The sequence below is a fragment of the Aminivibrio sp. genome (assembly GCF_016756745.1).
Classification (GTDB): domain Bacteria; phylum Synergistota; class Synergistia; order Synergistales; family Aminobacteriaceae; genus Aminivibrio.
Map to the genome: position 1 here is coordinate 1 of NZ_JAESIH010000058.1, position 57,190 is coordinate 57,190.

The window sequence follows — 57,190 nt, forward strand, 5'->3', positions numbered from 1 at the left end:
GCCGGGTTCGCGGGAGGGCGGAAAAGCATCCTGCCCGGAGTGGCGGGCCGGGAAACCGTCATGACGAACCACCGTATGATGACAGCCCCGGGGGTGGGCATCGGCGTGGTGGACGGCAACGTCCTCAGCGAAGAGACGGTGGAGGCGGTGCGGGATTTCTGTCCGCTCCATTTCATCCTCAACTGTGTCTCCGACAGCTCGAAGCATATTGTCCGGGTGGTGGGGGGGCACTGGTACGACGCCTGGCGGGAGGGCATCGCCACCTTCCGGAAGTTCAACTTCGCCCCCATTTCGAAGAAGGCGGACGTGGTGTTCCTCTCCGCGGGGGGCTTTCCCAAGGACATAAACATGTACCAGGCCCACAAGGCCCTCTACATGGCCTCACGGGCGGTCCGTCCCGGGGGGACCCTGGTCTTTTTCGCCGAGCTGGCCGAAGGGTACGGCCACAAGGTCTTTGAGGAGTGGGCGAAGCGACGCCTGGGCATCGACGGGGCGATCGCGGCCTTCGAGGCGGATTTCCGGTTCGGCGCCCATAAGCTGTACTACTTGGCCAAGCTGGCGAAGGAATGCGTCATCCTGCTGTACTCCAGGTCCGGCAGGGAAGACAGCGAACTCATGTTCTGCGAGAAAGCGGAGTCCCTGGCGGACATCCTGCCCTCCCTGGCGGAGAAGTACGGCGAGAACTTTACGTCCTACGTGATCCCCCAGGGGGGCATCGTCCTGCCCATGGAGGATGCCTGACAGTTCCTTCTTTGCCCTTCATGGGGTACAATGAAGGGAAGCTCATTACAAGGATGCCTTTTCCGGGCGGACGACTTCCGAGATCCGCCCGCCCGGATGCTTCCGGAAATCCCAGGGGGGAAACTCCGTGCGACCCGTTCACATCATTTATGTCAGTGCCGGAAACGGCCACAGGATGGCGGCGAGAGCCATCCGGGAGTCCCTTGACCACCGGGGGGTGCCCAACGTGGTCATGGACCTTCTCGACTTCTCCAGCGACCTCTTCAAGTGGTCCTACAGCGACGTCTACGCCTTTGTAAGCGAACACTCCCATCTTGCCTGCCGCATCATGTACGACCTCACGGACAAAAACCGGGAGGAGAGCGCGGCCCTCAGGCTTTTCGAAAAGATCTCCACCGAGAACGTGAAGAAATTCATGCGCTATATCTCCGAGAATGAACCCCGCAAATGCATCTGCACCCATTATTTTCCCCTGAACGTCCTCTCCCGCATGAAGGCGGCGGGGATGTACAGCGGTGAATTGTATACGGTGATCACCGATTTCGGTCTCCGGCGGATGTGGGTGAAGGATCACGTGGACCGGTACTTTATCTCGGGCGACCGGGTTCTCCGGGGACTCCTGGCTCTCGGCGTCCCCAGGGAAAAGATCTCCGTGACGGGGATTCCTGTCTCCAGGAAATTCGCCTCCCTGAAACGGAAGGAACGGAACTTCTCGAAGAAACGCCTTTCGTTCCTCTTCATCGCCAGCAGCATCCCGAACATTCTCGCCCTCGACATCCTGGCGGCCCTTTCGAGGTCCGGCCATCCCATTGACGTGACCGTGGTCACGGGGCGGAACAAGGACCTCCTTGCGGACCTGGAGAACGTCACCGTCGGAGGGAGCCTCACGCTGAAGGTCCGGGACTTCGTGGACAACCTGGAAGCGCTCATGGTCCGAGCATCGGTGCTGATCACCAAGCCCGGCGGCCTGACGGTGAGCGAGGCCCTCTGTGCCGGAGTGCCCATGATCCTCGTCAATCCCATCCCGAAACAGGAAACCATTAATTCCGCCTACATCCAGGAGAAGGGGGCGGGCGTTCTCGCCAGGACGGCCGCTGACGTGGAGCGGTTTGTCGACCGCTTTTTCGCCGACCGGTCCATGCTCGCCGCCATGGAAAAGGCTGCTTATTCCATCGCTTTTCCCGGCGCCGCCGATGCGGTGGCGTCCCTGATCCTTGACAGGGAGGGGGAGGACGGGAAATGAAGAAAAAAGAGGGAACGGTTCCCCTGAAGGGAGATGATTTCGCCGGGAGGGTCGGGGAGCTCTTCGGCTGCGACGAAGGGACGGACAGAGTGCGGCGCGCCCTGCAGATCATTTCCACCGTGTTTTCCAGCACGGTGGAAGGAATCGTGGTTACCGATCCCAGGGGCATCATACGCATGGTGAACCCGGCTTTTTCCTCCATTACTGGGTACAGCGCCGACGAGGCGGCGGGACGAAATCCCCGGATACTCAAGTCGGACCGCCATCCGCCGGAGTTCTACGAGAGCTTCTGGAGAACGCTGATCAACGAGGGAAGATGGGAGGGAGAGATCTGGAACCGGAGGAAGAACGGCGAAGTCTACCCCGAGTGGCTTTGCTGCTCTGCCGTTTATGATGAAAACGGAGCCGTCACCGACTACATTTCCGTCTTCAACGACTTGTCTGAGGTTCACTTCAAGGATGCCCAGATTGAGCTCCGGTCAAACTTCGACCAGCTTACCGGCCTTGCGAGCAGGACCCTGTTCTACTCCCGCCTGGAAGCTGAGCTTAAGCGGCAGGGCCGCGACGGGAGGCGCCTTGCCCTCCTTGTGCTGGACATCAACCGCTTCAAGAACATCAACGATTCCCTCGGCCATTTCGCTGGAGACGGCGTACTGCAGCAGGTGGGCGCCAGGCTGTCCCGTCACCTCGGCGGAAGGGAGAGGGCGTCCCGGATCGGCGGCGACGACTTTCACATTCTCATCCCCGATGCCCGCTCGGTGGAGGAGATTGCCTCCGGAGCGGAGAAAATCCTCTCCCTGCTGAACGATCCCGTGGATGCGGCGGGAAACAGCCTCTTTCTCAGCGTCTCCCTCGGCATTGCCGTCTTTCCCGATGACGGCAGGACGGCGGAGGCCCTGCTCAAAAAAGCCGACATTGCCATGCACAAGGCCAAGGAGTTCGGCATAAGCAATTACCGGTTTTTCACCGACGAGCTTGGAGAGCAGGCCTCGTCCATACTTCTGCTGGAGAACTCCATGCGGCGGGGCCTTGAAAGAAGCGAATTCCGTCTTGTTTACCAGCCGAAATACGATCTCCGGGAGGACCGGGTGTCCGGTATGGAAGCCCTGCTCCGCTGGCATGCCCCGGACCGGGTGATCCCGCCCTGGGAATTCATCCCCCTCGCCGAGGAGACGGGGCTGATCCTGCCCCTGGGAGAGTGGGTCTTCCGGGAAGTCTGCCGCCAGGTTTCCCGGTGGACGGACGAGGGATATCCTCCTCGCGAAGTGGCGGTGAACTTCTCGGCCCGGCAGCTCCACCAGGACGGGCTTGTCTCCGTTCTGAAAGCGACCATGGAGGAGTTTTCCGTGCCTCCCTCCCGGATCGGCATCGAGATCACCGAGTCGGGGGTCATGGAGGACCTGGTGGACTCGGTGGACTCGGTGGCTATCCTCTCTCGGTTCAAGGACCTGGGGATGACGGTCTACATAGACGACTTCGGCACGGGCTACTCCTCCCTTAACTACCTCAAACGGCTGCCCATCGACGTGCTGAAGATCGACAAATCTTTCGTGGACGGAGTCCTGGCCGACAAGAACGATGCCGCCATCACCCGGGCGGTGATAGGCCTGGGCCGGTCCCTCGACATGGCCGTGGTGGCGGAAGGGGTGGAGACGAGGGAACAGCTCGATTTCCTCCGGCAGAACGGATGCGACGAAATCCAGGGATACCTGCTGAGCCCTCCCCTTCCGCCAGGGGAAACCCTCCGGTTCAGAAAAACGGGGCATACCCCTTTGTTTTCGGCATAGGTCGGGATATAATCACAGCGGAATGTTCCGGGTGACGCCTTCTCCCCGGGGCTATGGCAGCCGACAATGAAATCCAATGGTTTGTTTCGGGAAGGAGTTGGGTTATATGCAGCATATACGTTCCCTTTCCCTGTACGATCAGGGCGATCACCGGTTCATCATGCTCGGCTGGGAGGAGCAGGAAGAGGAGGTGGCCGTCCAGACGAACCAGTACGTCATCTCGTCCGGAGGTGAAGTGGTCCTTCTCGATCCGGGCGGAGCCCACGTCTTTCCCAGGGTTCTCGCCAACGTGGCGGAGCTGTTCGAACTCAGGAACATCAATCACATCTTCTATTCCCACCAGGATCCGGACGTATCCTCGGGGATCACCCTCTGGCTCTCCATGGCCGAGAAGGCCTCGGTCCACATTTCGGGGCTCTGGGTGCGCTTCCTCCCCCATTTCGGAATCTACGACGTGAAGCGTATCGCCCCCATTCCGGACAAGGGGGAGACCCTCACCCTCGCCAACGGGAAGAAACTGCTGGTCATCCCGTCCCATTTCCTCCATTCCACGGGATGCTTCTCCCTCTACGATCCTTCGTCGAAGATCCTCTTCAGCGGCGACATCGGTACGGCCATCTTCCCGAAGGGCGGCAGGTACCCGGTGGCCGAGGACCTTGACTCCCACCTGAAGTACATGGAGGGGTTCCACAAAAGGTACATGGCGTCCAACGCCGCCTGCCGCCGGTGGGTCAAAATGGTGTCCGCCCTCGACGTGGAGCATATCGCCCCCCAGCACGGAGCCTTCATCAAGGGACGGCAGAACGTGAAGAAGTTCCTTTCGTGGTTCGAGAATCTCACCTGTGGGGTGGACATTCTCGACGAAATTTACGGCCGCTGAAGGGCATCTTTCCCGGGAGGACGACGGAATGAACCGGAACTACTCGGAAATGATCCACAAGCTTGGCAGCGCCTATTTTGCCAACACGCTGATGAACTCCTTCATGGCCCAGCTCGACGAGGTGCTGGTACACCGCGTCCGCTCGGTGGAAGAGGAGATAGCGGAGACATCGGAGCGGTTTGTCCAGCTCAGCCGCATGCTCGGCGATCTTCAGGCGGAGTTTGACAGGAGCGGCCGGGAGACCAGGGAGACGGTGGAGGAGATCAACCGGATGAACGGCGACCTGTCGACGGAGCTTCGGCGCTCCGGCACCGACCTCGACGGTATGAGCGAGAACGTGTCCAGGACGGTGGACGCCACCACGGGCACCCTCGAATCCTTCTTGGAGATCGAGAAAATGTCGAAGGAGATCCAGCGGATCGCCAAGCAGACCAATCTCCTTGCGCTGAACGCCTCCATCGAGGCGGCCAGGGCGGGGGAACACGGAAGGGGTTTCGCCATCGTGGCGAAGAACGTCAAGGAGCTCGCCGCCGAGACCAAGGCCGCCTCCGAGTCCATCGGCGCCAAGGTGGGGGAGATCTCAGGATCGGTGGAGCGGGCCATGGAGGACATCCGGGGGATCAGCGACATGTTCGACATGATCCGCCGCTCCCTGTCCACCTTTACCCGGTTCCTCGACACAAACAAGGATTTCATGGAGAGAATGGAGCGGACTATGGCCGACGCGGGAGAGAAGGTCAACAGGAGTTCCGGTGAAATGGAGAGCTCCGTGGAGGTTCTGGGGGACGCCTCCAGAAAGTTCGGGTCCATGGCGGCCACCATTTCGGCCATCGTCCTTGCCCAGAAGAATCTCAAAAAAATAAGGCTCTGACATGGATTACCGGTCTTCGGAAGCGACGCGGAGCGCTGCACGGGAAACCGCCGAGGAAAAAGTGGTATATGTTCCCCTCGACGACCTTGCCCGTTACCGGGGAAAGGTCGCCGAGGACATCATCTCCGAGGAAGGGGCTCTGCTCCTGCCCCGGGGCAGCGACGTTCCGGTGATGCTGAAGACCATGCCCGGCATAACGAAGACGCTTCGGCAATGGAACAAGGAGTTCATCCCCGTCCAGGTTTCTTCCGGCATCACCGAGGAGGAGTTCGAGGCCACCCTCCGGGCCATCGAGCCGAAGACCCGCATGCTTGATCCGAGCCTGGCGATGAGGGCCATCGACCAGGTCGAGGAAGTATACTCCAGGATTTCGGAGGACGGCGTTTCCCGGGAGGGAATAGAAACTCTCGAGAAAGAGGCCGACAGGCTGGCCCGGGACGTGATGCTTTCCCCGCAGATTCTCCTGTGCCTCGGCAAGGTAAAGGATTCAGATGAGTACACCTTCATCCATTCCCTCAACGTGGCCCTTCTCTCGGGATATCTCGCCTCCGTCATCCATCCCGGGGACGAGGAGCTGGTGAAAACCGTGACCTTCGGCGGGTTGCTCCACGATCTGGGAAAGGCGAAAGTTCCCCGGGAGATACTGAACAAGCCGGGCCGGCTGACCACACAGGAGTTCGACATAATGAAGACCCACCCCATCCACGGGATGGTCGCTGCCGTGGCGTCGGGAGTGAGTGACCGGCGGATACTCTCGGTGGTGAGGAACCATCACGAGCGCTGGGGAGGGGACGGGTACCCCGACGGCCTGAGGGAGAACCGGATCTCCCTCCACGCCAGGATTGCCGCCGTGGCCGATGTCTTCGACGCCCTCACGGCCAAGCGGGTGTACAAGGACCCCATGAGGAGCAGGGAAGCGGTCTCCATGATCCTCGAATCATCCGGAAGCAGCTTTGACGGGGCCATCGTCCGGGCCCTGCTCGTCTCGGTGGGGCTCTATCCCGTGGGCACTGTGGTGGAGCTCTCAGACTACAGCGTGGGCGTGGTCACCGGGGTGCGGAACAAAGACCTGCTCCGCCCCCAGGTCTTCCTCTCGGTGGATCCCCGGGGACGGAGGCCGGAGGCGCCTACCATCATCGACCTTTCCCTCGGAACGGACCTTTTCATCCGGCGGTCCCTGGACGACATGGGAAAGGGCGTCGTCTACGGACGGGACGAATCCTGAGGCTCACCCCAGGGAATCCTCTATTTCCCCTATTTTTTCCTCGAAGCCGTAAATGGTGGGATCGATGTCGTCCACCACGGCGTTCAGCTCCTTCATGGACCGGAAGGCATAGCCTTTCGGCAGGCGGTTCGCGTACCGCTTCACCTTCAGCAGGGCCTGGAGGTAGTTCCGCTCGAAGGGAAGGATGATCTGGGCCGCCATGATGGCACCGGGGCTCGTCTCCGTAAAGAAGAGATACGCCATCTCGAGATTCTCCTCGATGTCCATTTCGTCGTACCAGAGAGCCGCCAGCAGTTTCCGGAACTTCTTCTTCTCGTGTCCCCCCACCATCTTTCGCACCGCCCGGTCGATCCTGTTCATCCCTGACCGCAGAATGTGCTCCATGAGATAGGGGTCTCCTTTCGGCCAGGAGAACTCCGCGATGTACTCCGCCTCCTCTTCGGGGAGGACCTGCTTCCGAAGCAGCCGCCCGAAGGAAGGCCGCAGGGAGACCGACGCCGGTTCAGGCGGGGCATCCACCAGCTCCCGGAAAATGTCCCCCGTTGAAAAGCCCCTTCTCTCGAAGGGAGAATTGAGGAGCCAGGTCACGTATCCGGGATCGAAGAGCCCCTTCCGTCCCGCCCTGCCTGCCATCTGGGAGAACTCGTTCTTCGAGATGGGCCTGTCGGAATGGTAGTGGACGAGCTGGGCGAAGACCACTGTTTCTGCCGGGAGATTCACTCCCAGGGCAAGGGCGTTGGTGCCGCACACCACGTCGAGGATCCGCTCCCTGAAAGCCCTTTCCACCAGCAGCTTTTCCTTGGGCAGCATCCCCCCGTGGTAGATGCCCACCCCCGTAAAAAGGGGCGGCTGGATCTTCGGCACCTCCAGGATGGACGCGATCTCCTGGAGGCGGTCCCTCTGTCCGGCCGAAATCTTTTTCCGGCTCCTGGCGGCCTGAAAGGCCAGTTCCACAGCCCCTTTCTGGGAGAACAGAAAAATCAGGGCATCCTTCAGCCTGTCGATCCTTGCAGGCTTGGCGGGTGTATAGATCAGTTCCGTCTCCCGCCGGGTGTTTTCGTGCAGGAAGAACGTCCTTCCCGTCACTCCGCCGAGGTACTCTGCCACGGAGGAGGCCCCCCCGAGGGTTGCCGACATGACGAGGACCGCTGTGGTGGGGTTCGTGTCCCGGATGCCGTCGATATAGGCCCGCGCGCGGTCGGGATCGTCAAAGATATAGTGGAATTCGTCCACGATAAGCTTCTGGCCCGGGACGAAGGCGTATTTCAGGGAATAGATCTCCTGGGTGCAGCAGATAATGGAGGCTCCTTCATTTTTCTTGAAGTCCCCCGTCTCGATTCCCACGTCGAACCCCATCTTCCTGAGGTCGAGGTACCGTTCGTTGCTCAGTGCCTTGATCGGGGCGGTGAAGATGATCCGTCCCCCTTCAGGGTAGACCGGAAATCCTTCCTCGTCGAGGATGCCCGCCCAGAGATAGGCAACGAGTGTTTTCCCCGACCCCGTAGGGGCGGAGAGCACGGCGTTCTTTCCTCGGATGGCCCGGTAGGCCCTGAGCTGCCACGGATAGTATGAAAAAGTGTCCAGGGGATGTCTCCTTCCGCCCGGGGAAACGGGCCTGGGTTTTTTCATTTCTCATGGTACCACAAAACGGGGAGGGAAAAACATGATAAGATACTGCAAAGAGAAGAAGGAGGTGTTCCTTTGGCCGAGTTTCGGGTAGCGGCAGGAGAAACTGAGGCACGGGATGGAGAAGTGCTGGTATACAGGCTCGAAGCGCGGAAGCCCTGTGTTTCCCGGCGAAAGGAGGACGCCTTCCTGTTGAAGACCGGCGACGAGGTGACCCAGGCAGCGGCCGAAGCGGGGCTTCCCTTTGAGGCGGTAACGGCTTTCCTGAAGAAGGCCGGGAATGTTACCGCCGTGCCGGTCAGTCTGTACGGGCCTCGGCGGGAGAACCGGCAGGACGAAGGAAGAAGAGTGCTGACCGGCTCCGACAAGGGCGGGAAAGGAGGATCCCTCATGGAGGAAGAGAAAATCCAGTTCGAGGAAGCGAAGCTCATAGCCGAAGAGATCGCGAAACGGAACATGGACTATCTGCCCGACGAAGAAGAGGAGATCGTAACCCCCGACGAGCTGGAAAACTTGATGAAGGGTGAATGAGAAGACGGTTTCCTCCTGTCGTCGCAGGGGGGAGTGTCCGCCTGCTCTGCGGTTCGCCTGGTGTGTAGACGAAACGAAACGATGAAGGGGCAGGGGATGTTGTTGTGACGTGGGGCAGTGCGTTTCAGATAATCGGCGGAGTGGGGCTTTTCCTGTACGGAATCAAGCAGATGAGCGAGGCGCTCCAGTACATCGCGGGCGACAGGATGCGGCAGCTCATAGGATCTCTCACGAAGACCCCCATCCGGGGTGTCTTCATCGGTGCTCTTGTGGCCATGCTCATCCAGAGCAGCAGCGGTACAACGGTCATGACCGTGAGTTTCGTCCATGCGGGGCTCATGACCCTGAAGCAGGCAGTAGGGGTGATCATGGGCGCCAACATCGGAACCACGGTGATCGCCCAGATCGTGGCCTTCAAGATCAAGGACTTCTCCCTTCCCATCCTGGGTATCGGAGTGCTCCTCGTCCTCTTCGGGAGGACCAAGCGGCAGAAATACATCGGTAACGGCCTGGTGGGCTTCGGCCTTCTCTTCCTGGGCATGCAGACCATGGAAGCCTCCATGGTCTTTCTCAGGGACAGGAAGGATCTTTTCCTGGCCTTCAGCTCCAGCCCGCTGCTCGGCGTGTTCGTCGGAACGGCGGTCACCATGGTGGTCCAGGCAAGCTCGGCCACGATAGGTCTCACCATGGCCATGGCTGCCCAGGGCCTTCTCACCCTCGACTCCGCCATCCCGATCCTGCTCGGTGACAACATAGGAACCACCATCACGGCGGTCATCGCCTCCATGGGGGCCAACCGGTCGGCGAAACAGGCGGCAGCGGCCCACGTACTTTTCAATGTCATCGGCGCCTGCATCTTCCTCGCCGCCCTTCCCCTCTACAAGCAGGTCATCGTCTCCACCTCGGGGGACATCAGCAGGCAGCTCGCCAACGCCCACACCATATTCAACGTGGCCAACACGGTAATGTTCCTGCCCTTTGTCTCCGTCCTCGTCTGGGTCATCCGGCACCTGGTCCCCGACAGGGGAGAGTCCTCGGCGGCCGGGCCCATGTACCTGGACATGAAGCTCATCGACGCATCCCCCGCCGCTGCGGTGGACGCGGTGAAGAAAGAGATCCTCCACATGGGCTCCCTGGCGGCGTCCATGCTCCGGGACGTGCGCCGGGCCTTCGAGGAAAACGACCCGAAGATGATCGACGAAGTGAACCAGACGGAGAAGGGCGTGAACGAAATCAACAGGGCCATCACCGCCTACGCCTCGGAAATCTGGCAGAAGGGCCTTTCCAGCGACCTGTCCACGGTGCTCGGCTCCTATATCAACGGTGCGGGGGACATCGAGAGGATAGGCGATCATGCCACGAACCTCATCGAGCTGTACGAGTACAAGATCGACCACGGTGTTGAGTTTTCCTCCCTTGCCATGGAGGAGTTCCGGGATATGTTCGACAGCGTGGAGGATGCGGTCCGCCTGAGCCTCGAGTCTCTCGACGAAGAGGACGTGGCCAAGGCGAAGGAAGTGGACCGGCTCGAGGACGAAGTGGACCGGAAAGAAAAGTTCCTGAGGAAAAACCACATCACCCGGCTCAACAGGGGAGAATGCACCCCCCAGGGAGGCGTTATCTTCATCGACATTCTCAGCAACCTGGAGAGAGTCTGTGACCATGCCCACAACCTTTCCTTCATCGCCATGGACATTTCGAAACTTCACCGGTGACGATGGAACGGGGCATAAGGAAGGCGGCGAAAAAGAGACCGGCCGAATGAACAAAGAAAACTCCCAGTATCTCAGGATGATTCAGATGCCCATCGGCAGCCTCATCGTATCTCTGGCCGTCCCGACGATAATCAGCATGCTGGTGACGGCAATTTACAACATCGGGGATACCTTTTTCGTCTCGAAGCTCGGCACCAGCGCTTCGGGCGCTGTTGGAATCGTCTTTTCCCTGATGGCGATTATCCAGGCTGTGGGGTTTACCATCGGCATGGGGTCCGGAGCGCAGATCTCCCGGCTGCTGGGTGCGCAGAAAACGGAAGAGGCCGACAGGATCGCGGCAAGCGGTCTTCTAGCGGCGGTCTCCTTCGGGACGCTGCTCTCCTTTTTCGGCCTGCTCTTTCTTGACGGCCTCATGCGCTTCCTCGGCGCCACGGAGACCATCCTGCCCTACGCAAAAGATTATGCGGGCTATATTCTGTATGCGGCGCCGGTCATGGCGTCGTCCTTCCTGCTGAACAACATCCTCCGGGCCGAAGGAAAGGCCCGGTTCGCCATGGTGGGGCTGACGACCGGGGGACTTCTCAACCTGCTGCTTGATCCGCTGTTCATCTTCGGCTTCGAAATGGGCATCGCCGGGGCCGCCGTGGCCACGGCACTCAGCCAGTGCGTCAGCTTCTGTATCCTGCTCTCATGGTTTCTCCGGGGCAAGACCATCGTACGGCTGGGAGCGGCGGGAATATCAAAACGCACCGGGACCTATCTCAGCATCCTCAAAAACGGCCTCCCCTCCTTCTGCAGGCAGGCTCTCGCCGCCACAGCCACGATTGCCCTCAACGTCAGCGCCGCTCAGTACGGCGACGCCCCCGTGGCGGCCATGTCCATCGTCGGCAGGCTCTTTATGTTCGCTTTCGCGGTCAACCTAGGCATCGGGCAGGGGTACATGCCGGTCGCCGGTTACAACTACGGTGCGGGACGCTTCGACAGGGTCCGGAAAGCGTTTTTTTTCACCCTGAAAGTCACGGTCATCCTGATGGCCATTTCCGGGACCGCCGGCTTCGTGGCGGCTCCGTTCCTGATCAGGCTCTTTATCAGGAACGATGTCGAGGTGGTGCGGATAGGCACGGGAGCCCTGCGGGCCATGTGCCTCGCCATGCCGCTGGTGCCGCTGGGAGTGGTCTGCACCATGACATTCCAGTCCATCGGCAGGTCCTGGACAGCCACAGCGCTCTCCCTGGCCAGGCAGGGAATCTTCTTTCTGCCGTTGATCCTGGTTCTTCCGAGAGTTTTAGGGATAACAGGAGTCCAGATCACCCAGCCCCTCGCCGACGGATTGACCTTCCTGAGCTGCCTGCCCCTCGCATTCTCCTTTTTCAGGGATCTCGAGGCCCGTTTGAATGCCGGGTAACGGGGACTGCTCACAGGAGTGTTTTATGCCCGGCGGAATGAATTTTCATCCTTGACTTTTTCATTTTCTCCGCTATGTTGGGGAAAACGTTTAATGAACGGATGCATTTTTTAACCATGGAATGACGAGGGAGGGACTACCCGTGAAAGAAAAGGAGAAAGACGACGTACGCTGTATCCTGCTGAAGCCGGAGGATACCGTGGCGGTGCTTCCGGAAGGGGGAAAGTCCGGACAAAGTCTTTCAGGAACCGGCGTGGTGCTGCGGGAGGATGTTCCCGCGGGGCACAAGGTAGCCCTGCGGGGCATTCCCCGGGGTGAACCGGTGATCAAGTACGGACATCCCATGGGCCGGGCTTCCAGAGATATCGTCCCCGGCGAGAAGGTCCACGTGCACAACGTGGAGTCCGCTCTCCGGGTTGAATGGAGCATGACCTGGACCCCTTCGGAGGCCGCTTTCCGGGAACCTTCGGGCCCGGTGCCCACGTTTGCCGGATATGCCAGGGAACAGGGGGCGCCGGGAATCCGGAACGAACTGTGGATCATCCCCATCGTGGGATGCGTCAACGAATACCTGAAATTCCTGGCCGACAGCTACACTCCGCCGCCGTGGATAGAGAAAGTCCGGGTGCTCTCCCACCCCTACGGCTGTTCCCAGCTCGGCGAGGACCTGGACAGGACAGCGGCGGTCCTCGAGGGTCTCGCGAGGAACCCCTGCGCCGCGGGCGTCGTGGTGGCGGGTCTCGGCTGCGAGAACCTCCAGAGGGTTTTCATGGAGACGCGGCTTTCAGACCTGCGAAAAGCCCGTTTTTTCTCCCTCCAGGAGGTGGACGACGACCGGCTGCACCTCTACAGTTTCCTCGACGAGCTGGCGGAGGCGGCTCCCCGGAAGAGAAGGGAGTTTCCCCTTTCGGAAGTGACCGTCGGGGTGAAATGCGGCGGCAGCGACGGCTTCTCCGGGCTTTCGGCCAACCCCCTGGTGGGAGAGGCGGCGGACATGCTCTGCGCCTGGGGAGGAAGAGTCCTGGCCACGGAGATTCCCGAAATGTTCGGCGCCGAGGACGTTATTGCCTCCCGAATCTCCGACGGGGAGGTCTTCAAGGCCTTCGCCGGCACCATCAAGTGGTTTCGGGACTACTATGACGCCCACAACCAGCCGGTGTACGAAAACCCGTCGCCGGGAAACAAGGACGGCGGCATCACCACGCTGGAGGAAAAATCCCTCGGGGCGGTGAATAAGTGCGGTACCGCTCCAGTGACCGATGTGCTCCCCATGGGCGCCCAGGCATCCCGGAGGGGTGTCTCCGTGGTCTTCGGCCCCGGGAACGACCTCATCTCCGCCACCGTCATGGCAGCGAGCGGCGCCCAGGTCATCTTCTTCACCACGGGGCGCGGAACCCCCTATTCCACGGTGGTTCCCACCATAAAAATCTCTTCCAACACGGCCCTGTACAACCGGAAGCGGGGATGGATCGATTTCGACGCCGGCCCCCTGCTCTCCGGGGCCGACAGGAAGGAGACCGCCGCCCGGCTGATTTCACTGCTTGCTGAGACCGCCTCGGGCCGTCTCACGAGGAACGAGGAGAACCGGACAGGGGAGATCGCCATCTTCAAAGACGGCGTTACCCTCTAGGACCGAGAAGAAAGGAGAATAACCATGAACTATACGGTACTTCAGTTCGGTGAAGGAAACTTCATCCGGGCGTTTTTCGACTGGATGTTGCAGAAAATAGAGGACGCCACGGGGGATAAACATAAAGTCTTCCTGGTGCAGCCCATCGACAGGGGCCGCGTGGAAGAGATCGTGGCCGCCGGGGAGTACCATGTCCTCCTCAGGGGGTATCAGGAGGGGAAATACCAGGAAATTCTCGACCTGGTCCGGGTGGTGGCCGGAGGCTGCAACCCCTTCACTTCCGCAGGGCTGAAAGCCATGTTCGAGGCCGCCATGTCACCGGACCTCATGGTGGTGACGTCCAACACCACGGAAGCGGGTATCTTTTTCGAGGAAAAAGAAACGCCCCACAATTATCCCTCCCTCCTGGCGGCCGCCCTCGAAAAGCGTGCCGGGGCAGGGCTGCCTCCCCTCTCCATCATTCCCCTGGAACTGATAGAGAACAACGGTGCCGTCCTGAAGGACTGCCTGGAGAAATACGGCAGGCTGTGGAACTACGGCCCCGCCTACTTCAGGTATCTCGAGGAGTGCGCCTTCTACGACACCCTGGTGGACCGGATCGTCACGGGATTCCCCGCAAAGGAGTCCGCCGAGATCTTCCGGAAGATCGGCCGCGAGGACAGGAACGTCACTGCCGGGGAACTCTTCCATCTCTTCGTCCTCCAGGGAGATAAATCCATCCTGGACATCCTTCCCTTCCACAAGGCCGGGCTGAACGCCGTGATCACCGGGGACAGGCTCTCCTTCTACCGGGACAGGAAAGTCAGGGTGCTCAACGGGGTCCACACGGCTTCCGTCCCGGTGGCCCTGCTCGCCGGCGTGGAATACGTGAAGGATTTCGTGGAGGACGAGCGTTTCGCTCCAAGGCTGAGGAGCCTGGTCCACGATGAAATCGTCCCGGCCTTTTCCGACGACCCCGAGGCGCACCAGTACGGGAATGACGTCCTCGAACGGTTCAGAAACCCCGCCCTCGAGCACTCCTTCCGGTCCATCGCCCTCAATTCGGTGGCCAAGTCGAACACGAGGCTCCGCCCCACCCTGGAGGGGTATTTCGAGAAATTCGGCGAGCTGCCTCCCGTCCTGACGGAATGCATTGCGGCCATGACGGAGCTCTATGACTGTGACGGCGTGAAGGAACTTCCCGGAGGACCCCTGGAGCTTTCCGACTACCGGCAGCTTCGGGGCCGGAGCCTCGAGGAAATGACGGACAGCTTTTTCCCCGGTCTGTCCCCGGATCTCAGGTCGGCTCTTCTTTCCCGGCTCGGCGAGCTGCGGAGGGGCAAATAGTTCCGGTTCCGAATCCTTCTATAAACTCAGCCCGGCCCTTCCGTTGGAGGAAGGCCGGGCTGAGTTTATTTTCCGTTTCCTTGCCTATTTCCCCATGACCAGCTCGGGAACGAAGAGGACCACTTGGGGGACGAAAGTAATGAGCAGCAGCACCGTCACCATGGCCGCATAGAAGGGAAGCATGGCCCGAGTGGCCTTTTCGATGGGGATTTCCCCCACGGCGCACCCGACGAAGAGGGCCGAGCCCACAGGAGGCGTGCAGAGCCCGATGCCGAGGTTGAGCATCATCATGATGCCGAACTGGACGGGGTGCATCCCCAGGGTTCCCACCACCACGGGGAGGAGAATGGGGGTGGTGATGAGGATCAGGGGGGCCATGTCCATGATGCAGCCCAGCCCCAAGAGGAGCAGGTTGACGAGGAGCAGCAGGAGAACCGGGTTGTCGGTGATGGAGAGCAGAGCGCTCGTGGCGAGGGCCGGGATCTTCAGGTAGGACATGAGCCACCCGAAGGCCTTCGCCGCTGCGATGAGGCTCATCACCATGGCCAGGGTCTTGAGAGAGGAGTAGAGGATTTTGTTCATCCGCGACAGGGGGATTTCCCTGTAGACGAAGAAGGTGACGAAGAAGGCGTAGACGCAGGCCACCGCCGCCGACTCCGTGGCCGTGAAGATCCCGGAGATGACGCCCCCGATGATGATGACGGCGGTGAATATTCCGAGGACCGCCTCCCTGGAGATCCGCAGTGCCTCCCTCCAGGTGTAGGGTTTTTCCTTGGGGTAGCCCCGCTTCACGGCGATGATGTAGCTGATGATCATGAGGGCGATGCCGAGGATGACTCCCGGGACGAAACCGCCGAGGAAGAGGCGCCCGACGGAAACGCCCCCCGCCGCGAGGGAATAGATGATCATGTTGTGGCTCGGGGGAATGATGATGCCCTGGCAGGCACTGGTGACGGTGACCGCCACGGAGTAGTCGGCGTCGTACCCTTCCTTCTTCATCATGGGGATGAGGATGGTGCCGATGGAGGAAACGTCCGCCACCGCGGAACCGGAAATGCCGCCGAAGAACATGCTCGCCAGCACGTTCACCTGGGCGAGGCCTCCCCGGATCCTCCCCACAAGGATGTTGGAGAAGGCGATGAGCCGCCGGGAAATTCCCCCCTCGCCCATCATTTCTCCGGCGATGATGAAGAACGGTATGGCGAGGAGCGAAAAGGAGTTCACCCCTTGGACCATCTGCTGCATAACGGCCATGAGGGGAATCTTCAGGTACATGGCGGTGATGATGGATGAAACCGCCAGGGAAAAGGTGATGGGCACCTTGAGGACCAGGAACACTCCGAAAGAGCCGAGGAGCAGCCAAGAGGCGATCGTCGTATCAGGCATCGGAGGAGCACCTCTCTCCCGAGAGTTTTTCGTCCGTGTCGGTATCTCCCTTGTCGAGGCCGAGCAGGTTCATGAAACCCTCGTAGAACACCAGGATGCCCGAGAGCACCAGGGGAAAGTACATCACCGAGGCCGGCATTTCTGTGGCTGGGAGGATGGACCTGCTCGTGAACCGGACGAGGATCCATCCATAGCGGATCATGATGAAGCCGAGAAAGAGGGTGACGGTGTCCGTGAGCTTCGCCAGAACGAAGTCCGCCCGGGGGGAAATTCGCTCCGGAAGAAGGCAGAGGCTGATATGAAGACGGTGTTTCACTCCGAGGGCAAGGGAGATGAAGGTGAACCAGACCACGATGACGAGGGAAACCTCCTCGGACCACGGAATGCCTGAGTTCAGCGCGTATCTCATGAAAACGTTGGAAAAGATGAGAACCACCATGGCCGGGAGAAGTAGTTTTGCGAAGGCCACGAGGGCGAGATGAATGAATCTGAAGGTGCCGGTGAGCAGTTTCAAGGCCATTCCCCCCCGGAAGAAAAAAAGGGAAAGTCCTGAGGACTTTCCCCTGAAAAAAACACTACTTTACTTCGCGGATCTTCCTGACCACTTCCTGCAGTTCGGGCTTGAGTTCCGAATACAGGGGGTCCATAGCCTTCTGGAACTCGGCCAACGCTTCCGGGGAGAGATGGGTGATGACGGACCCGGCGGCGGTGACTTTTTCCTCGGAGACCTTCTCGAACTCCTTCCAGAGCTTGATCTGGAAGGGCATGGAGTCCTTCGCGGCCTTCCTGATGATTTCCCTGTCTTCCTTGGAGAGCCTGTCCATGGCGATCTTGCTGGCGATCAGGATTTCAGGAACCCTGGTATGGCCGTCAAGGGTGAAGTATTTCGCCACCTCGTAGTGGCTCGTGGAGAAGTAGCTGGGCCAGTTGTTCTCGGCTCCGTCGATGACACCGGTCTGGAGTGCGCTGTACACCTCGCCGAAGGCCATGGGCGTGGGAACGGCGCCGAGGGCGGAGACCAGGCCCATCATGAGCTTGCTTTCCTGGACCCGGATCTTCAGTCCCTTCAGGTCGGCCACGGACTTGATTTCTCTCTTGGAGTTGTAGAAATTCCGGGCGCCCGAGTCATACCATGCAAGTCCCACGAAGTTGGCGGGCTCGAGGCTGTTCAGGAATTCCTCGCCGATGGGGCCGTTGAGGACCTTCCACATGTGTTCCTCGTCCCTGTAGAGATAGGGCATCTGCAAAGCGTCGAAGGCGGGAGCGAAAGCGGAGAGAGGAGAGATGCTGACCCTGGTGAAGTCCACGGCTCCGAACTGCACCTGCTCGATGACGGCTTTTTCCTCGCCGAGCTGCTTGCTGTGGTAAACCTCCACTTTGATCCTGCCGCCGGTGCGCTCTTCCACCAGCCTGGCGAATTCCATGTCGCCCTTGGTGGTGGGGTAGTCTGCCACGTGGGTTTCGCCGAGGCGGAGCACCATCTCCGGGGCCGCCGCCGCAGGGAGGGCCGAAACCGCGACTGCGATAACAGCGAGAACCAAAAGGAACCGTTTCATTCAATCTCCTCCTTTAATTTTTGAAATTGAAGCCTTTACATACATTATAGTCGGCTTATTCCAAAAACGCAATCAAAGAGCGTCCTCGGCTGAAAATGCGTTATGTCAGGCGGAATGGAGCTGGAAGTACTCCCTGGCGTTGTTGTAGCAGATGTCCCGGACCATGCCGCCCAAGAGGGCATAATCCTCGGGAAGCTCGCCCCTTTCCACGTCGCCGCCGATGATGTTGCAGAGAATCCTTCGGAAGTACTCGTGCCTCGGGTAGGAAAGAAGGCTTCTGGAATCGGTGAGCATTCCCACGAATCCCGAGAGCACCCCGACGGAGGAGAGAGCCTCGATCTGCCTGGTCATGCCGTCCTTCGTGTCGGTGAACCACCAGGCAGAACCCATCTGCATCTTCCCAGGCACCGACCCGTCCTGGAAACAGCCCAGAATGGAAGGGATCATGTCGTTGTCCTTGGGGTTCAGGGAGTACACGATGGTTTTCCCGAGTTTTCCCGTCCTCTCCAGTCTGTCAAGAAGCCGGGCGAGGGGACGTCCCTGTTCGAAGTCGCCCATGCCGTCGTATCCCGTGTCGGGACCGAGCCGCGCCAGCATGCGGGAGTTGTTGTTCCTCATCGCTCCCAGGTGGAGCTGTTGGGTCCACCCCTGGGAGGCGTCCATGGACAGAAGTTCGTAGAGCACCGCCGAACGGAACCTGAGGAGCGGCTCCCCTGAGAGGGCCCGGCCGCTCCTGAGAATGGCGAAGGCCGTTTCCACCTCCTCCGACGTCCAGTCCGAGGAGTAGCAGGTTTCGATGCCGTAGTCGGAAAGGCGGCATCCGTTCTCGTGGAAGAACTGGTGCCGTTTCCAGAGGCATTCGATGAACCGTCCGAAGGAGTCGATCTTCACTTCCGCCAGTTCCGCCAGCGTGTCGAGCCAGGGGTTGAACCTTTCGGGAAGGTGCCCCTCCAGGGCCCTGTCGGGCCGGAAGGCCGGTGCGACGATGGTTTCGAAGCCGCTCTCCCGGATCTGCCGGTGCTCCTCCAGTGTCGAGGAGGGATCGTCGGTGGTGCAGAGGGCGTCCACTTTGAACTTCTTGATGAGGGACCTGGCGGAGTACTCCTTCTTCCCGAGGAGAGCGGTGCAGTGCCTGTAAATCTCGCCTGCGGTGTCGGGGTTCAGAAGTTCGTTCACGCCGAATACCCTCTGGAGCTCGAGATGGGTCCAGTGGTAGAGGGGGTTGCGGACCACCTTGGGAACGACCCCCGCCCAGGCGGCGAACTTTTCCTCGTCGGGGGCGTCTCCCGTGATGAACCGTTCGTCCACGCCGCAGGCCCTCATGGCCCTCCACTTGTAGTGGTCGCCTCCGAGCCAGATTTCCGTGAGATTCTTGAACTGTCTGTCCGAGAGGATGTCCGAGGGGGGGATGTGGCAATGGTAGTCGAAGATGGGCATGGGTGCCGCGTATTCATGGTAGAGTTTCTGGGCGGGCTTGGATTCGAGAAGAAAATCCTTGTCCATGAATTTTTTCGCCATAGTGGTTCTCCTCCTTGCAATGGGGTGTCTTCGGTTTCATTCTTTGGAAGTACATTTTACTCCCTGGGAAGAAATTGCGCCACGTTCTGCAATTTCCCCCTAAATCCGCAGGCTTTTCAGGCAGCGTGGAAATGTCACAGGACTCCGCCGCCGTCCTCCTTCTCCGGAAGGTATTTCCAGTACTTTTTCGGCATGAACCGCCGCTGCAGCTCGGCATTTTTCCTGGTCTGCACCGCCGTGGAGGAGAAATAGCCTTTCCAGAGGTCACGAATTTCCTGTTCCCTTCCGGAGAGAGGCAGGGGGCCCTCTGTGCGGAAGGCGGTCATCCGCCAGGTTCCGTTCTCAAACACTGCCGCCTTGTTTCTCCCCGTGTCGTGGATGATCCACCGCTCTCCGCCAAGCCTCCGGGCGAAATGGCCGGCCACCAGAGGAAGGATATCTCCCTCTGGTTCGAAGGGCGCGTAGAGCACTCCCCGAAGCTCTGTAAACCGGAGAAGACCCAGAAACCGGTGTCTCTCCCTCGACACGGTCCGGCCTGCCTCGTGTACGGTTCTCACCCTCTCGTCCGCCAGGAGTCCCGCCGTCCGGGGTCCGACGGTCCAGGCGAGGGCGAAATACCGGTAGACCGCCATTTCCCTTCCGGCCATGGCGCTGAGAAAGGCGTAGTATCCCGCAGCCAGAACCCTTCGCGAAAACCTGGCGGCCAGGGCGGTGCGCACGGAGGCCGCCAGGTTTTCATCCGTTGCCGTCTGAACGGTTTCAAAAAGGAGCGGCTGTTTTTTGCCCTGCCCGAGAATTCCCTCCGGCCGCTCTTTTTTGCGTGCGGATTCGTGGATCAGGCAGAGAAAACCGTTGAAGGTTCCGTCAAAAGTCCAGACGGCCATGGTCAGAACTCCATGCGAAGCTGCCGGAGATTGTCCTTCCCCGGGGGAGGAGCGGAGAGCAGTCTTCTGAGGTCGCCCCCAGGCGGAGAGGCAGGGAATGCCGGGTTTTTGCAGGAAATGAAGAACCGCGCCCGCTTCATCACTATACCCAGTTTCGCCAGGTCGTCGCCGTCGAGGAGGTGTCCCCTCCTGGCGGTGAGAATTCTCTTTGCGGACCTGACGCCGATTCCGGGAACGCGGAGTATTTCTTCGTAGGACGCCCTGTTCACGTCCACCGGGAAGAAATCCGGGCGGGCCAGGGCCCAGCCCGTCTTGGGGTCGAGGGCTTCGTCGAGGTTGGGCTGCTGCGGGCTCAGAACTTCTTCGGCCCGGAAACCGTAGAACCGGAGCAGCCAGTCCGCCTGGTAGAGGCGGTGCTCCCTCAGCAGGGGAGGTTTCGCGGCGGGTGCGGGAAGGAGCGGGTTATCCGCCACGGGGATATAGGCGGAGTAGTAGACCCGTCTGAGCCCGAAGCTCCGGTAGAGTCCTTCGGACAGGCGAAGGATGGTGAAATCGTTCTCGGGGGAGGCCCCAACCATGAGCTGGGTGCTCTGCCCGGCGGGAACGAAGGCAGGGGTCGGCCGGCCTGTGCGTTTCCATTTCTTCCGCTCTTCGATGGTTCCGCCGATGAAGGCCATGGGCCGGAGGATGGAGTCCCGGTTCTTCTGGGGGGCCAGGGCCAGGAGGCTTTGTTCCGAGGGGAGCTCGATGTTCACGCTCATCCTGTCGGCCAGGAGGCCGAGGGTGCCGAGAAGGGACGGGGAGGCGCCGGGGATGGCCTTGGCGTGGATGTAGCCTCCGAACCGGTGTTCCTCCCTGAGGATTTTTGCTGTCCGGACGAGCTGAACCATGGTGTCGTCCGGTGACCCGACGACGGCCGAACTGAGGAAGAGTCCCTCGATGTAGTTTCTCCGGTACATCCGGATGGTCAGATCGGCGAGTTCCCTGGGAGTGAAGGTTGCCCTCGGAATGTCCGCGCTCCGCCTGTTCACGCAGTAGGCGCAGTCGAAAACGCAGTCGTTGGAAAACAGGACCTTGAGCAGGGAGATGCACCGCCCGTCGTCGGACCAGCTGTGGCAGATTCCGCCGAGGGAGGTGCTGCCCAGGCTGCCCCGCCGTCCGGCGCTTCCGCTGGACGAGCACGATACGTCGTATTTCGCTCCTTCCGCGAGGACCGCGAGTTTCCCCAGGGTTTCCATGGCAACCTCCGCACTGAACGTGATAACAAAATGTTATCATTTTCCGGAGAAAAAGAAAAGAGGGAGGAGAGAACCTGAATCCGCACCTCCGCGGGGAGTGTCACCGGAACTCGCTTGGGCGGGGGGTGCGGATTGTCGTCCTTGACAACTGCCCAAGCGAGTCCCGCGGCTCCCTGCGTTCGCCGGTTGCCTGCCTGAGAAACCGACATCCATGTCGGTTTCTCGCCCCTGGCGGGGCGAATTCACCTTATGCCCGGCGACGCTCCCTCGGCCTGAAAGACCTTGCGGATTTAGGGGAACAATGCAAAATGGAATAAAAACCCGTTCTTTGGTATAATGTACCAATTACATACATCCGAAAGAATCAGGAGAACAGGGCCTTGAGGCGAACACGCAGCCAATTCTCCCTTCCTTTGAGGAAGGAACGTTTTGATCCTTTTCGGCGGGCCGTCTTAATAGTGCTCCTTGCGGCTGCCGGCATCGTGGCTGTGCTGTTTTACCTTGACGCCCGGGCGGTCGCCCGGCAGGAAGAAGCCATCAACGACCGCCAGTTTCTCTTGGCGACCCTTGCCCGCCTTGCTGCCGAGGACCGTTTTTCCTCCGTCGACGTCTCCGCCCGTTTCCTTCTGAACCACGTGTTTCCCGGTCTCCTCAGCGGGGACCTGTCCCCGGCCGAAGCTCAGAAATACCTTCAGCCCATGGTGTACAACATGCCGGAAGTGCTCGGATTTTATTTCCTTCCCGCCGACCCCGGAGAGGACCGCACCCCTGTCCCGGCCTTCCGCTCCACACCGGCCGGAAATGAAGGCCGGGCCTTTGCCGAGGAGACTGCTTCCCGCCTCGGGCCCGGTCCTCTTTCGCCGGAGGAGGCAGGAGCGCTGTCGGGAACCGTGAAGGCGACCTCCAGGTGGCAGATGGCCCTTTTTTCAGACGGACTTCTATCCCAGGGGACCCTCCGGGGAGTGCTCTTCACGGTGGTGGACCTCTCCCCCCTTCTTTCCCGGTATGTTCTTCCTCTGGCCACGGGCAGGAACGCCATCTCCCTGGTGCTTTCCGAGGATGGTTCCCTGGTGTGGTTCGGCGGTTCCTCATCGAACGGACAGGAAGAAGGGATCTTCAGGGAGGACTCCCCTGAACTGGAGAGTATCCGCAGGATTGTTTCCGGGGCCGTGTCGGGAAAGAGCAGCCTGGATCTTCCCGGCGGGGGAACCGGGAAAAGGCTGCTTGTCGCCTGGAACACCCTCCGGATGGGGGGGAAGCGTCTTTCCGTCGTTTCGGCGTCTCCCGGAGACGAGGTGGACGCGGCCCTCAGGGACCTGAGAACCCAGAGAAACCTGCTTGTGGGGGCTCTTGTTCTCCTTGTCGTGCTCGGAGGCGTCTTTTTCACCGGAAAACAGCGGCAGGAGGAAATCCTGAGACGAGAATCCACCTTACGGGCAGTCTTCAATAAAGCCTCGTCGGGAATCGCCATCCTCGGGGAGGAGGGCGCCTTTCTTTCATGCAACGCCGCCTGGGAGGCCATGACGGGCCTGTCGCAGGAACGGCTGCGGCAGAAGACCATCTTCGACCTTGTCGCACCCGGCCCGGGCCAGGGACGGGAGGAACTCCGGCAGGCCCTCCCTGAGAAGAACGGCAGGGCCGAGGTCAGGTTCCTGCGGGCGGACGGGCTCACCTTCTGGGGGGATGTGTCCCTTGCCGTCCTGGAAGCGGCCCCCGCCTTTCCCGCCGGATCCCTTCTGGCGCTCATCACCGATATTTCCGGGATGAAGCGGGCGGAAGACCTTCTGAGACAGAGCGCCGCCGCCCTGGAGGCCCAAAAGGCAGAACTGGAAAAACTCGCTTCCGACCAGAGGATGCTTCTGGACCTCTTCACCCTCTTCGCAGAGGCCGACACGCCCGCCGAAATTCACAGGGCCCTGTTCGCTTCCCTCCCGGCCATTATCACCTTCAGGAATCTTTTTCTTTGCATCCGGGACTGCCATGAGCCCCGGTACACCACCCTGGACGCCCTGGGGGAAATGGAAAGGACGGGCCAGGCCGACTTCTGCACGGAGGGGAAGGGCATCGTGGGGCATGTTTTCAGGACGGGCAAACCCTACATCGCCGGCGACCTGGCCATGGATCCCTGGTATGTTCCCCATTCCGACGAAGCCCGGTCTCTTGTGGCCGTTCCCGTCTCCTACAAAGGCAAGGACTGGGGAGTGCTCTGCCTGGACAGTGCCGCCAAGTACGCCTTCGGAGTACGGGAGAGAGACCTCCTCGCTCTCGTGGGGTTCTATGTCGCCCTCCACCTGGAGGAGCTGGAAGCCCGGACGGAGCTCGACAGGAAAGCCGGCCAGCTCGGCTTTCTCCACCGGGTGGTCAGGGAGATGGCGGCGGAACGGACGAACGGTGAACTCTCGGGGAAGATAGTCGGCATCCTGGGATCCGAGCTTGGTTTCCCCACGGTGGGAATCTTCGTCCCCGGAGAGAAGGAAGGCGAGAATCCGGTGCTCCTGGCGGGGTATTCCGGAGGGGCCGGCGAAGACGACGTGCTGCTCTGCCTTTCCGACGATGCGGGCGAAGCCCTCCGGACAGGAATGTCCGTCGAACGGGAAGGAGACGAAGGATCGGCGACCCTTGCGGTGCCCATGTCCTTCAACGGCCAGGTGTTCGCCGTCCTCGCCGCCTGCAACGAGAGAGGATTTTCCTCTTCGGAAAAGGAAATTCTGGAAATCACGGCAGAACACGGCGCCACCTTCTGGGTACTGAACAACCTGATGGCGGAAAGGCGCCGGGAGGCCCTCATCGACCCCCTTACCCAAGTGTGGAACCGCAGGTACATCATGCGCCGCCTGGAGGAGGAAAGTTCCAGGATTGCCCGGAGCGGCGGCAGGGGCGCTGTGGTGCTGGTGGACCTGGGAGATTTCAAGAGCATCAACGACCGCTTCGGTCACGTGGCGGGAGACGAGGTGCTCAAAGAAACGGCCTCCCTCATGAGCGCGAACCTGAGAACATGTGATATGATAGGACGGTATGGTGGGGACGAGTTCCTTCTCTACCTGCCTGACGTAACAGTCGACCAAGCCGCCGCCGCTGTGCGGCGGATGGAGGAGCGGGCTGCCGCTCTGAAGATTCCAGGGGTGGTCGCGTCGGTGGTGCTGGATTACGGCATCGCGTCCTGCCCAGGCGACGGAGACGACTTGGTGGCGGTCATCGGAACGGCCGACGCCAGGATGTACGAAAACAAGACGAGACGAAAGGCGGGAACAGCATGATCCTGTCGCTGCATCATCCAAGTTTTACGGTGGAGGATATCGAGAGGTCCGTGGCGTTTTACAGGGACGTCCTCGGTCTCACACTCGAAGGAATATGGGAGCGGGACCCGGCCTATTCCGAGGGTGTCACCGGCGTTCCCGGTGCTCGCCTGAAGGTCGCCTACTTCACTCTGCCCAACGCATCCTTCGAGCTCGTGGAATACACGGGCGGAAAGGGAGTCAAGATAGACACCTCCACGAACAATACCGGAAGCGCCCACGTATGTTTCATCGCGGATGATTTCGACGCCCTGGCGGACCGCCTCAAGGAAGCGGGCGCGGTCTTCCCCGGCGGGGTCAATGTGATCCCCGGCGGATCCAACAAGGGAAAGAAGATCGTCTACGTGGAAGACCCCGACAACAACACCCTGGAAATTATTTCATCGGAGGTTTCCGTCTAGGCTGGACAGGCCGGAGGAGAGGGGTATTTCTCCCGGTCCCGCTCCGGAAAACGGACGAGGGGCTCCGTCCGGGCCTCGCCGATGCGTTCCCGCTTTCCCCCGTCCACAGAATAAGTCCCCTCGCCGGTCCGTCCCCACAGGCTCACCGAAAGCACGACACGACACGACATGAGTAAGGAGGAAAGAACATGCTCGGACAGTATTACTTGGCCACAGGCGCCGGCGCTTTTTTGCTTGTCGCTCTTGCAGTGATCACCGGATTATTCGGACGGCAGCTCAGGAAGGTATTCCCCGGGCGGAAGGTGCTGCTGACCCACAAGGTTTGCGCCCTCGGGGGAGTGCTCCTGGCGCTGCTCCACGTTCTGGGCGCTCACGGAGACTGAAAGGACCATCAAGCCGCGGATTCAACGGCGCAAAGAAAGAGGTGGACTCCCGACCTGTCACCGAGCCGGACATGGCGGGAATCGACTGGTTCCGGCTGTACTATAATAGGGAAAAGCGAGATCAACGGACATCTACGTGATCCCCGATTTCCAGAACCCCTCCGGGAAAACCTGGTCCCTCGAACGGCGGAAGGCCTTCATGGAGACCGGACATCCTCGTGGTGGAGGACAACCCCTACGGCGAACTCCGGTTCGAGGGAACCACGCCCCCTCCCTGAAGTCCATGGACACGAAGGGACAGATGGTGGTTCTGGGCACCTTCTCCAAGATATTCTGCCCAGGGCTCCGGGTTGCCTGGATCTGCGGCGAGCCCGCCTTCCTCGAGAGCTTCTGCAATCTGAAGCAGGCAGCGGACCTCCACACCTCCACTCTCAGCCAGTACGAGATCGACGCCTACCTGTCGGAGTACGACATCGAGGAGCATATCCGCACGCTTTTTCCTCAGTGCAAGGACGCCTATAGTCTTCGTGGATTGCCCGGCTTTGCGCTCAGTGGCCTAAATCCGCAGGTTTTTCAAGCAGCGGGAGCGTCACCGGGGAACGTTTGGGCGGGGGGGGGTGCAGATTGTCGTCCTTGACAACTGCCGAAGCGAGTCCCGCGGCTCCCTGCGTTCGCCGGCTGCCTGCTTGTGAAACCGACATCCATGTCGGTTTCACTCACCTCAGGCGCCCTTCCCCAGGGGATAATCTCTTCGCCCCTGGGGAAGGGCGAATTCACCTTATGCCCGGCGACACTCCCTCTGCCTGCGGATTTAGGGACCACCAGGGATAGCCGAAATTTGACCACCCCGGTAGCCCAGATGCGGAAATGGGTCGCGCGCGCAGAGCTCACACGGTATCCCACAGAAATGATGGCGTCAAGGGTATAAAAATCGACATTTCGCTTGACTGTTCTTTCGCCCTCGGTTTGAACTGTTTCCAGAATGGAAACAGTTGCGTCTCTGCTTAATTCGCCCTCTTCGTAAATGTTTTGTAAATGCTTTGACACAGCGGGAATATTTACACCGAACAACGCCGCCATTCCCTTTTGAGTCAGCCAGACAGTCTCATCCTGTATGAGCGCGCTTACGGAGACATCCTCGTTCGCAGAACGATATACGAGAAACTGAAAATCCCTGTTCATGTTCCCACCTCGATCTCCGCGATGATTCGTGCGATCTCCTCCCGCAGCACCTGCTCCCGGGCCACGATCTCCTCGATCTCTGCATTGAGGGCGGTGATGTCGAGGGCTTCCCGGGTGTCCCGATGATCCACGTAGGTGGACACGGACAGGTTGTAGTCCTGGTCCGCGATGCGGGAATTCGGAACGAGCTTCGCGAAATGGTCGGCATCCGACCGTTCGGTGTATGCGGCGAGAATGGCGGCTATGTTGTCCTTCGTCAGCTTGTTGCTGTTGGTGACCTTGACGCACTCCTTCGAGGCGTCGATGAACAGGGTGCTGTTTTCGGTCTTGGACTTTTTCAGCACCATGATGCAGGTGGCGATGCTCGTGCCGAAAAACAGGTTGTCGGAAAGCTGGATCACGCAGTCGATGTAGTTGTTGTCGATGAGGTACTTGCGGATCTTCTGCTCCGCGCCGCCCCGGTACATGACGCCCGGAAAGCAGACGATGGCCGCCGTGCCGCTGGCGGCAAGCCAGGCAAGGCTGTGCATGATGAAGGCGAGGTCCGCCTTCGACTTGGGGGCGAGCACCCCCGCGGGCGAAAATCTGGGGTCGTTGGTCAGAAGGGGGTTGGCGTCTCCGTCCCACTTGATGGAGTAGGGAGGATTGGAGACGATGGCCTCGAAGGGTTCATCGTCCCAGTGGAGCGGATCGGTCAGCGTGTCGCCGTGCCCGATGTCGAACTTGTCGCAGTCGATGTCATGGAGGAACATGTTGATGCGGCAGAGGTTGTAGGTGGTGATGTTGATCTCCTGGCCGAAGAAGCCGAGGCGGACGTTTTCTTTGCCGAGGATTTTCGCGAATTTCAGCAGAAGGGAACCGGAGCCGCAGGCCGGGTCGTACACCTTGTTCACTTCGGTTTTCCCCGTGAGGGTGATGCGGGTGAGGAGTTCGCTGACCTCCTGGGGGGCGTAATACTCGCCGCCGCTCTTGCCTGCGTTTGAGGCGTACATGCCCATCAGGAACTCGTAGGCGTCGCCGAAGGCGTCAATGGTGTTGTCTCTGTAGTCGCCGAGCTTCATGTCGCCCACGCCGTTCAGGAGCTTGATGAGCTTTTCGTTTCTCTTTGCGACCGTCGGCCCGAGCTTGTTGCTGTTCACGTCGATGTCGTCGAACAGGCCCCTGAAGTTCTCCTCGCTGGGGGCGCCCTGCGCGGAAGTCTCGATGCTTCGGAAAACTTTTTCCAGGGTCTCGTTGAGGTTTTCGTCCGCCGCCGCCTTTTTTCGTACGTTCCGGAACAGGCCGCTCGGCAGGATGAAGAAGCCCCTGGTCTGGACAATATCCGCCCGGGCCTCTTCCGCTTCGTTGTCGGAGAGCTTCGTATAGTCGAAGACCGGGTTCCCGGCTTCCTGTTCGCCGCGGTTTATGTAGTTCGTGAGGTTTTCCGATATGTACCGGTAAAACAGCATGCCGGGGACATACTGCTTGAAGTCCCACCCGTCCACGCTGCCCTGAAGGTCGTTGGCGATGTTCCATATCGTCCGGTGCAGTTCCGCCCGTTCCTGCTCTTTTTTGTTGTCGGTCGTGGTCGTCCTTCCTTCTTCGGGGCTGTAGGGTGCGAATTTCACGATGCCGCAGGTATTTCGGTCCAGAGCGGCGTTGCGAGATGGGGTATTGCCGTTTTTACGCTTTTCTTTTCGGCCGGAGGATGCGGCGGCTTCCGGACCGACTCCGGAAAGGTGCCGAGGGGCCGTGCCTCGGCCGGGCGTCATTGGGTTCTTTCCGCACCCTTGCTTTATTATATCATTTTTTAGCAGATAACAATAATTTTAAATATTACATTATTTCTTGCCCCGCCAGGCTCTTCACCCCGCTGAAACTGCCCCGGAAGAGGATTTTTTCCCGCGTTCTCCGCTTTCACTCTTCAGGTTGTACAAAATTCAATGTTATAATGCTCGTGAGCAGTATATCATCTCCGGACCGGGAGGTCGTTCCCATGGCAGGAAAACTTATCGAGTGCGTTCCGAATTTCAGCGAGGGACGGCGGCAGGACGTCATCGAGTCCATCGCCGCCAATTTTCGGGGAGTGAAGGGGTGCTCCCTTCTCGATTACCGGGCGGACGCCGACCACAACCGCCTCGTGGTCAGCCTTGCGGGCGAGCCGGAAGCCGTGACCGACGCCCTGCTCCGCGCGGCGAAGACGGCCATGGCCGCCATCGACATGAACGCCCACCAGGGTGCCCATCCGAGGATCGGGGCGGTGGACGTGATCCCCTTCACGCCCATCCGGGGAATTTCCATGGAGGAGTGCGTCGCCCTATCCCACGCCTTCGGCGAGCGCTACTTCGCCGAGCTGGGCATTCCCGTCTATTTCTACGAAGAATCGGCGAAGCGCCCCGAGCGGAAGCGCCTCGAGGTGATCCGCAAGGGTCAGTACGAGGTGCTGAAAGCGGAATCCGTCACTCCGGAACGGCAGCCCGACGTGGGCGGCCCGGCCCTTCACCCTACGGCGGGGGCCACGGTCATCGGAGCGCGGCAGTTCCTCGTGGCTTTCAACGTGAACCTCAACACCGCCGACGAGGAGATCGCGAAAAAGATCGGCACCTTCGTCCGGGCGTCGAGCGGCGGCTTCTGCCACGTGAAGGGCATGGGCGTGGCCCTTTCCGAACGGGGCATGACCCAGGTGAGCATGAACATCGTGGATTATCAGAAGAACGCCCTCTACAGGGTGCTGGAGCTGATCCGCATGGAGGCCAGGCGCTGGGGCGTGGAGGTGGTGGAAACGGAGATTTACGGCATGATCCCCGCCCAAGCCCTTCTGGACAGCGCGGCCTACTATCTCCAGGTGAAGGATTTTGACCCTGACCAGGTGCTGGAGCTGAAACTGCTCGGAATGGGGGATGGTGCGGAATGATCACGAAACTTGTGCGGAACGCCAGGATCTACACCCCGGAGGGGTCCTCGCCATCGGCGGGGAAGGACCAGGGAGCCCTTCGCTTTCTCCCCCGGGGTGCCATGGTGGTTCGGGACGGCCTGATCGAGGCCGTGGGCCCCGAAGAGGAAATTCTTTCGTCCCTCTCCGGCAGGGAGTTCGACGAGGAGATCGACTGCGGAGGGCGGTGCGTCATCCCCGGTTTCGTTGACCCCCATACCCACATGTGTTTCGCCCGGAGGCGGGAGGAGGAGTTTTCCCTCCGCCTCGCGGGGACTCCCTACCTTGAGATCCTCCAGAAAGGAGGGGGAATCCTCTCCTCGGTACGGAGCGTTCGGGAGGCCACCGAGGACGACCTGTTCGAGAACACCCTGGCGTCGGCTCTCTCGGCCCTCTCTCTGGGGACCACCACGGTGGAAATGAAGAGCGGCTACGGGCTGGACACGGAGACGGAGCTGCGCATGCTCTCGGTGATCCGGAGGGTGGGACGGGAGACTCCCCTGGACGTGGTGCCCACCTTCATGGGCGCCCATGCCGTTCCCGAGCTGTACCGGGGCAACGGCGACGGGTACGTGGACCTGCTCGTGGAGGAGATGCTCCCGGCGGTGGAGGAGCAGGGAATCGCCCGGTTCTGCGACGTGTTCTGCGAGGAAGGTGTCTTCTCCGCTGCCCAGACGGAGCGGATCCTCGCTGAAGCGTCCCGGAGGGGCCTCGGCCTGAAGGTCCACGCCGACGAGGTCCACGACACCGGCGGTGCGGCTCTGGCCGCCCGCATGGGGGCTGTCTCGGCGGAGCACCTTCTCGCCGTGAGCGACGAGGGGATCGGCGCCCTGGCGAAAAGCGGGACCACGGCCATTCTCCTTCCGGCCACGGCCTACAGCCTGAGAAAACCCTACGCCCGTGCCCGGGCCATGATCGAGCACGGGGTTCCGGTGGCTCTGGCCACGGACTGCAACCCCGGGTCGTCCTTCACCGAGTCTATGCCCTTCGTCTTCGGGCTTGCGGTGATGGCCATGGGGCTCACAGTGGAAGAGGCCCTGACGGCCGCCACGAAGAACAGCGCCTGCGCCGTGGGCATGGGGGCTGTCTGCGGAACCCTCGAGGCGGGAAAGCAGGCGGATTTTCTTCTCCTCGACGGGGAGACCCCGGCCGTTCTCGCCTATCATGCGGGTGTCCCGGCCGTGGAAGGGGTCTGCAAGAAAGGGGAGCAGATCCGGTGAGGACGGCGGACAAGAACAGGAAAGTGCGCCTCGACGGTATGTCCCTCACCCTGGAGGACGTGGCGAACGTCGCCCGAAAGGGCTGGACGGTGGAGTTGGACGAGGAAACCATCCGGAGGGTGGAGGCATCATCGGCGGCGGTCAGGGCCTGGGAGAATTCCGACGACGTGGTGTACGGCATCACCACCGGCTTCGGCGACCTCGCGTCGGTGAACATCTCCCGGAAAGACCGGCGGCTGCTGCAGGAAAACCTGCTGAAGAGCCACGCCTGCGGCGTGGGGGCCCCCTTCCCCGAGGACATCACCAGGGCCATGATGCTCCTCCGGATCAACAGCCTTGTCCGGGGGCACTCGGGCATCAGCCTCGCCGTTCTGAACCAGTTTGTCGCCCTGCTGAACCTGGGCATCCATCCGGTGGTTCCCTGCCAGGGATCGGTTGGCGCCAGCGGTGACCTGTGCCCGCTTTCCCACCTGGCCCTCCCCCTCATCGGCCACGGGTCGGTGCGGTACAGGGGGCGGACAATGGCGGCAGCGAAGGCGCTCCAGATGGCCGGGCTCGCTCCCGTGCAGCTGGGGGCCAAGGAAGGGCTGGCCCTGAACAACGGCACGGCCTCCATGGGAGCCATGGCCGTGCTTGCCCTGCTGGACGCCGAAAACCTGGCCAAGACGGCGGACATTGCCGCGGCGCTCTCCATCGAGGCCCTCCACGGCGTTCCCTTCGCCTTTGACCCGCGGACCCACGCCCTCCGGCCACACAACGGCCAGGGGATGGTGGCGGAGAACATCCGCAGGCTCATCGAGGGAAGCGAAATACTGGAAAAGTACAGGTCCGGAAAGGTGCAGGACGCCTACTCGCTCCGGTGTGTTCCCCAGGTCCACGGCGCTACCCGGGACGCCCTCGGCTACGTCCGGGGAGTCCTCGAGGTGGAGGTTAATTCCGTCACGGACAATCCCATTATTTTTCCCGATGACGGCGTGGCCATCAGCGGCGGCAATTTCCACGGGCAGCCCCTCGCCCTGGCCATGGACTTCTTCGGCATCGCCGTGGCGGAGCTGGCGAGCATTTCCGAACGGCGCCAGGCACGGCTTGTGGACACGAGCCTGTCGGGCCTTCCTCCCTTCCTCGTGGAGAACAGCGGCCTGAACAGCGGCTTCATGATCGCCCAGTACACCTCGGCGGCCCTGGTGTCGGAGAACAAGGTACTCGCCCACCCCTCGTCGGTGGACTCCATCCCCACGTCGGCCAACCAGGAGGACCACGTCTCCATGGGCGCCTACTCCGCCCGCAAAGGGCTCTCCATCCTGGACAACGCCCGGAAGGTGGTGGCCATCGAGCTGCTGGCGGGCTCCCAGGCCCTGGACTTCAGCCGCCTGCTGAAGCCCGGCGCGGGGACCACGGCGGCCCACGACTGCGTCCGGGGGGCCGTTCCCTACCTGAAGCACGACGAATTCCTCCAGCCCCTCATCGAGAGGGTGGAGGCCCTGGTGGTCCGGGGAGCGGTGGTAAAAGCGGTGGAGGAGGCCATAGGCCCCCTCCGCTGAGAAAAATTGAAAACGGGGGAAGCCCTTGGGACTTCCCCCGTTTTTACTGAGTTTTTCGCCTCCGGATCAGGCGTTCTTCGAGAGCCAGGTCCAAGCGAAACCTGCGAGGGATGCCACTCCGGCGGGGAGGGCGTCGTCGTCCACGTTGAACTTCGGATGATGGTGGGCGTTGTCCGTTCCTTTGCCGGGGTTGCCCGTCCCGAGGAGGAAGTAGGTGCCGGGGACCTTCTGCTGGAAGTAGCTGAAATCCTCGGAGCCCATGATGAGAGGCGTTTCCTTCACGTTTTCCGGCCCGAACACTTCGTCGAAGACGTCCTTCGCCACGGCCGTGACCGCCGGTTCGTTGATGGTGGCGGGGATGAAGCGCTTGTAATCCAGCTCGAAGGTGCACCTTCCGATCCGGCATGCCCCGGCGATGACCCTGCGGATGGCCGATTCCACGTGGTCCTGGACGGCGGGGTTGAAGGAGCGGACCGTGCCGTTCATCTCCACAGAGTCGGGGATGATGTTGAAGACGGAGTGCCCCGCCTTCACCGTCCCGGTGCTCACCACGACAGTCTCTCTGGCGCTCACTTCCCTGCCGACGATGGCCTGGAGGTTGAGCACGATGTTCGCCGCCGTGATGGTGGGGTCGATGCAGAGCTCCGGGGTGGAGCCGTGGCCACCCTTCCCCTTCAGGGTGAGGTACCAGCCGTCCGCGGCCGCCATGATGGGGCCGGAGCGGTACAGGACCGTTCCCGTGGGGGTCGATGACCAGCAGTGGATGCCCGCCACTGCGTCCACGCCCTGGAGAGCCCCTTCTTCCACCATGGCCTTGGCGCCGGATTGCAGGCCGCTCTCCTCGGCGGGCTGGAACAGAAAGCGCACCGTGCCCGGAATTTCATCCCTGATTGCGGACAACACCTTCGCCGCCCCGAGGAGCATGGCCGTATGGGCATCGTGGCCGCAGGCGTGCATGACGCCGTCTTTCTGCGACCTGTAGGGAAGGTCGTTGTCCTCGTTCAGGGGAAGGGCGTCCATGTCGCCCCGAAGGGCCACGCACTTTCCGGGCTTTCCCCCCCGGAGGTCGGCCGCCACGCCGCACTCCGTGCCGTCGAAGCCGACCTTCACGATATCGCATCCTATGGCTTTAAGGGCTTCCACCACAGTTTTGGTGGTTTCGACCTCCTGCCACGCGATCTCGGGGTGGGTGTGAAAATGATGCCTGTGGGCCATGGTTTCGTTTTTTGACGATGCCGCAAGCGCCTTGATCTTTTCGAGCATTGAAAAGGTCACCTCGTTCACTCAAAGTTAGTCTGCCGAAAATACAAAATACACACTACCACCCTTTCCGGGGGAAATCAAGGGACTATTGTCTTCCCCAGGAGAAGGGGCTTTTGCTGTGGAATCCGGTATTGAGAGGCATGGCCGCCGTTTTCTGAAGGGACAAAATTGCTGTTAAGTCAAGCAAGTATTTTTATAGATAATAACAAAACATTTCACTTTTATGAAAATAAGCAGGAATTGCCGAAATGATGTTTCCGAATGAAACATTGCTTCCGTGGCGCCTTCCGGGCTCTCATGTGCGGGGTTTTCTTCCCTGTGATATAGTATCGCCATGAAGGGGTTTCTGCGCCCCTGTCCATCCCGTTGCCGAAAAAAAGAAAAATGGTGAGCCCGGAGCCGCCGGGATTTTTCGTGGGTGTTCCCGGCAGAGGAGGAAGAAGGGTGAAACGAACGGGATGCGCTGGTCTTGATCTTCGTTTTGCGGGAGCCTGCTTCGGGCTTTCTTCCCCCGACGGGCAGCGGCATCTTGGTGAGGCCGTCCTCGGGAGCCTGACGAGGAAGGGCGGCGCCGTGGTGCTGAACGTGGCGTCGGAAGGTAGCACGGACACGATTTCCTTCAATGTGCGTGTTGAAAAGTCCGGGGGGGGGAGACATTCCCCGCTCTATCCTCACTTTCGAACGAATCGCCGACGACGACTGCAAGGCCCTCCTCAACGGCGCGGATCCCGTCTTCGGCCTGGAGAAGGATATGGACTCTCGGGACGGTACACTCTCTCGGCGGCCGACAGGGTCCGCCTGGGAAAAACAGCGGCGGTAAATTCGGAGAGATGCAGGCCGCGGGGTTTCCCCGCACTGCCTGCGGCAGGTCCCGCTCTTTTTCGGCGGATGAATTTTGACAGGAGGTTTTAGTACGTGAAAATCGCAGTGCTGATCAAGCAGGTTCCCGATTCCGACGACGTGCGCATGGATCCCGAGACGGGGACCATGGTGCGGGAAGGGATGGGAGCCATCGTCAACCCTCTCGACCTGAACGCCCTCCAGGCCGCCCTCGATCTCCGGTCGTCGGCGGGCGGGGAGGTCACGGTGTTCACCATGGGGCCTCCCCGGGCCGATGAAGCCCTCAGGGAGTGCCTCTCCATGGGGGCCGACAGGGGAGTGCTCCTCACCGACCGAGCCTTCGCGGGCAGCGATACCTGGGCCACCGCCAAGGTGCTTGCCGCGGCGGTGAAGAAAGCCGGGCCCTTCGACCTCGTCCTCGCGGGCGAGAAGGCCACCGACGGCGAGACGGGGCAGGTGGGCCCGGAGACGGCGGCGCTGCTGGGCATTCCCTTCAGCACCTACGTGAGTGCCGTCTCCCTTGCCGGCGGGGGAGTGGAGGTCGCCCGGACGGTGGAGGAGGGGATCCAGAGACAGTACCTGCCATTCCCCTGCCTGCTCACGGTCCTCCACGCACTGAACGAGCCTTCCATGCCCACCCTTGCGGGAAAGAAGCGGGCCAGGCGGACGGAGATTCCCCTTGAGGGGATAGCCTCCATAGGGCTCTCTCCGGAAGAAACGGGGCTCGGGGGGTCGGCCACCCGGGTGGTGAAGATCTCCTACCCGACCATATCGAGAACGACGGAAATGTTCGACGAGAAGCGGATCGACGAGGGCATCGAGCGCCTCGTGGCCGTCCTCCGGGACATGGCGGTCATTTAGGGGGAACGGCAGATGACGGAAAAACAGTTTTTCGTTCTCGGAGAGGTCCGGGACGGCCATATCCATTCCGTGACCTTCGAGCTGACGGGAAAAGCCGGGGATCTGGCGGATACCTGCGGCGGCACGGTGACGACGGTACTTCTTTCCGGCGGTCTCGCCGACGATCCGGAGGCCCTTCTCCGGGGCGGCGCGGACCGAGTGATGACGGTGGAGCACCCTTCCCTGTCCATGTTCAACCAGGAGGCGGAAGTGAAGGTGCTGGCCCATCTCCTGCGGCAGGAGGCCCCGGACGTGGTCCTCGCCCCTGCCACCACGTCGGGGCGGACCACCATGCCCGCCCTGGCCGCAGAGCTGGAGACGGGGCTGACCGCCGACTGCACAGGGCTGGAGATGGACCGGGAGACGGGACTGCTGCTCCAGACGCGGCCCGCCATCGGGGGCAACGTCATGGCCACGATCAAGACCCCCATGCGCCGTCCCCAGATGGCCACCGTCCGGCCCCGGACTTTCCGGGCTCGGGACCGGTCGAAGGCCGTGTCAAGAGGCGGAGTGGTCAGGCCGGAGATCCCTTCGGAGCTGTTCGGGTCAAGGGTGGTCAACCTCGGCTTTGAACGGGCGGAGGACGGCGGTTCCAACATCCAGGACCTCGACGTGGTGGTCTCCGGGGGCAAGGGGCTGAAGCGCCCCGAGAGCTTCCGGATGCTGGAGGAGCTGGCGGCCCTCCTCGGCGGAGGGGTGGGCGCCAGCAGGCCCGCCGTGGATGCCAAGTGGATGGGCTACCCCCACCAGGTGGGCCTCTCAGGCAAGGTGGTGGCGCCGAAGGTCTACATCGCCGCCGGCATCTCCGGAGCGGTGCAGCACCTGGCGGGAATGCAGACAGCAGGCTACGTGGTGGCGGTGAACAGGGATCCTGACGCCTCCATCTTCCGGGTGGCCGATCTCGGACTCTGCGGCGACCTGTTCGACATTCTCCCCCGGCTCACGGAGCGGATCAGGAAAGAGGTGGGCGCGGAATGACCCCGGCGAACTATTCTCCCGTGACGGAGCGGACCGTTCTGGACCTGACGGCCATAGTGGGAAAATCCAACGTGGCGGTGGACATGGAGAAGCGCATTGCCTACTCCTACGACGAAGTGCCCCGGTTCTCCTGGGACCGGGAGTATATCGCCGAGGCGGTAGTCTTCCCGGAGACCACGGAGCACGTGTCGGCTGTTCTGAAGTACGCCGACCGGCACCGCATCCCCGTGACGCCCAGGGGGGCGGGCACGGGGCTTTCCGGCGGGGCCGTGCCCTTTGCCGGGGGGATTGTCCTTTCCTTCGAGAAGATGCGGCGGATCCTCGAGCTGGACAAAAAGAACCTCACCATCACCGTGGAGCCCGGGGTGGTGACCGCCGAAATCACGAAAGCGGCCCGGCAGGAGGGGCTGCTCTACGCGGGCGACCCCTGCAGCGGCGACGCCTCGTTCATCGGCGGCAACGTGGCGGAAAACGCCGGGGGGAACAAGGTGGTGAAGTACGGCACCACGGGCAATTCCGTACTGGCCCTGGAAGCGGTGCTCCCCGACGGGACGGTCACCTGGTTCGGGGGGAAGCGCCGGAAGGACGCAACGGGGTACGACTTCGCCCATCTCATTGTGGGGTCCGAGGGGACTCTGGCGGTGGTGACGAAGATCATCCTCAAGCTCCTACCCCTGCCCGGCAAGGTGGTTGACCTCCTGGTCCCCTTCCCCGACGTGGCTTCGGCCATCGACTTCGCCCCCAGGATCCAGAGCGAGGGGAAGGTCATCCCGTCTTCCATCGAGTTCATGGACGGCAAGTCCATCCGGCTGGCGGAGCGGTTCCTCAACACGGCCCTCCCCTACGACGACGCCGGGGCTCATCTCGTCATCCAGCTCGAGGGGAACGACCCGAACGTGCTGGCGGACGACATGGAGCGCATCGGCGACTTGTGCCTGGCCCACGGGGCGCTGGAGGTCTTCGTGGCGGACAACAAGACCACCAGCGACAAACTCTGGAAAGCCCGGAAGTGCCTTGCCGAGGCCATCATGGCCTTTTACCCAAAGTACAGCCTGGAGGACCTGGTGGTGCCCACCAGCGAGATACCGAAGCTCATGACGGAGACCACCCGGCTCTGCGAAAAATACAGCATCGAGGAGGCCAACTTCGGCCACGTGGGGGACGGGAACATGCACGTGAACCTCCTCTTCCCCGAGGAGCGGCCGGACTGGCACCACATCATCGACGCCCTTCTCGACGAACTCTACGACTTCACCGCCTCCATCGGCGGGACGCTGAGCGGAGAGCACGGCATCGGCCTCAAGCGGCAGAAGTACATGTGCCGGGTCATGGACGACGCCCAGATGGAGCTTATCAGACGGGTAAAGCTCGCCTTCGACCCTAACGAAATCCTGAACCCGGGAAAGATGATTTCCTGCCCCGGAAGAGGAGAATAGCAAACGAAAGGCGCCCCGGAAACGGGGCGCCTTTTCTACTCTTCTCCCGTCCGGTTGTCCCGGATGAGGGCCGCCATCTCCTCCAGGGAGATCCGGGCCGCTCCCTCAGCCCCCTCCAGGAGGCTTTCCGCAAGTTCCCGCTTTATTCCGTGAAGGTCCACGATCTTTTCTTCCACCGTGTCCTTCGCCACGATCCGGTAGACGGTGACGGGGCGCTCCTGGCCGATGCGGTGGGCGCGGTCGGAGGCCTGGTCCTCCACGGCGGGGTTCCACCAGGGGTCCATGTGAATCACGTAGTCGGCTGCGGTAAGGTTCAGTCCCGTTCCCCCCGCCCGGAGGCTGATGAGAAAGCATTCCTTTTCTCCCGCCTGGAAGGAGGCGATCTGCCGCTCCCGCTCCCGGGACGGAGTGGAGCCGTCGAGGTAGGCGTAGGAAACCCCGAGCCCGTCGAGGTACCCCCGGATTATGGAGAGATGGTCCACGAACTGGCTGAAAACCAGGCAGCGGTGTCCCCCCGCCCTTAGTTCCTCCAGGATCTCGCCGAAGGCCTCGAGCCTGGAGGAGGGGAGTCCCCCCTTCTCCGGCAGGACGAGGGATGGGCTGCAGCAGGCCCTCCGGAGCCTCATGAGCTCGGCGAGGACCACGAACCGCTTGTCCCGTCCGTCTCCCCCGGATTCGATCTTTCCGGCCGCCTCCCTGCGGACGGCCTCGTAAACTGCCCGTTCCTCCCGGGTCATCTCCACCCTCAGGACGATCTCCGTCTTGGGCGGAAGCTCGCTGAGCACCTGGTCCTTGGTCCGCCGGAGGAGGAAGGGCCGGACGAGCTTTTTCAGCCGTGCCGCCGCCCCCTTGTTCCCGTACTTTTCGATGGGGACGGCGAAGCGCCTGGTAAAGCCGTCCAGGGAACCGAGCAGGCCGGGGTTGAGAAAGCGGAAGAGGTTCCACAACTCGCCGAGATTGTTTTCTACCGGCGTTCCCGTGGTGATGACCCGGAAATCTCCCTGGAGCTTCATGGCGGCGGCGGACCTTTTCGTGCCGCTGTTCTTGATTGCCTGGGCCTCGTCGAGGACCACGGTATGCCACCGCACCGACTCGAGGAGAGCCCCGTCGTGCTGGAGGAGACCGTAGCTGGCCGTCACCACGTCGTAGGGCTCCAAGTTCTCCAGAAGCTTCTTCCTGTCGCCGTTCCGGTACTCCTTTACCCTCAGGGAGGGAGCGAACCGGGCCGCCTCGGCCGCCCAGTTCGGACAGACCGACACGGGGGCCACCACCAGGGCGGGGCCCCCGGAGGCCCGGGAAAGGAGGGCGGCGAGGACCTGGACGGTCTTGCCGAGCCCCATGTCGTCCGCAAGGCAGGCCCCGGCTCCCCATGCTGCGAGCCTGAGCATCCACCGGAACCCGTCGGCCTGGTAGTCCCGGAGCTCACCCCGGAAGGCGGCGGGAAGGTCCGGGTTCAGCCGTTCGGCCTCCGCTGCGAGAGCGAGCCTTCTGTGCCATTCGCCGTCACCGGAGAAATCCTCCGCCCCGGATGCGAACCGTTCCACCAGAGGAGCCGAGAGGGGGGAGAACCGGAGATCGTTTCCCTTCCAGTCCCCCGAGGCCTCCAGGTCCCAGAGGCTCCTGCGGAGTTCCTCGGTGAGGGCGAGGTATTCCCCGTTTCCGAGAGGCAGAAAGCGGCTTCCTCCTCCCGAGACCAAGCGGCAGGCCTCCCGGAGGGAGACCACCGTCTCCTCGTCCACCCGGATCTCCCCCGAAAGGGCGAACCAGTCCTTCACTGACCGGACCGAAGCCCTGACGGACGAGGCGCCCGCCTTTCCTCGGATTGTCAGCCGGTCTCCCCGGGGCCATTCGATCACGGCGCGTCCCCCGAGCTCTCCGGCCTGGAGGAGAAAGTCGAGGCAGAGTTCTGGGGAATCGAGGATCCACCGGTACTCGTCGGTCTGTTCTCCTTCCCCAAGGGCGGGGCAGAGCAACCGGACCTCGTCGGCCCTCCTGATCTCCTCCTCGAGGGAACGGAGAGTCTTCAGCCTCTTCCCTCCGGACAGGCCGAACACGGCTTTCCCTCCCACCCCCGGGCGGGAGACCGGCGTTCCCGGACCGAGAGGCCGGACGTAAAAGGCTGCGGTGAAGCCATCTCCCCCCGGAGCGAGCTGAATGAAGATCCGTTCGTCCGCCGGAACGCCGGGAAGATCCCCCGGACCGTCCAGTCCGGAACTCACGGGAACAAGGGGCGCCAGGGCCTCGAGGGTCCGAAGGACTTCGGTCTTCCCTTCCGTGGGAACGGGGATCCCTTTCTCGCCCAGAATCCGGGCTATCTCCAGGTGTTTTTCCTCGAATACGACGGTACGGATCCGCTCCGGCCCTTCTTCGATCGCCACCAGCCCCTGGAAGGGACCCTCGGACGGATGGGGCGCCATGCGGAGGAGCACGCCGGACGGGAGGGTTTCGGTCTCCACAGCGGGAGGCTCGGCCACGATCTCCACCGGCCGTCCGTCGTCGGCCCGGACAACGGACGGGTGCCCGGCGAGAGCCTTCAGAACCTTGGCCTGGTCGAACTCGAACCACCGCTTGTAATACCATCCCTCGTAACCGCTCGTCTCCCTGACCGCCCCGGCGGCGGCCGTATCCTGGCGGGTCATCCAGTCCTCCCGGACGAGGTCGTTCCGAAGCCGTTTCAGGGCCACGGGCCGTCCCTTGCTCCAGTTTCCCGAGGGCTGCAGGACCTGCTCCAGGGGAGTGAAGGTGACGGACCGGATGATTCCTCCGTCGTCGCTCTCCCAGTCGGCTTCCCACAGCAGCCTCCTGGCCCGCTTCTCCTCGTTCCCTCCGGTCTCTCCGAGGGCCGACAGGGCTGAGAGGGCCAGCATCCAGTTTTCCCGGCGGGGGAGAATTTCGTGGAGGGGGAGATCCCTGGCGACAGGATTCTCCACCGGGAGGCCGAGAATCTCCCCGAGCTCCGTGACGAGGAGGTGCAGCCCTCCGTTTTCGAGAAGGCCGTCCAGGGCCTTTTCGAAAAGAGATCGGTATTCGTCCAGTCTTTCGGGGGCGCTCCAGGTGACGCAAAGGGCTACGAAAAAGAGGAAGGAAGGAGAATAGCCCTGCTTTTCCAGCACCTTTGGGGAATAGACGGAGAAGAAGGAGCCGCTTCCCTTTCCGGCCCTGTAGTCGGCGAGAAATCGGAAGAGGGCGTACAGCGGGGCGTAAGAGCTCTGTTCCACTCCGGCGGAGAACAGGGAGGATGCCTTCTTGAACTCCCCCCCGGCAAGGAGGAGCAGGGGGTGGAACACTCCTGAAAAGGGCGCGTAACAGATTTTTCGGGAACGCTGTTCCTTCCGGAGGCGCTTCAGCCCCTGCTCAAAAAGGTCCAGGGCCTCTGCCCGCCGTCCGCCGAGGAAGGCGAGGATTCCCCGGACGGAGAAAACCTCCGGGGAGAGGATATCCCCGGAGACCATCTCTGCTGCCGCATCAAGTTTCCCGCTCAGGTACGCCGTCTCGGCCGCCCGGATGCGCAGTTCGTCCCCGGAAAGGCCCCGGCCGTTCTGTTCGGTCACCGGCGCGGTCTCCTTTTAAAACGGCCTGTAGAGGGGGGCGATGCGGAAACAGGCGAGCATGGCTTCCTTCATGCTCACCGGATTGGCGATACCCTGCCAGGCGATGTCGAAGGCAGTGCCGTGATCTACCGAAGTCCGGATGAAGGGGAGCCCGAAAGTGACGCTTACCGTCCGGTAGAAATCATAGGTCTTGGAGGCGATGTGCCCCTGGTCGTGGTAGAGGGAGACCACCACGTCGTATTTTCCCTGGAGACCGAAGTAGAACACGCTGTCCGCCGGGACGGGACCCACCACGTTGATGCCCCGTTTCCGGGCTTCCTCCACGGCCGGCACGAGGTACCGGGCCTCCTCGTCGCCGAAGAGCCCGCCGTCGGAGGCGTGGGGGTTCAGGGCGGCCAGGGCGATGGTACCGGCGGGAAGGCCTATGGAGGCCAGGCATTTCGCCGCCGTTTCAATGGAATGGATCACGCCGTCCGTGGTCAGCCCATCGATGGCCTGTTTCAGCGAGAGGTGCCGGCTGTGGAAGAGGATGCGGAGCTTGTCCACCATGAACATGGTGTAGCTTTTCGTCACTCCGGACATTTCGGCGAGCATCTCCGTGTGCCCGATGTAGGGCTCCTTCGCCGCCTTCAGGGCTTCCTTGTTGATGGGGGTGGTGGCCACCCCCGCAGCCGCGCCGGACATGCAGAGTTCCACGGCTTTCCTGATGTAGGCCACCGACGCCTTCCCGGCCAGGGCGGACACTTTTCCCGCAGGAAGGGCCCCCAGGTCAGGGATCATGCCGAGATCCATCACGGGAAGTTCGTCAGGGGATCCTGAAATGCCGGAAGGTTCATTCACTTTGCGGAGCGTCGCGGGAAGGGAGAGCTTTTCGCTCACCGCCTTCAGGACGGTGAGGTCGCCGATGAGGAGCGGCACGCCTTCTTTCCAGACGTCCGGGTCGGCTATGGCCCGAAGGGCGATTTCAGGGCCCACCCCTGCGGGGTCACCCATGGGTACCGCGATCACTGTAGGTTTCATTGCAATCAAGTCCTTTCCTTTTTCAGCCACTGGACGGCCCTGTAGACGCCGTCCTCCTCGCCTATGAGGCCGCCCTTGGTCACCGCCGAGAGCCCGGCGAACTCCCCGTCGAGAATCCGTCCGCCCATCATCAGGGGCTGGATCTCCTCTCCCGGAGCCAGGGATGCAGCGCCGGAACCCTCGAAAAACATGGCGGCGGTATCGCCTCCGGAGAGAAGTATACCGCATATTTTCCTTCCCAGTAACCGGAAGGCCTCCCGTCCGAGATCCGCGAGCACTGCCGCGGTAGTGTTCTCAGAGCCCCTGACGATCTCCGGGGAGGGGCGGATCAGCAGAAAATCCGCATTGTCCGGGAGGTCCGCAAGAAAGGCCCGAAGCCTCGGCAGGGCGTCCGCGGTCCGCTCGCCCGGCAGCAGGGTAAACCGGGCACAGCGCAGTTTTCCTTCCGTCCAGGCGATCTGCCGGGCTGTTTTTTCCGAGGTGCTTCCGATGATCGCCAGGACGGTCCCGGCATTCCTCCCGGGGAGTTTCCGGCCGAGGAAGGCGGCGGTAAAGGGGCCTGGGTCCACGGGAATGATCTCTGCCGCCACGGAGACGGCACCTTCGGCCAGGATCTCGATATCCTCAGCCGTCATGGCGTCCGCCGCCGCCACGCTGACCCTGTCGGAAACAAGGGCGGAGAGCGCTTCGGCGACGGCTTCGGGGCCCAGTTTCACCGTTTCCATGGCGATGAGCCCGCAGGAAAATCTCCCGGAAAAATAGCCGGGGACGTAGCTTGACGACACGGGCCACATGGGGTCCCGGGCCACTTCGGTCCGCTCGAGGAGGGAGCCGCCGAGGAGATGGTAGCCTCCCACGGTGGTCCTCCCGGAGGCTGGGTAGGCGGGAACCACCAGGGCCAGGGCACCCGGTCTGGCGGAGAGGAGTTCCGCCGTCTCGTCGCAGAGGTGCCCCCTCAGGGTGGTATCGATCCGCTTCCCGATTCCCGTCGAAGGAGGCAGGAGAGCCGCGAACCGGCGGAAGATCTCTTTCGCCTCCGCCGGGGAGCGCCTACGGGTGTCGCAGTTGATCACCAGCGCCTCCCCGTCTTCCGGGACGGGGAGTTCCCCGGAGGGGCGGATGATCTGCCGGACGGAAAGCCCCCTGTCCTTCAGGAGGATGGACTGGACCGACGATCCCGTAAGGTCGTCGCAGAGGGCGGCAAAACTTCTCATGATTCTACTTCACCAGCCGGAGGATACCGATGGAGAAGACCGGGAAGTTGCTGATGAGCATGACGGCCAAAATCTCGGCCACGAGGAAGGCGAAAATCTTCCGGGTAATGTCCTCGAGGCGCACGTTGTAGTCTTTCACAAGGGAGACGGCCACGAAGAGGTTCACCGCCATGGGCGGGGTGATCATGCCCACGGATGTGTTCACCACCATGATGATGCCCAGCATCAGCGGGTCCATCCCTATGGACGCCGTGATGGGAAGGAGCAGGGGCGCCATGAGCAGGATGATGGCCTGGGTTTCAAGGAAGATGCCCAGAAAGAGGAGGATCACGTTGATCAGGGTGATCAGGACGAAGGGATTCGATGAGATGGAGACGATCCAGGCCGCGATCTCCGCCGACACCCTGCTGACCGTGATGAGCCAGGACATGGACTGGGACGTGGCGATGACGAAAAAGACCACCGACGTACTGATTCCGGCCTTGATGATCACCGTCCGAATGGTCTTCAGGTCCAGTTCCCGGTAGATGAAGGCGCTGATCAGGAGGCTGTAGATGACAGCCACGGCGCCGGCCTCGGTGGGGGTGAAGATGCCGCCGTAAATGCCGCCGAGGATGATCAGGGGCATGATGATGGCCAGGATGGAATCCTTCACGGCGGAGAACAGCTGCCCCCGGGTGCGGGGTTCTTCCCTGGGGATGTCGAGCCGGGCGGACTGGATCACTACCACCAGGCTGAGCACCACCGCCAGGAGGAGCCCCGGGCCGAAGCCAGCGAGGAAGAGATCCCCGATGGAGACCCCGGCCACCACGCCGAAGGTGATCATGGGAATGGACGGCGGAATGACCACACCGAGGGTTCCGCCTGCAGCCGCGATGGAAGCGGCGAAGGCCGGCGGATAGCCTTTTTTGATCATGGAGGGAACCATGATGCCGCCGATGGCGGCCACCGTGGCGGGGTTCGATCCGCTGATGGCGCCGAAGAAGGCGCTCGCCAGGATGGTGATGAGCCCCAGTCCACCCCTGTACCCCCCCACCATGGCGGAGGCCAGCCTGACCAGCCTGCGGGAGATGCCGCCGTGTTCCATGAGCCCTCCCGCGAGCATGAAGAAGGGGATGGCCATGAAGGGAAAGGAGTCGGCGGAGGTGAACATGCGCTGGGCCACCACCACCGGGTTGAGGGGAAGATTCCCGAAGGTTATCCCGGCTATGGAGGCGAGCCCGATGCTCACCGCAACCGGAATGTTCAGAAAGATGAGGAAAATGAGGACGGAAAACATGATCGTTGCCATGCTATCTCACCTCCGGGGTCCCGGCGGAAGCCCGTATGGCCGCTGCCGTTTCCCGAAAGGCCTGGACGGCCCTGAGAGCCACCAGGAACATCCCGAGGGGGACGGCGGAATAGGGAATCCACATGGGGATATACAGGGCGGGAGTGGTCTGCCCCATGGAAATCTGGTGGGTGATGATGCTCCTGTAGTAGTACATGATCATCCCGCAGAAGAGGACGATGACGCCGAGGCGGAATCCTTCGAGAAAGAGGCGGATTCCGACGCTCCGGAACCGGTCGGTGAAGAAGCTGACCCCCACGTGGGCCCCTCTCTTCATGCCGAGCCCCGCACCGATGTAGGCCATGAAGACCATGATGTACCGGGCCACCTCCTCGCCCCAGAACATGGGAAAGAGGTTCAGGTACCGGGCAAGGGTGGCTGTGAAGACCACCGCCACCATGAGGGGAAAGAGCAGAAGTAGGGCGTATTCCTCAAAATTGTCGAAGATTTTTCGCATAGCGGACCCCCTGTTAAATACCCTCTCGCCTGCGTCCCTCAGGCGAGGCCGAAAAGCACGGGGCGCTCCGGAGGAACGCCCCGTGCAGTGCCGCAGGAACCGTTACTTTTGGGCGTCGATGAGCTTCTGGATGATTTCCTTGCCCACTTTTTCCTCGAATTCCTTGTAGACGGGCTGCACTGCCTCGAAGAACTTCGCCTTGTCGGGCTCGGTGACTTCCATGCCCTGAGCCTTGAGGTCGCCCACGAGCTGCTTCTCGATCTCGATGCAGAACTCCCGCTCCCAGTGGCGGGCCTTCAGCTCGGCCTCGGTGAAAATCTTCCGCTGTTCCTCCGTGAGGGTTTTCTCCCAAAAGTCCTTGTTGATCAGCAGGATGGCCGGTGCATAGAAATGGCCCGTCAGGGAGAGGTATTTCTGCACCTCGGCGAACTTGGAGGTGGAAATGATGATCAGGGGATTTTCCTGGCCGTCCACGGTGCTCTGCTGCAGGGCGGTGAAGAGCTCGCCGAAGGGCATGGGAACGGGGTAGGCGCCGAGAGTCTTGAAGGTCCCCACGTGGATGGGGTTCTCCATCAGGCGGATCTTGAGCCCCTTGAGGTCGTCGGGAACGACCACGGGCCTCTTGGAGTTGGTGAGCATCCTGAAGCCGTTTTCCCAGATTCCCAGGCCGACCATGCCCTTGGAGAGGACGGAGTCGAGGATTTTCTTTCCCTCCGGGCCGTCCATCCAGGCGTAGGCTTTCTGGCGGTCCTGGATGATGAAGGGAAGGTCGAAGACGAGGAAGGCGTTCGTGAAGTTGGCAAGGGGGGCGGAGGAGACCAGGGTCATCTCCAGGGTGCCCATGGAGACGCCTTCAATGGCGTCCCGCTCCGAGCCGAGCTGGGATGAGTGGAAAATCTGGAGTTCGATCTGTCCGTTCGTGGCCTCGTTCAGGAGCTTGCCGAGGTGTTCGAGACCCTTGTTGTAGTGGGAGTCGGGGGCGAGGGTGTGGGCCACCCGGACGACGACCTTATCGGCGGCAAGAGCGGTTCCCGCGGAGAACAGGACCAGACAGACGGCGACAAGACACAGAAGCTTCTTCATGGGTTCATTCCTCCTTGTATGCTGTTCTTTTCGATGGAATACTGTACAAAGCTGAAGGAACAGGACGTGCTTTTTTTGATGCGGCTGTCATCCCCTTTCCGCAGGGATCCTGCATGAGCGGGCACCCCGATCGTAAACTGCTCTTCAGATAGCCTGACAGTATGAAAATGATAATACTCCGAAAAAAGATTCGATGCTATATCATTAATATATTCACATATAAAGCGAACAGTATGTTAAAAATATGAATATCGTCGCCTGTTTCCGCTTTCGCTCCTGCGGGGGGGCCGTGCCTGTGGGTATATTTTTGTCGCAATGCGTTTTCTGCAACCGCTTGCATTATGTTGGGTTTTGTGGTATGTTCCTGCCGGTTCAGGAAAAGGAGGTGGATACCATGAAGAACGGACAGGACGTTCGGTATTTCGTGCCGACCCTCTTCGGGTGTTTCGAAATAGTTCTCATGCCTTTCTTCCGCCGGGAGAAGGGCTCTTTTTTTACCATATGGAAGGGGATGGGGAAATGACGGTACAGGCAGATCGCGGATGGACGGAAAAGGCCTCGGTCCTGGGGAAGGAGGATATGGAGAGGGTGCTGCGGCGGATCGCCGTGGAGATCGTGGAGCGCAACAAGGGACTGGAGCGGGTGATCCTGCTGGGCATCCAGAGAAGAGGCGTCCATCTCGCGGCCAGGCTCCGGGAGATGATGAAGGAAACGGAGAAGGTGAAGGTTCCCACCGGGGAACTGGACATCACTCTCTACCGGGACGACATCTCCGTCCTCGCCGACCAGCCGGTGGTGCACAGCACCTCCGTTCCCGGCGATATTACGGGGAAAAAGGTGGTCCTCGTGGACGACGTTCTTTTCACGGGCCGGACGGTGCGGGCGGCCCTGGACGCAATCACGGACCTCGGACGGCCCGAGCGGGTTCAACTGGCGGTGCTGGTGGACAGGGGACACAGGGAGCTGCCCATCGCTGCCGATTACGTGGGGAAGACGGTACCCACGTCCAGGGCGGAGAACGTGGAGGTCCGGGTGAAGGAACTTGACGGCGAGGACAGGGTTGTTATCTGCGAACGTACGGGAGGGACGGAAAGTGGAGTGGAGGCATAAGAATCTCATCACCCTTGAAGGGTGGACGAGGGACGAACTCGCCTTTTTTCTCGACCAGACGGAGTACATGGAGGAACTGCTGAACAGGCCGATAAAAAAGGTTCCCGCCCTTCGCGGGAAGATCGTTATGAACTGTTTCTTCGAGAATTCAACCAGAACGAGAGCCTCTTTCGAAATAGCGGGAAAGGTGCTCTCCGCCGACGTCATAAACTGGTCATCCTCGGGGTCGAGCGCGAGCAAGGGCGAGACCCTGCGGGACACCGTGCGGACCCTGGAGGCGATGGCCGCGGACGCGGTGGTGGTACGCCATGAGGAAGTGGGGGTTCCCGACTATCTCGCGAAGAAGCTCACAAAAGCTTCCATCTTCAACGCGGGGGACGGAACGAACGGCCATCCGACCCAGGCACTGCTCGATCTTTATACCGCGAGGCAGAAACTGGGAAACCTCGAAGGAGCGAAGATGGCCATAATCGGGGACGTGCTCCACAGCAGGGTGGCCCGCTCGGATATGCAGGCATTCAGGAAGATGGGCGTCCATGTGACCCTCAGCGGCCCGGCGACCCTTATGCCGGAAAACACGGCGTCCCTCGGCGTCGGGTACGTTTCCGACGCCCGCGAGGCTGCCGAAGGGGCGGACATACTCTACTTCCTGCGGATGCAGCGGGAACGGCAGGAAGACGGCCTCATTCCGTCCATCGACGAATACCATCGCCGCTGGGGGGCGACCGAAAGCCTCGTGTCCCTCGCCGCGCCCCGGGCCGTGGTGATGCATCCCGGACCCATGAACCGCGGAATGGAGATCGCCTCGTCCGTGGCGGACGGTCCCCGGAGCCTCATCCTCGATCAGGTCCGGAGCGGTGTGGCCGTCCGGATGGCCCTGCTCTACCTTTGCCTTGGAGGTGTGCGTTAGATGATACTGCTGAGGAATGCCAAAATTTTCGACGGCGAAAACCTCGGGAAAACATGCGAAGATCTTCTCCTGAAGGACGGCGTGGTCGCCCGCAGGGGCACGGACCTCTCCGCTGAGGGAGCCGAGGTGTTCGACCTCGGAGGGAAGACGGCATGCCCCGGATTCATTGATCTTCACGTTCATTTCCGGGATCCCGGCTACGAGTGGCGCGAGAATACGGAAAGCGGCGCTTGGGCGGCTGCGGAGGGCGGATTCACCACGGTGGTGACCATGCCCAATACCGATCCTGCGGTGGACGATCCCGTGACCGTGGAATACCTGGTAGCCCGGGGAAAGAGGGCCGGGGCTTCGAGAGTGCTTCCCGCGGGGTGCGTCAGCAAGGGACGCCAGGGAAAGCATCTCGCGGAACTTGCCCTGATGGCCGAGTCCGGGGCGGTCTTTTTCACGGATGACGGCGCCCCCGTGTCGGACGCGAAACTGCTGAAGACAGCCCTTCTCTATTCGAGGGATCTGGATGTGAGAATAATGGAGCATCCCGAGGAACCGTCCCTGAGCGCGAAATCCCAAGTGAACGAAGGAGCGGTCTCCGCCGCAAGCGGTATGAAAGGATGCCCCGCCTCAGCCGAGGTCATCGACATCCAGCGGGGAATAATCCTGAGCCGGGAGACCGACAGCCCGATCCATTTTACCCACGTCAGCACGGAGCTCGGCATGAACGCCATACGGCAGGCAAAGAAAGAAGGGCTTGCCGTTACCTGTGACGTGACTCCCCATCACCTCTCTCTCGACGAGACATACATCCTTGTCAGCCGGTTTTCTTCTGCCTACAAGGTGAATCCGCCCCTCAGGACGCGAAAGGACGTGAAAGCTCTGTGGGACGCCGTCGCCGACGGCACGGCGGACGCCATAGTCACCGACCACGCCCCCTATCACATGGACGACAAGGACGTCCCCTTCCAGGAGGCCCTGAGCGGCATAGCGTCTCTGGAGTGCGCCGTCGCGGTGGTCCTGGACACCTGGGCCAAGACAGGCAGGCCTGTCCCCCTGGAGCGCCTCCTTGAGCTCTTCACCTCCGGGCCCGCGGCCCTGCTCTCCCGTCCGTGGCGTTCCCTGGGGTCGCTGAAGGAAGGATCCCCTGCGGACGTTACGGTGCTCGACCTCGAAGCGATTAAAAGGGTGGACGTGAACCGGTGGAAGAGCAAGGCACGCGTCTGCCCCTGGGACGGCGAGATGCTGCAGGGATGGCCCGTCATGGCGCTGGTGGAAGGCCGTGTCGTCATGAACAGGCTGAAGGATTCGGAATGAGCTGCGGCGGTTCCCCGCAGGATTATGCGGCGGCGGTCCTCGGGCATCGCTCCCTTGGTGATGGTTCCGGGCTGTTTGCGGTACGGTGCGAAGAGATAGCATCGTGCGCCGAGCCGGGCCAGTTCGTAATGGTACGGCCCGGAACGGGGTACGACCCCTTTCTGGGGCGGCCCCTCGCGGTGGCGGACGCGGCAGGCGATGTGTTTAAAATGATATACAGGGTTGTCGGGAGGGGAACCGCCCTCCTGGCATCAAAACGGCAGGGGGACCCCGTCACGGTGCGGGGCCCCATAGGAAGAGGCTTCTTTTCCGCCAGGGGAGAGAAGCCTCTTCCCCGGAAGGTGATCCTCGCGGGCGGGTCAGTGGGTGCGGCTCCCCTGCTGTTCGCGGCCCGCAGGCTGGGCTTGTCCCGGGTTGAAAAGACCGTCATGGGGGTGGCCGGAAAAGGCTGGGAGGGTTTCGCCGAGTGGCTGAAAGAGGCCTTCCCGGGCGTGGATCTCTATTCCGACGACGGAACTGCGGAGACAAAGGGAACGGTACTTTCGGGCCTTCCCGATTTCCTGCCCGCAGAAACGGAACTCTGGGCCTGCGGCCCCCAGGGTATGCTCAGGGCCGTAGCGGAAAAGTACCCCCGGGACGGACACCGGATAATGGCAGCCCTGGAATCGAGGATGGCCTGCGGCGTGGGCGGGTGCCTGGGGTGCGTCATCCCCACAGTCTCGGGGAACCGGAGAGTGTGCGTGGACGGTCCCGTCTTCACCGCGGAGGAGGTGAAGTGGAATGAGCTCTCTTCGTGCTGATCTTTCAATCGCCGTGGGCGGGCTCAACCTTGAAACCCCGGTGGTGATCGCCTCGGGGGTGTGGCCCTACGACCCGGCTCTCTGGTCCCCGGAGCGGCTGGAGGGAGTGGGCGCCCTCTGCACGAAGGCCGTGAGCCTCCATCCCCGAGAGGGGAACAGGGGAGTGCGGGTCTGGGAGACTTCCTGCGGCATGCTCAACAGCATCGGGCTGCAGAATTCAGGCGTCCGCGGCTTCCTCAAGAACGCTCTTCCCGTTGTGCGGAACTCCGGCCGCCCCTTCCTGGTGAACCTTGTCATGGAATCGGCACGGGATGTGCAGGAGAACCTTGCCGTTCTCCGGGACGCTCCCGGAGGCACAGAGGCGGTGGAGCTGAACATCTCCTGCCCCAACGTGGACGGCGACGGCATGGCCTGGGGCATTTCCCCGGAAAGCGCCGCGCGGGCGGTGGCCATTGCCAGGAGCGCGTGGAAGGGGTCCCTTTGGGTCAAGCTCACCCCCCAGGCTCCCGACCTTCCCGCCGTGGCGAAGGCCGCCGAGTCGGAGGGGGCGGACGCCCTGGTGTGCGGCAACACCTGGCTCGGCATGGCCATGGACCTGAAAAGGAAACGTCCGGTTTTCCAGCGGGTTGCGGCGGGCCTTTCGGGGCCGGCGGTCTTTCCACTGGCGCTGAGAACAGTGTGGCAGGTCTGCGGGGCCGTGTCAATTCCGGTGGTGGGGTGCGGCGGCGTGGCCCGGTGGGAGGACGCGGCGGCCATGATCCTTGCAGGGGCCTCCGCGGTGGAGGTCGGCAGCGCCCTCTTCGCCGATTTCGACCTTCCCCGGAAGATCGCGGATGGCCTTGCGGACTATCTGACTGAAGCGGGGGTTTCGAACCTTGCAGGCCTCGTGGCCCTCGGACGGAAATAGAAAGGGAGGAAGACCATGGGTAGCGGACTGAACCATCTCATTCTCGCCCTGGACGTGGAACGGGTGGAGGAAGGCAGGGAACTGCTCTCCGCCCTCAGGGGAGAACTGAAATACGTGAAAATAGGCCACCAGCTCTACGCCCGGGGAGGAATACCCTTCCTGAAGGAGATCATGGCCATGGAATATTCCGTTTTCCTGGACATCAAGGTCCACGACATCCCCAACACCGTGTTCATGGCGGTGGACGCCCTCGCGTCGGAGGGGATGTGGGCTCTCTCCCTCCACTGCGGCGGAGGACGGAAGATGCTCGAGGAGGCCCGTAGGGCGAAGGAAAAGGCGGGTTCCGGGACGAACCTGCTTGGGGTGACGGTGCTCACCAGCTTCGACGACGACTCCTGGAAAGAGGTGGCGCCGGGGTGTTCCCTTTCCCTGGCCCTTGAGAGGATGGCTTCCCTCTGCGGGGAGACGGGTATGGACGGCATCGTCTGCTCGCCCCTGGACCTTCCCGTGGTCACCGCCGCCGGGAAAGGACTCTTTACGGTGGTGCCCGGCGTCCGACCGGCGTCCGTGGACGACGACCAGGCCCGCACGGCAACCCCGCAGAAGACAATCAGCGGGGGAGCGGACTACATCGTGGTGGGCCGTCCCATAGTGAACGCCCCCGACAGGATCGCCGCGGTGAAGAATATCGCCGCCGCCGTGGAGGAGGGACTGGCATGGAGGAACAGGTGATGCTTGAACGGCTGAAAGAAATGATGAAGGAGAGCGGGGCTCACCTGGAGGGGCATTTCCTGCTCACCTCGGGAAACCACAGCAGCGACTACATGCAGTGCGCCCTTTTGCTCCGCTTTCCCCGGTATGCCGCTTTCGCCGGGGAAGCCCTGGCGAAAAAAGTGGCGAAATATTCCCCGGACATTATCGCCTCCCCGGCCCTCGGCGGACTCATCATCGGCCATGAAACGGCCAGGGCCATGGACGTTCCCTTCATCTTCTGCGAACGGCAGGACGGCGCCATGGCCCTCCGAAGGTTTCCCTTCCCGGAGGGCAAAAGGGTGGTGGTCATCGAGGACGTGGTGACCACAGGCATCTCCAGCGGGGAAGTGGGGGCCGTGCTCGCCGCCGGCGGGGCGGAATGGGTCGGAACGGGAGCGATCATCGACCGGAGCGGGGGAAAATCCTCCCTGCCCTCGGCGCCCGAGTCCTTGTGGAAGGTAAACTTCCCCCTCTGGAAGGCTGAGGAGTGCCCCCTCTGCGCAAAGGGAATTCCCCTGGTGAAGCCCGGCAGCAGGCCGAAAAAAAGCTGAAGCGTCTCTTTTCCCGGCACGGAGGATCAAGTTCCCTTTCTCTGAATCCCCAGGAACCGGTGACGCTCTCCGCCTCCAGATTTAGGGCGGGGGCTTTGGATTTTCCCCCTTCTTCCCTCGGTGATACAATGGGCACCTGAAAGGAGCGGGTCGGATGAAAAAAAGAGCGACAGTTTTCTTTCTCGCTGCGGCGGCGGTCTTCGTGATCCTCATCCTGGCCCTTGGGGGCGGAAAAGACGAAGACCGGCAGACCGGCGGGAACCCCGGGGCTGAACGGGCATTGCGGGCAGCGGCCATAGCCGGGGAGCTCGCTTCCGTGGCCCGTTCCCAGCTGGACTCCCTCTCCGGGGATGCCGGGAAGGACGTGGAGACGGTCGTCCGGGAGCTGGAAGACGGGGCGGAGCGGGTCCGAAAACTTCTCGAGGAATCCGCACCCCCGGAATCCCTGGATGCGGCAGCTGAAACCCTTGAAAAACTGCTCTCCGAAATCATCACCGATTACCGGCCCGAACCTCCGCAACAAAGGGAAGGGAGCGCATCTCCGTGACGACGAACGAAGAAACTGTCCGGCTCGCCCACAGGGTGAACGGACTGGTGAAAGCCTACATGGCAGTTCAGGACGACCTGTTCAGGCCGTCCCTCAGGAAGATTCTCAGGATTCCCGGCATCTATAAGCCCGTGGATTACGAAAAAAACGGGGAGATCCTCCAGGGGCTGCTGGACGAGCTCGTCGGGGTCAAATCGGCCATACGGCACGACGTTCCCGACTCCTCTCCTGAGGAAATCAGGTTTCTCGGGGCTCTCAGAGGGTACGTCTCCCTCATGACGTCCGCGGTGGAGAAGCTCCGTCTCATTTGCGACAGGCTCGGTGAGCGGAGCAGGGGGGCGGCCTACGGAAAAGAGGACTACAGGAGCGACATGACGGAACTGAGGGTCATCCAGAAGAAGCACCTCGAAGCGGGACTGAAACTCAACGGCATGATACAGGATCTGGCGGCCGGCCGGAAGAAAGAAGAAGGGGAAGACTGAGGTCTTCCCCTCACATCGGAGAAGAACAAAGTCCCTTTCCGCAAACTTCCTGAAAGGGACTTTGTGTTCATTTTTTGATCTTGACATTTATGTTCTTGTGAGGGTATCCTCACCACCGTCCATGCCCACCCGACCGTGGGGGAGGCCCTGCTCGAAGGGGCCATGGCGGTCCGCGGGCAGGCCCTGTCCCTGCCGAAAAAGGTGTAAAACACGGGGGCGGCCTCCAGGGGCCGCCCCCGTGTCCTTACCCGAGCAGAAAGGGCAGGAACTCTTCAGGGTCCGCTCCCCGGAAGAACCGGTCGAGCTGAACGGAGGAAAGCCTTTCCTCGAGGCCCTCCTTCCGGAACGGACAGCCTGCCAGAACAGCTTCCAGCTCGTCCCGGTTTTCCACCCCGAAAAAGTCGCCGAAGAACCGTGCTTCGACTATGACTCCGTTCTTCACGTTCAGCAGGGCCTCCACCTTCCCCCAGGGAAACCGGCGGACCTTCCTCTCGGTGTACTCCGGGGACTCGCCCCAGTTCCACTCCCAGGTGGCGTACTTCGTAGCCCTGAGCTTTTCGATGGCCCCGACCTCGCCAGGGGTGAGGGAGCGCTGCTCCGTTCCCGAGAGGGAGTCCCGAAGGGCGGCGATGAATTCAGCCATGGAAAGCTTTGCGGGGAGATGGGGGAGGATGTTGGTCACCCTGCTCCTCACGGACTTGAACCCCTTGGAGGTGAACTTCTCCTCGTCCACGGCGAGGGCCTGGCCGAGAACGGAAAGATCCGAGTCGAAGAGGAGGGTTCCATGGTGGAGGAGCCGCCATTTGTCCATGTGTTGGGCGCTCCCCGAGAATTTCCGCCCGTCGATGGCCAGGTCGTTTCTGCTGTTGAACTCGGCCTTCACGCCGAGCTTTTCCAGCGCCCTGACCACCGGCATGGCGTGCCGGGCGAAATCGAAAGGGGCACCCTCGTCGTTTGGTACGATGAAGGTGTAATTCAGGTTTCCCAGGTCGTGGTAGACAGCCCCTCCGCCGGAGATCCTCCGGACCACGCGGATTCCCCGTTCCTCCACGAAGGCCCGGTTCACCTCCTGGGCGGTGTTCTGGAAGCGGCCCACGATGATGGAGGGTTCGTTCTGCCAGAGCAGGAAGTAGCCGGGGTGTCCCCCGTCCACGGTCCGGTAGAGGTGCTCCTCCATGGCCAGATTGAATGCGGGGTCGTGGCTCTGCCCCTCGATGTAGTACATGAGATTCTCTCCTCTCAAAAAACCTCTTGCCAGAAAGACCGGCAGGCTTCATTATACAGAATATCCTGCAACGGAGGTGGTGCCGAAATGCTCGATTCCCTGGAAATCCTCACGCTGGTGGAGGATTCAGTGCCCATGCATGGCCCTTTCATCGCCGAACACGGCCTGTCCTTCCTTCTGACCGGAAAGAAGAACGGCACAGTCGTCCGGGGTCTTCTGGACGTGGGGCAGAGCTCCGAGGTGCTCTCCCACAACATGAAGGGTCTCGGGATTCGTCCCGAATCCATTGATTTCCTCGTCCTCTCCCACTGCCATTACGATCATACCGGAGGGGTTGCGAAGTTCGTCGCCACAACGGGAAAGGCCGATTTCCCGGTGGTGGCCCATCCGGCCCTTTTCCGCCCCCATTTCAGGGCGGATCCCGTCCTCTCCTCTAAGGGCATCCAGACCGGGGACGGGCGGGAAGCAATCGAGAAGGCCGGGGGCAGGCTGTTTCTCTCATCCGACCCCTTCCCCCTGGCCGAAGGGCTTGCAACTACGGGGCAGATCCCCCGGGTGACCGGCTTTGAAGGTCCCGGAAAGGCCTTTCTCACCCTCGAAGACGGCAGGGTGGCCCCCGATTCCCTTCCGGACGACATGGGCATCACCGCCCGGGTGAAGGGAAAGGGCGTGGTGGTGGTGGCGGGCTGCAGCCACTCGGGGATCGTGAACATCCTCAAAAGGGTCCGGGAACTGTTTCCCGACGAGCCCGTGGAAGGCGTCGTCGGAGGGCTTCACCTTGTCAACGGTTCCGAAGGGAAGATGGAGAAGACCCTGGAGGGCATCCGGGAGATCGGTCCGAAGTGGATCGCCGCTGGGCACTGCACGGGATTCCCCATGCAGGTTAAGCTCTTCCAGGCCTTCGGGACGGCCTTCTCGCCCCTGTGCGTGGGAAAGAAGTTCGTCGTCGAAGGAGCCTAGGGCCGGAAGACCTGCCGTTCAGACAGTCAGGGTTTTTCGGTCAGGCGAGTTCCAGGAGTTTTTTCTCCCGCTCCCTGCACCCGGCGGCGGCGGCGAGCCTTGCGGCGTACGCCATCCGCTCCGAAGTGAACCGGTCGCCCAGGGGCGACGGCAGTGGGTAGGGCTGCCTCCGGGGAGGGAAAAAGGGGGCGGACGCGGTTCGGAAAAGAACCCGTTCGGGCAGGGTGTTCCACACCCTGCTGAAGATGCCGTAGAGCTCGAAACAGTCGCTGAGTCCGAAGTGTGCCAGGGGAGAGCCAAGCAGCTCCTCTGCCGCCTTCGTGGCACCCGTGGGGAGCAGCTCTCCCCTGACCCGGGCGGAAGCCTCCCCGAGCTTCGGCCACTTCCAGCGGCCTCCCCGCTCCGGGCTTCCCGGAATCCGGCAGAATTCGGCGAGCCCCCGCATGGAGCACCACCATTTCCTGCCCCGGACCGCTTCCGGGGGGAGAAACGAAATGTCGAAGGACAGGTTGTGGACCACGATCCCCTCGGGGTTCCAGCCGTCCCAGAAGGCGGCGAGGCTCGCCCAGTCCTCCAGGAAGTGGAGGCCGTAGTCCTCCTCCCTGCGGAAATGGCCGATCCTGCCCGGTGTAAGCCCATGAACCGATTCAGTCCGCGGATCGGGGCGCTCCTCGGGGTAATAGAACCTGTTGAAAAAATCCAAAATCCGACCGTCCTCCGTGAAGACGATGGATGAGGCGGAAACGGCGGATGCGGCCCGAAAACCGTTGGTCTCGAGGTCGAAGACGGCAAAACGTCTGTCGGATGCCATGGGTGATCCTCTCCTTGTGCGCGGCCGGATACGATTCTCCCGCAAGGTTCGCGGTGAGGCGGACCGAACTCTCCCGGCAGAGAGAGAAAGGAATGACGCTGATGTTTCATGAATCCTTCGAAGAACTGCGGCGGAGAACCTCCGTCTGCACGGAATGCCCCCTCTCGGAACGGCGTTCCAGGGTCGTTTTCGGCGAAGGCCCGGAAACGGCGGAGGTGATGCTCGTGGGCGAAGCTCCGGGCGCCACGGAGGACGAAACGG

General features: G+C 61.7%; 51 protein-coding genes (1 of these 51 cut by a window edge). 33 read left to right on the forward strand and 18 right to left on the reverse strand.

Features of this window, described 5'->3' with window-relative positions; all coding sequences use genetic code 11:
- The 6 genes from JMJ95_RS09375 to JMJ95_RS09400 form a co-directional block, all read left to right on the forward strand.
- Positions 1-741 (forward strand): lactate racemase domain-containing protein (locus JMJ95_RS09375; protein ID WP_290684782.1); only part of this gene is annotated, 741 nt, incomplete at its 5' end.
- A gap of 127 nt (positions 742-868) precedes the next feature.
- The gene (locus JMJ95_RS09380; protein ID WP_290684784.1) at positions 869-1,984 is read left to right on the forward strand and encodes a glycosyltransferase; all 1,116 of its coding nucleotides are present in this window, start codon (positions 869-871) and stop codon (positions 1,982-1,984) included.
- On the forward strand, positions 1,981-3,771 hold the full coding sequence (locus JMJ95_RS09385; RefSeq protein WP_290684785.1) for an EAL domain-containing protein: 1,791 nt from the start codon (positions 1,981-1,983) through the stop codon (positions 3,769-3,771). The genes JMJ95_RS09380 and JMJ95_RS09385 overlap by 4 nt, the downstream gene beginning before the upstream one ends.
- Before the next feature lie 106 nt (positions 3,772-3,877).
- Positions 3,878-4,651, forward strand: a complete 774-nt coding sequence (locus JMJ95_RS09390; protein ID WP_290684786.1) for an MBL fold metallo-hydrolase — start codon at positions 3,878-3,880, stop codon at positions 4,649-4,651.
- 28 nt (positions 4,652-4,679) lie between these two features.
- Complete coding sequence (locus tag JMJ95_RS09395) at positions 4,680-5,522, forward strand: methyl-accepting chemotaxis protein (RefSeq protein ID WP_290684787.1); 843 nt, start codon at positions 4,680-4,682, stop codon at positions 5,520-5,522.
- Position 5,523: 1 nt separating this feature from the next.
- On the forward strand, positions 5,524-6,747 hold the full coding sequence (locus JMJ95_RS09400; RefSeq protein ID WP_290684788.1) for an HD-GYP domain-containing protein: 1,224 nt from the start codon (positions 5,524-5,526) through the stop codon (positions 6,745-6,747).
- A 3-nt stretch (positions 6,748-6,750) separates the two neighbouring features.
- Here JMJ95_RS09400 and JMJ95_RS09405 read toward each other — a convergent pair whose 3' ends face one another.
- Complete coding sequence (locus JMJ95_RS09405; protein WP_290684790.1) at positions 6,751-8,376, reverse strand: DEAD/DEAH box helicase; 1,626 nt, start codon at positions 8,374-8,376, stop codon at positions 6,751-6,753.
- Between the two features lie 72 nt (positions 8,377-8,448).
- Here JMJ95_RS09405 and JMJ95_RS09410 point away from each other — a divergent pair, with 72 nt between their 5' ends.
- From JMJ95_RS09410 to JMJ95_RS09430, 5 genes are all read left to right on the forward strand, one after another.
- Positions 8,449-8,904, forward strand: coding sequence for a hypothetical protein (locus tag JMJ95_RS09410; RefSeq protein ID WP_290684792.1), 456 nt, complete (start codon positions 8,449-8,451; stop codon positions 8,902-8,904).
- A gap of 104 nt (positions 8,905-9,008) precedes the next feature.
- Entirely contained in the window at positions 9,009-10,619 is a 1,611-nt protein-coding gene (locus JMJ95_RS09415) for a Na/Pi cotransporter family protein (RefSeq protein ID WP_290684794.1), read from the forward strand.
- Positions 10,620-10,665: 46 nt separating this feature from the next.
- Positions 10,666-12,024: an MATE family efflux transporter gene (locus tag JMJ95_RS09420; protein WP_290684796.1), complete on the forward strand. Its 1,359-nt coding sequence runs from the start codon at positions 10,666-10,668 to the stop codon at positions 12,022-12,024.
- Positions 12,025-12,166: 142 nt separating this feature from the next.
- Positions 12,167-13,654, forward strand: coding sequence for a UxaA family hydrolase (locus tag JMJ95_RS09425; protein WP_290684797.1), 1,488 nt, complete (start codon positions 12,167-12,169; stop codon positions 13,652-13,654).
- 24 nt (positions 13,655-13,678) lie between these two features.
- On the forward strand, positions 13,679-14,980 hold the full coding sequence (locus JMJ95_RS09430; protein ID WP_290684798.1) for a hypothetical protein: 1,302 nt from the start codon (positions 13,679-13,681) through the stop codon (positions 14,978-14,980).
- Between the two features lie 84 nt (positions 14,981-15,064).
- On the opposite strand, the gene JMJ95_RS09435 is transcribed toward JMJ95_RS09430, so the two are convergent.
- The 6 genes from JMJ95_RS09435 to JMJ95_RS09460 form a co-directional block, all read right to left on the reverse strand.
- On the reverse strand, positions 15,065-16,366 hold the full coding sequence (locus tag JMJ95_RS09435; protein WP_290684800.1) for a TRAP transporter large permease: 1,302 nt from the start codon (positions 16,364-16,366) through the stop codon (positions 15,065-15,067).
- Entirely contained in the window at positions 16,359-16,886 is a 528-nt protein-coding gene (locus JMJ95_RS09440; RefSeq protein WP_290684802.1) for a TRAP transporter small permease, read from the reverse strand. Before JMJ95_RS09440 ends, JMJ95_RS09435 begins: the two co-directional genes overlap by 8 nt.
- Before the next feature lie 55 nt (positions 16,887-16,941).
- On the reverse strand, positions 16,942-17,922 hold the full coding sequence (locus JMJ95_RS09445) for a TRAP transporter substrate-binding protein (protein WP_290684804.1): 981 nt from the start codon (positions 17,920-17,922) through the stop codon (positions 16,942-16,944).
- Positions 17,923-18,027: 105 nt separating this feature from the next.
- Positions 18,028-19,440: a glucuronate isomerase gene (uxaC, locus tag JMJ95_RS09450; protein WP_290684806.1), complete on the reverse strand. Its 1,413-nt coding sequence runs from the start codon at positions 19,438-19,440 to the stop codon at positions 18,028-18,030.
- Between the two features lie 134 nt (positions 19,441-19,574).
- Entirely contained in the window at positions 19,575-20,324 is a 750-nt protein-coding gene (locus JMJ95_RS09455) for a TIGR03915 family putative DNA repair protein (RefSeq protein ID WP_290684807.1), read from the reverse strand.
- Positions 20,325-20,326: 2 nt separating this feature from the next.
- Positions 20,327-21,562, reverse strand: a complete 1,236-nt coding sequence (locus tag JMJ95_RS09460; protein WP_290684808.1) for a putative DNA modification/repair radical SAM protein — start codon at positions 21,560-21,562, stop codon at positions 20,327-20,329.
- Between the two features lie 458 nt (positions 21,563-22,020).
- On the opposite strand from JMJ95_RS09460, the gene JMJ95_RS09465 reads away from it, so the two are divergent.
- From JMJ95_RS09465 to JMJ95_RS09480, 4 genes are all read left to right on the forward strand, one after another.
- Positions 22,021-24,819, forward strand: coding sequence for a diguanylate cyclase (locus JMJ95_RS09465; protein ID WP_290684810.1), 2,799 nt, complete (start codon positions 22,021-22,023; stop codon positions 24,817-24,819).
- Positions 24,816-25,259 carry a VOC family protein gene (locus JMJ95_RS09470; protein WP_290684811.1) on the forward strand — a complete coding sequence of 148 codons (444 nt, stop codon included), beginning with the start codon at positions 24,816-24,818 and terminating at the stop codon, positions 25,257-25,259. The genes JMJ95_RS09465 and JMJ95_RS09470 overlap by 4 nt, the downstream gene beginning before the upstream one ends.
- A gap of 188 nt (positions 25,260-25,447) precedes the next feature.
- On the forward strand, positions 25,448-25,642 hold the full coding sequence (locus JMJ95_RS09475; protein WP_290684812.1) for a hypothetical protein: 195 nt from the start codon (positions 25,448-25,450) through the stop codon (positions 25,640-25,642).
- Between the two features lie 283 nt (positions 25,643-25,925).
- Entirely contained in the window at positions 25,926-26,279 is a 354-nt protein-coding gene (locus tag JMJ95_RS09480; protein WP_290684863.1) for a hypothetical protein, read from the forward strand.
- On the opposite strand, the gene JMJ95_RS09485 is transcribed toward JMJ95_RS09480, so the two are convergent.
- Positions 26,216-26,824, reverse strand: coding sequence for a virulence RhuM family protein (locus JMJ95_RS09485; protein WP_367153790.1), 609 nt, complete (start codon positions 26,822-26,824; stop codon positions 26,216-26,218). The two genes, JMJ95_RS09480 and JMJ95_RS09485, sit on opposite strands and share 64 nt — an antisense overlap.
- Positions 26,821-28,575 (reverse strand): type I restriction-modification system subunit M, encoded by a 1,755-nt coding sequence (locus JMJ95_RS09490; protein WP_290684814.1) that lies wholly within the window; start codon positions 28,573-28,575, stop codon positions 26,821-26,823. Before JMJ95_RS09490 ends, JMJ95_RS09485 begins: the two co-directional genes overlap by 4 nt.
- A 224-nt stretch (positions 28,576-28,799) precedes the next feature.
- Here JMJ95_RS09490 and ftcD point away from each other — a divergent pair, with 224 nt between their 5' ends.
- The 3 genes from ftcD to hutH are packed head-to-tail and all read left to right on the forward strand — an operon-like array spanning position 28,800 to position 32,496.
- Entirely contained in the window at positions 28,800-29,717 is a 918-nt protein-coding gene (gene ftcD / locus JMJ95_RS09495; protein WP_290684816.1) for a glutamate formimidoyltransferase, read from the forward strand.
- Complete coding sequence (gene hutI / locus JMJ95_RS09500; protein WP_290684818.1) at positions 29,714-30,955, forward strand: imidazolonepropionase; 1,242 nt, start codon at positions 29,714-29,716, stop codon at positions 30,953-30,955. Before ftcD ends, hutI begins: the two co-directional genes overlap by 4 nt.
- Positions 30,952-32,496 (forward strand): histidine ammonia-lyase, encoded by a 1,545-nt coding sequence (gene hutH / locus JMJ95_RS09505; protein WP_290684820.1) that lies wholly within the window; start codon positions 30,952-30,954, stop codon positions 32,494-32,496. The genes hutI and hutH overlap by 4 nt, the downstream gene beginning before the upstream one ends.
- Positions 32,497-32,562: 66 nt before the next feature.
- Here the strand turns inward: hutH and JMJ95_RS09510 are convergent, their stop codons facing one another.
- Complete coding sequence (locus JMJ95_RS09510) at positions 32,563-33,759, reverse strand: M20 family metallopeptidase (RefSeq protein ID WP_290684822.1); 1,197 nt, start codon at positions 33,757-33,759, stop codon at positions 32,563-32,565.
- A gap of 915 nt (positions 33,760-34,674) precedes the next feature.
- On the opposite strand from JMJ95_RS09510, the gene JMJ95_RS09515 reads away from it, so the two are divergent.
- The 3 genes from JMJ95_RS09515 to JMJ95_RS09525 are packed head-to-tail and all read left to right on the forward strand — an operon-like array spanning position 34,675 to position 37,913.
- A complete protein-coding gene (locus tag JMJ95_RS09515) occupies positions 34,675-35,460 on the forward strand; it encodes an electron transfer flavoprotein subunit beta/FixA family protein (RefSeq protein ID WP_290684823.1) in 786 nt (261 codons plus the stop codon).
- A gap of 12 nt (positions 35,461-35,472) precedes the next feature.
- Entirely contained in the window at positions 35,473-36,477 is a 1,005-nt protein-coding gene (locus tag JMJ95_RS09520; protein WP_290684825.1) for an electron transfer flavoprotein subunit alpha/FixB family protein, read from the forward strand.
- Positions 36,474-37,913 carry an FAD-linked oxidase C-terminal domain-containing protein gene (locus tag JMJ95_RS09525; RefSeq protein WP_290684827.1) on the forward strand — a complete coding sequence of 480 codons (1,440 nt, stop codon included), beginning with the start codon at positions 36,474-36,476 and terminating at the stop codon, positions 37,911-37,913. Before JMJ95_RS09520 ends, JMJ95_RS09525 begins: the two co-directional genes overlap by 4 nt.
- A gap of 35 nt (positions 37,914-37,948) precedes the next feature.
- On the opposite strand, the gene JMJ95_RS09530 is transcribed toward JMJ95_RS09525, so the two are convergent.
- The 6 genes from JMJ95_RS09530 to JMJ95_RS09555 all read right to left on the reverse strand — a co-directional run bounded on the left by JMJ95_RS09530 (position 37,949) and on the right by JMJ95_RS09555 (position 46,568).
- Positions 37,949-41,464, reverse strand: a complete 3,516-nt coding sequence (locus tag JMJ95_RS09530; RefSeq protein ID WP_290684829.1) for a DEAD/DEAH box helicase — start codon at positions 41,462-41,464, stop codon at positions 37,949-37,951.
- 15 nt (positions 41,465-41,479) lie between these two features.
- Positions 41,480-42,484 (reverse strand): 4-hydroxythreonine-4-phosphate dehydrogenase PdxA, encoded by a 1,005-nt coding sequence (gene pdxA / locus JMJ95_RS09535; protein WP_290684830.1) that lies wholly within the window; start codon positions 42,482-42,484, stop codon positions 41,480-41,482.
- Positions 42,485-42,489: 5 nt separating this feature from the next.
- Entirely contained in the window at positions 42,490-43,698 is a 1,209-nt protein-coding gene (locus JMJ95_RS09540; RefSeq protein WP_290684832.1) for a four-carbon acid sugar kinase family protein, read from the reverse strand.
- A gap of 4 nt (positions 43,699-43,702) precedes the next feature.
- Positions 43,703-44,989, reverse strand: coding sequence for a TRAP transporter large permease (locus JMJ95_RS09545; protein WP_290684834.1), 1,287 nt, complete (start codon positions 44,987-44,989; stop codon positions 43,703-43,705).
- Position 44,990: 1 nt separating this feature from the next.
- Positions 44,991-45,485 carry a TRAP transporter small permease gene (locus JMJ95_RS09550; RefSeq protein ID WP_290684835.1) on the reverse strand — a complete coding sequence of 165 codons (495 nt, stop codon included), beginning with the start codon at positions 45,483-45,485 and terminating at the stop codon, positions 44,991-44,993.
- A 102-nt stretch (positions 45,486-45,587) separates the two neighbouring features.
- Positions 45,588-46,568: a TRAP transporter substrate-binding protein gene (locus JMJ95_RS09555; RefSeq protein ID WP_290684837.1), complete on the reverse strand. Its 981-nt coding sequence runs from the start codon at positions 46,566-46,568 to the stop codon at positions 45,588-45,590.
- A 394-nt stretch (positions 46,569-46,962) separates the two neighbouring features.
- On the opposite strand from JMJ95_RS09555, the gene JMJ95_RS09560 reads away from it, so the two are divergent.
- The 10 genes from JMJ95_RS09560 (at position 46,963) to JMJ95_RS09605 (ending at position 53,933) form a co-directional block, all read left to right on the forward strand.
- A complete protein-coding gene (locus tag JMJ95_RS09560; RefSeq protein ID WP_290684839.1) occupies positions 46,963-47,091 on the forward strand; it encodes a hypothetical protein in 129 nt (42 codons plus the stop codon).
- Complete coding sequence (gene pyrR / locus JMJ95_RS09565) at positions 47,088-47,678, forward strand: bifunctional pyr operon transcriptional regulator/uracil phosphoribosyltransferase PyrR (protein ID WP_290684840.1); 591 nt, start codon at positions 47,088-47,090, stop codon at positions 47,676-47,678. Before JMJ95_RS09560 ends, pyrR begins: the two co-directional genes overlap by 4 nt.
- On the forward strand, positions 47,662-48,588 hold the full coding sequence (locus JMJ95_RS09570) for an aspartate carbamoyltransferase catalytic subunit (protein WP_290684841.1): 927 nt from the start codon (positions 47,662-47,664) through the stop codon (positions 48,586-48,588). Before pyrR ends, JMJ95_RS09570 begins: the two co-directional genes overlap by 17 nt.
- Positions 48,589-49,893, forward strand: coding sequence for a dihydroorotase (locus tag JMJ95_RS09575; protein ID WP_290684842.1), 1,305 nt, complete (start codon positions 48,589-48,591; stop codon positions 49,891-49,893). It begins immediately after the preceding gene.
- Positions 49,890-50,693: a dihydroorotate dehydrogenase electron transfer subunit gene (locus JMJ95_RS09580; RefSeq protein WP_290684843.1), complete on the forward strand. Its 804-nt coding sequence runs from the start codon at positions 49,890-49,892 to the stop codon at positions 50,691-50,693. Before JMJ95_RS09575 ends, JMJ95_RS09580 begins: the two co-directional genes overlap by 4 nt.
- Entirely contained in the window at positions 50,674-51,600 is a 927-nt protein-coding gene (locus tag JMJ95_RS09585) for a dihydroorotate dehydrogenase (RefSeq protein ID WP_290684844.1), read from the forward strand. The genes JMJ95_RS09580 and JMJ95_RS09585 overlap by 20 nt, the downstream gene beginning before the upstream one ends.
- Positions 51,601-51,615: 15 nt before the next feature.
- Positions 51,616-52,332 (forward strand): orotidine-5'-phosphate decarboxylase, encoded by a 717-nt coding sequence (pyrF, locus tag JMJ95_RS09590; protein ID WP_290684846.1) that lies wholly within the window; start codon positions 51,616-51,618, stop codon positions 52,330-52,332.
- Positions 52,317-52,904: an orotate phosphoribosyltransferase gene (gene pyrE / locus JMJ95_RS09595; protein ID WP_290684847.1), complete on the forward strand. Its 588-nt coding sequence runs from the start codon at positions 52,317-52,319 to the stop codon at positions 52,902-52,904. Before pyrF ends, pyrE begins: the two co-directional genes overlap by 16 nt.
- Positions 52,905-53,058: 154 nt before the next feature.
- Complete coding sequence (locus tag JMJ95_RS09600) at positions 53,059-53,451, forward strand: hypothetical protein (RefSeq protein ID WP_290684848.1); 393 nt, start codon at positions 53,059-53,061, stop codon at positions 53,449-53,451.
- Positions 53,448-53,933 (forward strand): hypothetical protein, encoded by a 486-nt coding sequence (locus JMJ95_RS09605; RefSeq protein WP_290684849.1) that lies wholly within the window; start codon positions 53,448-53,450, stop codon positions 53,931-53,933. Before JMJ95_RS09600 ends, JMJ95_RS09605 begins: the two co-directional genes overlap by 4 nt.
- Before the next feature lie 244 nt (positions 53,934-54,177).
- Here the strand turns inward: JMJ95_RS09605 and JMJ95_RS09610 are convergent, their stop codons facing one another.
- Positions 54,178-55,158, reverse strand: a complete 981-nt coding sequence (locus tag JMJ95_RS09610; RefSeq protein WP_290684850.1) for a lipoate--protein ligase — start codon at positions 55,156-55,158, stop codon at positions 54,178-54,180.
- 87 nt (positions 55,159-55,245) lie between these two features.
- On the opposite strand from JMJ95_RS09610, the gene JMJ95_RS09615 reads away from it, so the two are divergent.
- Positions 55,246-56,118 carry an MBL fold metallo-hydrolase gene (locus JMJ95_RS09615; RefSeq protein ID WP_290684852.1) on the forward strand — a complete coding sequence of 291 codons (873 nt, stop codon included), beginning with the start codon at positions 55,246-55,248 and terminating at the stop codon, positions 56,116-56,118.
- Positions 56,119-56,158: 40 nt separating this feature from the next.
- Here JMJ95_RS09615 and JMJ95_RS09620 read toward each other — a convergent pair whose 3' ends face one another.
- Positions 56,159-56,929: a hypothetical protein gene (locus tag JMJ95_RS09620; RefSeq protein WP_290684854.1), complete on the reverse strand. Its 771-nt coding sequence runs from the start codon at positions 56,927-56,929 to the stop codon at positions 56,159-56,161.
- A gap of 92 nt (positions 56,930-57,021) precedes the next feature.
- Here JMJ95_RS09620 and JMJ95_RS09625 point away from each other — a divergent pair, with 92 nt between their 5' ends.
- Positions 57,022-57,190: the start of a uracil-DNA glycosylase gene (locus JMJ95_RS09625; protein WP_290684856.1), read on the forward strand. Its footprint extends 431 nt past the window's final position; 169 of the gene's 600 nt are visible here — the first part of the coding sequence; it begins with the start codon at positions 57,022-57,024; its stop codon lies beyond the right edge, outside the window.

Excerpts from the sequence above, each read along its gene's own strand:
- JMJ95_RS09610 (WP_290684850.1), bottom strand. The coding sequence starts at position 55,158 with ATGTACTACATCGAGGGGCAGAGCCACGACCCCGCATTCAATCTGGCC.
- JMJ95_RS09510 (WP_290684822.1), bottom strand. The coding sequence starts at position 33,759 with ATGCTCGAAAAGATCAAGGCGCTTGCGGCATCGTCAAAAAACGAAACC.
- ftcD (WP_290684816.1), top strand. The coding sequence starts at position 28,800 with ATGGCAGGAAAACTTATCGAGTGCGTTCCGAATTTCAGCGAGGGACGG.
- JMJ95_RS09440 (WP_290684802.1), bottom strand. The coding sequence starts at position 16,886 with ATGGCCTTGAAACTGCTCACCGGCACCTTCAGATTCATTCATCTCGCC.
- JMJ95_RS09585 (WP_290684844.1), top strand. The coding sequence starts at position 50,674 with ATGAGCTCTCTTCGTGCTGATCTTTCAATCGCCGTGGGCGGGCTCAAC.
- JMJ95_RS09430 (WP_290684798.1), top strand. The coding sequence starts at position 13,679 with ATGAACTATACGGTACTTCAGTTCGGTGAAGGAAACTTCATCCGGGCG.
- JMJ95_RS09480 (WP_290684863.1), top strand. The coding sequence starts at position 25,926 with ATGGACACGAAGGGACAGATGGTGGTTCTGGGCACCTTCTCCAAGATA.
- pyrE (WP_290684847.1), top strand. The coding sequence starts at position 52,317 with ATGGAGGAACAGGTGATGCTTGAACGGCTGAAAGAAATGATGAAGGAG.
- JMJ95_RS09445 (WP_290684804.1), bottom strand. The coding sequence starts at position 17,922 with ATGAAACGGTTCCTTTTGGTTCTCGCTGTTATCGCAGTCGCGGTTTCG.
- pyrR (WP_290684840.1), top strand. The coding sequence starts at position 47,088 with ATGACGGTACAGGCAGATCGCGGATGGACGGAAAAGGCCTCGGTCCTG.
- JMJ95_RS09600 (WP_290684848.1), top strand. The coding sequence starts at position 53,059 with ATGAAAAAAAGAGCGACAGTTTTCTTTCTCGCTGCGGCGGCGGTCTTC.
- JMJ95_RS09485 (WP_367153790.1), bottom strand. The coding sequence starts at position 26,824 with ATGAACAGGGATTTTCAGTTTCTCGTATATCGTTCTGCGAACGAGGAT.
- JMJ95_RS09545 (WP_290684834.1), bottom strand. The coding sequence starts at position 44,989 with ATGGCAACGATCATGTTTTCCGTCCTCATTTTCCTCATCTTTCTGAAC.
- JMJ95_RS09555 (WP_290684837.1), bottom strand. The coding sequence starts at position 46,568 with ATGAAGAAGCTTCTGTGTCTTGTCGCCGTCTGTCTGGTCCTGTTCTCC.
- pyrF (WP_290684846.1), top strand. The coding sequence starts at position 51,616 with ATGGGTAGCGGACTGAACCATCTCATTCTCGCCCTGGACGTGGAACGG.
- JMJ95_RS09520 (WP_290684825.1), top strand. The coding sequence starts at position 35,473 with ATGACGGAAAAACAGTTTTTCGTTCTCGGAGAGGTCCGGGACGGCCAT.
- JMJ95_RS09475 (WP_290684812.1), top strand. The coding sequence starts at position 25,448 with ATGCTCGGACAGTATTACTTGGCCACAGGCGCCGGCGCTTTTTTGCTT.
- JMJ95_RS09435 (WP_290684800.1), bottom strand. The coding sequence starts at position 16,366 with ATGCCTGATACGACGATCGCCTCTTGGCTGCTCCTCGGCTCTTTCGGA.
- JMJ95_RS09540 (WP_290684832.1), bottom strand. The coding sequence starts at position 43,698 with ATGAGAAGTTTTGCCGCCCTCTGCGACGACCTTACGGGATCGTCGGTC.
- JMJ95_RS09395 (WP_290684787.1), top strand. The coding sequence starts at position 4,680 with ATGAACCGGAACTACTCGGAAATGATCCACAAGCTTGGCAGCGCCTAT.
- JMJ95_RS09405 (WP_290684790.1), bottom strand. The coding sequence starts at position 8,376 with ATGAAAAAACCCAGGCCCGTTTCCCCGGGCGGAAGGAGACATCCCCTG.
- JMJ95_RS09470 (WP_290684811.1), top strand. The coding sequence starts at position 24,816 with ATGATCCTGTCGCTGCATCATCCAAGTTTTACGGTGGAGGATATCGAG.
- JMJ95_RS09550 (WP_290684835.1), bottom strand. The coding sequence starts at position 45,485 with ATGCGAAAAATCTTCGACAATTTTGAGGAATACGCCCTACTTCTGCTC.
- JMJ95_RS09455 (WP_290684807.1), bottom strand. The coding sequence starts at position 20,324 with ATGGCCGTCTGGACTTTTGACGGAACCTTCAACGGTTTTCTCTGCCTG.
- JMJ95_RS09615 (WP_290684852.1), top strand. The coding sequence starts at position 55,246 with ATGCTCGATTCCCTGGAAATCCTCACGCTGGTGGAGGATTCAGTGCCC.
- JMJ95_RS09575 (WP_290684842.1), top strand. The coding sequence starts at position 48,589 with ATGATACTGCTGAGGAATGCCAAAATTTTCGACGGCGAAAACCTCGGG.
- JMJ95_RS09560 (WP_290684839.1), top strand. The coding sequence starts at position 46,963 with ATGAAGAACGGACAGGACGTTCGGTATTTCGTGCCGACCCTCTTCGGG.
- JMJ95_RS09460 (WP_290684808.1), bottom strand. The coding sequence starts at position 21,562 with ATGGAAACCCTGGGGAAACTCGCGGTCCTCGCGGAAGGAGCGAAATAC.
- JMJ95_RS09390 (WP_290684786.1), top strand. The coding sequence starts at position 3,878 with ATGCAGCATATACGTTCCCTTTCCCTGTACGATCAGGGCGATCACCGG.
- JMJ95_RS09400 (WP_290684788.1), top strand. The coding sequence starts at position 5,524 with ATGGATTACCGGTCTTCGGAAGCGACGCGGAGCGCTGCACGGGAAACC.
- uxaC (WP_290684806.1), bottom strand. The coding sequence starts at position 19,440 with ATGGCGAAAAAATTCATGGACAAGGATTTTCTTCTCGAATCCAAGCCC.
- hutI (WP_290684818.1), top strand. The coding sequence starts at position 29,714 with ATGATCACGAAACTTGTGCGGAACGCCAGGATCTACACCCCGGAGGGG.
- pdxA (WP_290684830.1), bottom strand. The coding sequence starts at position 42,484 with ATGAAACCTACAGTGATCGCGGTACCCATGGGTGACCCCGCAGGGGTG.
- JMJ95_RS09620 (WP_290684854.1), bottom strand. The coding sequence starts at position 56,929 with ATGGCATCCGACAGACGTTTTGCCGTCTTCGACCTCGAGACCAACGGT.
- JMJ95_RS09525 (WP_290684827.1), top strand. The coding sequence starts at position 36,474 with ATGACCCCGGCGAACTATTCTCCCGTGACGGAGCGGACCGTTCTGGAC.
- JMJ95_RS09385 (WP_290684785.1), top strand. The coding sequence starts at position 1,981 with ATGAAGAAAAAAGAGGGAACGGTTCCCCTGAAGGGAGATGATTTCGCC.
- JMJ95_RS09580 (WP_290684843.1), top strand. The coding sequence starts at position 49,890 with ATGAGCTGCGGCGGTTCCCCGCAGGATTATGCGGCGGCGGTCCTCGGG.
- JMJ95_RS09490 (WP_290684814.1), bottom strand. The coding sequence starts at position 28,575 with ATGACGCCCGGCCGAGGCACGGCCCCTCGGCACCTTTCCGGAGTCGGT.
- JMJ95_RS09420 (WP_290684796.1), top strand. The coding sequence starts at position 10,666 with ATGAACAAAGAAAACTCCCAGTATCTCAGGATGATTCAGATGCCCATC.